The sequence below is a fragment of the Aequorivita sp. IT1183 genome (assembly GCF_058068265.1).
In genome coordinates this window covers 288,167-345,837 of record NZ_JBYRHS010000005.1, presented here as the reverse complement: position 1 = coordinate 345,837, position 57,671 = coordinate 288,167, and the positions used below count along the sequence as shown (strand labels likewise).

Annotated in this window: 55 protein-coding genes and 1 tRNA gene (2 of these 56 running past the window's edge); 33 read left to right on the top strand and 23 right to left on the bottom strand. The window is 36.6% G+C overall.

Going from position 1 to position 57,671, the window contains the following annotated elements; all coding sequences use genetic code 11:
* On the top strand, positions 1 to 321 hold the 3' portion of the coding sequence (locus AC3RVF_RS12190; protein WP_489692283.1) for a DUF4296 domain-containing protein. It extends 114 nt beyond the left edge of the window; only the last 321 of its 435 coding nucleotides appear in the window; the start codon falls outside the window, past its left edge; the stop codon is at positions 319 to 321.
* 6 nt (positions 322 to 327) lie between these two features.
* Here the strand turns inward: AC3RVF_RS12190 and AC3RVF_RS12185 are convergent, their stop codons facing one another.
* Complete coding sequence (locus tag AC3RVF_RS12185) at positions 328 to 1,323, bottom strand: NAD-dependent epimerase/dehydratase family protein (protein WP_489693467.1); 996 nt, start codon at positions 1,321 to 1,323, stop codon at positions 328 to 330.
* A 172-nt stretch (positions 1,324 to 1,495) separates the two neighbouring features.
* Here AC3RVF_RS12185 and tyrS point away from each other — a divergent pair, with 172 nt between their 5' ends.
* Genes tyrS through AC3RVF_RS12170 form a run of 3 tightly spaced genes read left to right on the top strand, consistent with a single transcriptional unit; the run spans position 1,496 to position 3,366 of the window.
* On the top strand, positions 1,496 to 2,794 hold the full coding sequence (tyrS, locus tag AC3RVF_RS12180) for a tyrosine--tRNA ligase (RefSeq protein WP_489692281.1): 1,299 nt from the start codon (positions 1,496 to 1,498) through the stop codon (positions 2,792 to 2,794).
* A gap of 32 nt (positions 2,795 to 2,826) precedes the next feature.
* Positions 2,827 to 3,060 (top strand): hypothetical protein, encoded by a 234-nt coding sequence (locus AC3RVF_RS12175; protein ID WP_489692280.1) that lies wholly within the window; start codon positions 2,827 to 2,829, stop codon positions 3,058 to 3,060.
* Entirely contained in the window at positions 3,061 to 3,366 is a 306-nt protein-coding gene (locus AC3RVF_RS12170; RefSeq protein WP_489692279.1) for a type II toxin-antitoxin system RelE/ParE family toxin, read from the top strand. It begins immediately after the preceding gene.
* A gap of 152 nt (positions 3,367 to 3,518) precedes the next feature.
* Here AC3RVF_RS12170 and AC3RVF_RS12165 read toward each other — a convergent pair whose 3' ends face one another.
* A complete protein-coding gene (locus tag AC3RVF_RS12165) occupies positions 3,519 to 4,493 on the bottom strand; it encodes a LuxE/PaaK family acyltransferase (RefSeq protein WP_489692278.1) in 975 nt (324 codons plus the stop codon).
* A gap of 90 nt (positions 4,494 to 4,583) precedes the next feature.
* Positions 4,584 to 5,558 carry a T9SS type A sorting domain-containing protein gene (locus AC3RVF_RS12160; protein ID WP_489692277.1) on the bottom strand — a complete coding sequence of 325 codons (975 nt, stop codon included), beginning with the start codon at positions 5,556 to 5,558 and terminating at the stop codon, positions 4,584 to 4,586.
* 242 nt (positions 5,559 to 5,800) lie between these two features.
* Between AC3RVF_RS12160 and AC3RVF_RS12155 the strand changes: the two genes are divergently transcribed.
* Both AC3RVF_RS12155 and AC3RVF_RS12150 read left to right on the top strand, forming a co-directional pair.
* The gene (locus tag AC3RVF_RS12155; protein WP_489692276.1) at positions 5,801 to 6,481 is read left to right on the top strand and encodes a response regulator transcription factor; all 681 of its coding nucleotides are present in this window, start codon (positions 5,801 to 5,803) and stop codon (positions 6,479 to 6,481) included.
* A gap of 5 nt (positions 6,482 to 6,486) precedes the next feature.
* Positions 6,487 to 7,524, top strand: coding sequence for a sensor histidine kinase (locus AC3RVF_RS12150; RefSeq protein ID WP_489692275.1), 1,038 nt, complete (start codon positions 6,487 to 6,489; stop codon positions 7,522 to 7,524).
* Here the strand turns inward: AC3RVF_RS12150 and AC3RVF_RS12145 are convergent.
* Positions 7,498 to 8,565 carry a glycosyltransferase gene (locus AC3RVF_RS12145; RefSeq protein ID WP_489692274.1) on the bottom strand — a complete coding sequence of 356 codons (1,068 nt, stop codon included), beginning with the start codon at positions 8,563 to 8,565 and terminating at the stop codon, positions 7,498 to 7,500. The genes AC3RVF_RS12150 and AC3RVF_RS12145 overlap by 27 nt on opposite strands.
* 67 nt (positions 8,566 to 8,632) lie before the next feature.
* Here AC3RVF_RS12145 and trmB point away from each other — a divergent pair, with 67 nt between their 5' ends.
* The 7 genes from trmB (at position 8,633) to AC3RVF_RS12110 (ending at position 13,357) form a co-directional block, all read left to right on the top strand.
* A complete protein-coding gene (gene trmB / locus AC3RVF_RS12140) occupies positions 8,633 to 9,307 on the top strand; it encodes a tRNA (guanosine(46)-N7)-methyltransferase TrmB (RefSeq protein WP_489692273.1) in 675 nt (224 codons plus the stop codon).
* A 38-nt stretch (positions 9,308 to 9,345) separates the two neighbouring features.
* Positions 9,346 to 9,972, top strand: a complete 627-nt coding sequence (locus tag AC3RVF_RS12135; RefSeq protein WP_489692272.1) for a LysE family translocator — start codon at positions 9,346 to 9,348, stop codon at positions 9,970 to 9,972.
* 1 nt (position 9,973) lies between these two features.
* Positions 9,974 to 10,300 (top strand): MGMT family protein, encoded by a 327-nt coding sequence (locus tag AC3RVF_RS12130; protein ID WP_489692271.1) that lies wholly within the window; start codon positions 9,974 to 9,976, stop codon positions 10,298 to 10,300.
* Between the two features lie 222 nt (positions 10,301 to 10,522).
* A complete protein-coding gene (locus tag AC3RVF_RS12125) occupies positions 10,523 to 11,662 on the top strand; it encodes an Mrp/NBP35 family ATP-binding protein (protein WP_489693466.1) in 1,140 nt (379 codons plus the stop codon).
* Between the two features lies 1 nt (position 11,663).
* Positions 11,664 to 11,909: a NifU family protein gene (locus tag AC3RVF_RS12120; protein ID WP_489692269.1), complete on the top strand. Its 246-nt coding sequence runs from the start codon at positions 11,664 to 11,666 to the stop codon at positions 11,907 to 11,909.
* A gap of 64 nt (positions 11,910 to 11,973) precedes the next feature.
* Positions 11,974 to 13,026: an NAD(P)/FAD-dependent oxidoreductase gene (locus AC3RVF_RS12115; protein WP_489693465.1), complete on the top strand. Its 1,053-nt coding sequence runs from the start codon at positions 11,974 to 11,976 to the stop codon at positions 13,024 to 13,026.
* A gap of 1 nt (position 13,027) precedes the next feature.
* Positions 13,028 to 13,357, top strand: coding sequence for a 2Fe-2S iron-sulfur cluster-binding family protein (locus AC3RVF_RS12110; RefSeq protein ID WP_489692267.1), 330 nt, complete (start codon positions 13,028 to 13,030; stop codon positions 13,355 to 13,357).
* Here the strand turns inward: AC3RVF_RS12110 and AC3RVF_RS12105 are convergent.
* From AC3RVF_RS12105 to AC3RVF_RS12085, 5 genes are all read right to left on the bottom strand, one after another.
* Positions 13,354 to 14,046 (bottom strand): SGNH/GDSL hydrolase family protein, encoded by a 693-nt coding sequence (locus AC3RVF_RS12105; protein ID WP_489692266.1) that lies wholly within the window; start codon positions 14,044 to 14,046, stop codon positions 13,354 to 13,356. The two genes, AC3RVF_RS12110 and AC3RVF_RS12105, sit on opposite strands and share 4 nt — an antisense overlap.
* A gap of 175 nt (positions 14,047 to 14,221) precedes the next feature.
* Positions 14,222 to 15,400 (bottom strand): acyl-CoA dehydrogenase family protein, encoded by a 1,179-nt coding sequence (locus AC3RVF_RS12100; RefSeq protein ID WP_489692265.1) that lies wholly within the window; start codon positions 15,398 to 15,400, stop codon positions 14,222 to 14,224.
* Positions 15,401 to 15,450: 50 nt separating this feature from the next.
* Positions 15,451 to 16,161, bottom strand: coding sequence for a tRNA1(Val) (adenine(37)-N6)-methyltransferase (locus tag AC3RVF_RS12095; protein ID WP_489692264.1), 711 nt, complete (start codon positions 16,159 to 16,161; stop codon positions 15,451 to 15,453).
* Positions 16,162 to 16,257: 96 nt separating this feature from the next.
* Positions 16,258 to 16,782 carry a ribosome maturation factor RimM gene (gene rimM / locus AC3RVF_RS12090; RefSeq protein WP_489692263.1) on the bottom strand — a complete coding sequence of 175 codons (525 nt, stop codon included), beginning with the start codon at positions 16,780 to 16,782 and terminating at the stop codon, positions 16,258 to 16,260.
* Between the two features lie 11 nt (positions 16,783 to 16,793).
* Positions 16,794 to 17,381: a 30S ribosomal protein S16 gene (locus tag AC3RVF_RS12085; protein WP_489692262.1), complete on the bottom strand. Its 588-nt coding sequence runs from the start codon at positions 17,379 to 17,381 to the stop codon at positions 16,794 to 16,796.
* Between the two features lie 136 nt (positions 17,382 to 17,517).
* Between AC3RVF_RS12085 and AC3RVF_RS12080 the strand changes: the two genes are divergently transcribed.
* From AC3RVF_RS12080 to AC3RVF_RS12050, 7 genes are all read left to right on the top strand, one after another.
* Positions 17,518 to 18,312: a DUF6252 domain-containing protein gene (locus AC3RVF_RS12080; protein ID WP_489693464.1), complete on the top strand. Its 795-nt coding sequence runs from the start codon at positions 17,518 to 17,520 to the stop codon at positions 18,310 to 18,312.
* 214 nt (positions 18,313 to 18,526) lie between these two features.
* Positions 18,527 to 22,957 (top strand): DNA polymerase III subunit alpha, encoded by a 4,431-nt coding sequence (dnaE, locus tag AC3RVF_RS12075; RefSeq protein ID WP_489693463.1) that lies wholly within the window; start codon positions 18,527 to 18,529, stop codon positions 22,955 to 22,957.
* Between the two features lie 152 nt (positions 22,958 to 23,109).
* Positions 23,110 to 23,427 carry a thioredoxin gene (gene trxA / locus AC3RVF_RS12070; RefSeq protein WP_111879009.1) on the top strand — a complete coding sequence of 106 codons (318 nt, stop codon included), beginning with the start codon at positions 23,110 to 23,112 and terminating at the stop codon, positions 23,425 to 23,427.
* 185 nt (positions 23,428 to 23,612) lie between these two features.
* Positions 23,613 to 24,158 carry a ClpP family protease gene (locus tag AC3RVF_RS12065; RefSeq protein WP_489692259.1) on the top strand — a complete coding sequence of 182 codons (546 nt, stop codon included), beginning with the start codon at positions 23,613 to 23,615 and terminating at the stop codon, positions 24,156 to 24,158.
* 5 nt (positions 24,159 to 24,163) lie between these two features.
* Positions 24,164 to 24,622, top strand: a complete 459-nt coding sequence (locus AC3RVF_RS12060) for a copper resistance protein NlpE (RefSeq protein ID WP_489692258.1) — start codon at positions 24,164 to 24,166, stop codon at positions 24,620 to 24,622.
* A 12-nt stretch (positions 24,623 to 24,634) separates the two neighbouring features.
* On the top strand, positions 24,635 to 25,564 hold the full coding sequence (locus tag AC3RVF_RS12055; RefSeq protein WP_489693462.1) for a DUF58 domain-containing protein: 930 nt from the start codon (positions 24,635 to 24,637) through the stop codon (positions 25,562 to 25,564).
* 161 nt (positions 25,565 to 25,725) lie between these two features.
* Positions 25,726 to 25,799 (top strand) — tRNA-Asp (locus AC3RVF_RS12050).
* 312 nt (positions 25,800 to 26,111) lie between these two features.
* On the opposite strand, the gene AC3RVF_RS12045 is transcribed toward AC3RVF_RS12050, so the two are convergent.
* The 9 genes from AC3RVF_RS12045 to AC3RVF_RS12005 form a co-directional block, all read right to left on the bottom strand.
* Positions 26,112 to 26,747, bottom strand: a complete 636-nt coding sequence (locus AC3RVF_RS12045; protein WP_489692256.1) for a response regulator transcription factor — start codon at positions 26,745 to 26,747, stop codon at positions 26,112 to 26,114.
* A 6-nt stretch (positions 26,748 to 26,753) separates the two neighbouring features.
* Entirely contained in the window at positions 26,754 to 27,488 is a 735-nt protein-coding gene (locus tag AC3RVF_RS12040) for a sensor histidine kinase (protein ID WP_489693461.1), read from the bottom strand.
* 69 nt (positions 27,489 to 27,557) lie between these two features.
* Positions 27,558 to 30,338 carry a response regulator gene (locus AC3RVF_RS12035; RefSeq protein ID WP_489693460.1) on the bottom strand — a complete coding sequence of 927 codons (2,781 nt, stop codon included), beginning with the start codon at positions 30,336 to 30,338 and terminating at the stop codon, positions 27,558 to 27,560.
* Positions 30,339 to 30,369: 31 nt separating this feature from the next.
* Positions 30,370 to 31,770 carry a hypothetical protein gene (locus AC3RVF_RS12030; protein WP_489693459.1) on the bottom strand — a complete coding sequence of 467 codons (1,401 nt, stop codon included), beginning with the start codon at positions 31,768 to 31,770 and terminating at the stop codon, positions 30,370 to 30,372.
* 13 nt (positions 31,771 to 31,783) lie between these two features.
* On the bottom strand, positions 31,784 to 34,582 hold the full coding sequence (locus AC3RVF_RS12025) for a hypothetical protein (RefSeq protein WP_489693458.1): 2,799 nt from the start codon (positions 34,580 to 34,582) through the stop codon (positions 31,784 to 31,786).
* A gap of 9 nt (positions 34,583 to 34,591) precedes the next feature.
* Positions 34,592 to 35,398 carry a motile sperm domain-containing protein gene (locus AC3RVF_RS12020; RefSeq protein ID WP_489692251.1) on the bottom strand — a complete coding sequence of 269 codons (807 nt, stop codon included), beginning with the start codon at positions 35,396 to 35,398 and terminating at the stop codon, positions 34,592 to 34,594.
* A gap of 90 nt (positions 35,399 to 35,488) precedes the next feature.
* Entirely contained in the window at positions 35,489 to 36,007 is a 519-nt protein-coding gene (locus tag AC3RVF_RS12015) for a peptidoglycan-binding protein LysM (protein WP_489693457.1), read from the bottom strand.
* A gap of 222 nt (positions 36,008 to 36,229) precedes the next feature.
* On the bottom strand, positions 36,230 to 36,748 hold the full coding sequence (locus AC3RVF_RS12010; RefSeq protein ID WP_489693456.1) for a peptidoglycan-binding protein LysM: 519 nt from the start codon (positions 36,746 to 36,748) through the stop codon (positions 36,230 to 36,232).
* A gap of 377 nt (positions 36,749 to 37,125) precedes the next feature.
* Positions 37,126 to 37,689 (bottom strand): peptidoglycan-binding protein LysM, encoded by a 564-nt coding sequence (locus AC3RVF_RS12005; protein ID WP_489692238.1) that lies wholly within the window; start codon positions 37,687 to 37,689, stop codon positions 37,126 to 37,128.
* Between the two features lie 279 nt (positions 37,690 to 37,968).
* Here AC3RVF_RS12005 and gldJ point away from each other — a divergent pair, with 279 nt between their 5' ends.
* From gldJ to AC3RVF_RS11985, 4 genes are all read left to right on the top strand, one after another.
* The gene (gene gldJ, locus AC3RVF_RS12000; protein ID WP_489693455.1) at positions 37,969 to 39,627 is read left to right on the top strand and encodes a gliding motility lipoprotein GldJ; all 1,659 of its coding nucleotides are present in this window, start codon (positions 37,969 to 37,971) and stop codon (positions 39,625 to 39,627) included.
* Positions 39,628 to 39,712: 85 nt separating this feature from the next.
* Complete coding sequence (locus AC3RVF_RS11995; RefSeq protein WP_489692236.1) at positions 39,713 to 40,267, top strand: nitroreductase family protein; 555 nt, start codon at positions 39,713 to 39,715, stop codon at positions 40,265 to 40,267.
* 165 nt (positions 40,268 to 40,432) lie between these two features.
* Positions 40,433 to 40,801: a BlaI/MecI/CopY family transcriptional regulator gene (locus tag AC3RVF_RS11990; RefSeq protein ID WP_489692235.1), complete on the top strand. Its 369-nt coding sequence runs from the start codon at positions 40,433 to 40,435 to the stop codon at positions 40,799 to 40,801.
* A complete protein-coding gene (locus AC3RVF_RS11985) occupies positions 40,798 to 42,216 on the top strand; it encodes a M56 family metallopeptidase (RefSeq protein WP_489693454.1) in 1,419 nt (472 codons plus the stop codon). Before AC3RVF_RS11990 ends, AC3RVF_RS11985 begins: the two co-directional genes overlap by 4 nt.
* Positions 42,217 to 42,378: 162 nt before the next feature.
* Here the strand turns inward: AC3RVF_RS11985 and AC3RVF_RS11980 are convergent, their stop codons facing one another.
* On the bottom strand, positions 42,379 to 46,164 hold the full coding sequence (locus AC3RVF_RS11980; protein WP_489693453.1) for a M4 family metallopeptidase: 3,786 nt from the start codon (positions 46,162 to 46,164) through the stop codon (positions 42,379 to 42,381).
* Between the two features lie 241 nt (positions 46,165 to 46,405).
* Here AC3RVF_RS11980 and AC3RVF_RS11975 point away from each other — a divergent pair, with 241 nt between their 5' ends.
* A complete protein-coding gene (locus AC3RVF_RS11975; RefSeq protein ID WP_489692232.1) occupies positions 46,406 to 46,885 on the top strand; it encodes a hypothetical protein in 480 nt (159 codons plus the stop codon).
* Here the strand turns inward: AC3RVF_RS11975 and AC3RVF_RS11970 are convergent, their stop codons facing one another.
* From AC3RVF_RS11970 to AC3RVF_RS11960, 3 genes are read right to left on the bottom strand one after another with little or no spacing between them, the layout of a single operon-like run.
* Positions 46,886 to 47,767 carry a hypothetical protein gene (locus AC3RVF_RS11970; RefSeq protein ID WP_489692231.1) on the bottom strand — a complete coding sequence of 294 codons (882 nt, stop codon included), beginning with the start codon at positions 47,765 to 47,767 and terminating at the stop codon, positions 46,886 to 46,888.
* A 36-nt stretch (positions 47,768 to 47,803) separates the two neighbouring features.
* A complete protein-coding gene (locus AC3RVF_RS11965; protein ID WP_489693452.1) occupies positions 47,804 to 48,943 on the bottom strand; it encodes a glycosyltransferase family 2 protein in 1,140 nt (379 codons plus the stop codon).
* Positions 48,940 to 49,896, bottom strand: a complete 957-nt coding sequence (locus AC3RVF_RS11960) for a lysylphosphatidylglycerol synthase domain-containing protein (RefSeq protein ID WP_489693451.1) — start codon at positions 49,894 to 49,896, stop codon at positions 48,940 to 48,942. Before AC3RVF_RS11960 ends, AC3RVF_RS11965 begins: the two co-directional genes overlap by 4 nt.
* A 44-nt stretch (positions 49,897 to 49,940) precedes the next feature.
* Here AC3RVF_RS11960 and ruvC point away from each other — a divergent pair, with 44 nt between their 5' ends.
* Positions 49,941 to 50,498: a crossover junction endodeoxyribonuclease RuvC gene (gene ruvC, locus AC3RVF_RS11955; protein ID WP_489692228.1), complete on the top strand. Its 558-nt coding sequence runs from the start codon at positions 49,941 to 49,943 to the stop codon at positions 50,496 to 50,498.
* A gap of 69 nt (positions 50,499 to 50,567) precedes the next feature.
* Here the strand turns inward: ruvC and AC3RVF_RS11950 are convergent, their stop codons facing one another.
* The gene (locus tag AC3RVF_RS11950; protein WP_489693450.1) at positions 50,568 to 51,644 is read right to left on the bottom strand and encodes a transporter substrate-binding domain-containing protein; all 1,077 of its coding nucleotides are present in this window, start codon (positions 51,642 to 51,644) and stop codon (positions 50,568 to 50,570) included.
* 166 nt (positions 51,645 to 51,810) lie between these two features.
* On the opposite strand from AC3RVF_RS11950, the gene hemW reads away from it, so the two are divergent.
* The 7 genes from hemW to AC3RVF_RS11915 form a co-directional block, all read left to right on the top strand.
* Positions 51,811 to 52,941 carry a radical SAM family heme chaperone HemW gene (gene hemW / locus AC3RVF_RS11945; RefSeq protein ID WP_489693507.1) on the top strand — a complete coding sequence of 377 codons (1,131 nt, stop codon included), beginning with the start codon at positions 51,811 to 51,813 and terminating at the stop codon, positions 52,939 to 52,941.
* A gap of 77 nt (positions 52,942 to 53,018) precedes the next feature.
* On the top strand, positions 53,019 to 53,765 hold the full coding sequence (locus tag AC3RVF_RS11940; RefSeq protein ID WP_489692226.1) for a cyclase family protein: 747 nt from the start codon (positions 53,019 to 53,021) through the stop codon (positions 53,763 to 53,765).
* Position 53,766: 1 nt separating this feature from the next.
* Positions 53,767 to 54,117: a DUF4260 domain-containing protein gene (locus tag AC3RVF_RS11935; RefSeq protein ID WP_489692225.1), complete on the top strand. Its 351-nt coding sequence runs from the start codon at positions 53,767 to 53,769 to the stop codon at positions 54,115 to 54,117.
* A gap of 4 nt (positions 54,118 to 54,121) precedes the next feature.
* A complete protein-coding gene (locus tag AC3RVF_RS11930; RefSeq protein ID WP_489692224.1) occupies positions 54,122 to 54,736 on the top strand; it encodes a DUF4230 domain-containing protein in 615 nt (204 codons plus the stop codon).
* Entirely contained in the window at positions 54,733 to 55,662 is a 930-nt protein-coding gene (locus AC3RVF_RS11925; RefSeq protein WP_489692223.1) for a transglutaminase domain-containing protein, read from the top strand. The genes AC3RVF_RS11930 and AC3RVF_RS11925 overlap by 4 nt, the downstream gene beginning before the upstream one ends.
* Positions 55,663 to 55,711: 49 nt before the next feature.
* Positions 55,712 to 56,071: an MmcQ/YjbR family DNA-binding protein gene (locus AC3RVF_RS11920; RefSeq protein ID WP_489693449.1), complete on the top strand. Its 360-nt coding sequence runs from the start codon at positions 55,712 to 55,714 to the stop codon at positions 56,069 to 56,071.
* A gap of 56 nt (positions 56,072 to 56,127) precedes the next feature.
* Positions 56,128 to 57,671, top strand: partial view of a MutS-related protein gene (locus tag AC3RVF_RS11915; protein ID WP_489693448.1) — the 5' portion only. Its footprint extends 229 nt past the window's final position; only the first 1,544 of its 1,773 coding nucleotides appear in the window; the start codon lies at positions 56,128 to 56,130; the stop codon falls past the right edge of the window.

The window sequence follows — 57,671 nt, the reverse complement described above, 5'->3', positions numbered from 1 at the left end:
ATCTTAACGGAGACATATATGGCAAACGCTGCCAGAAGTGTGAGCAATCAAATTATTATAGAAAAAGGGGTGATACTGGATTCTTTGATTTATAAGAATTTTGGTGTGGATAGTCTGCAATTTGCAAATAGCAATGATTACTATGCGGCTAATGTAAATAGCTATATAGAAATTTTTCAAATTGTAGAAGCAAGACTTACTGCAATGCAGCAAAAAATGGACAGTATTCGCGAAATAGAGAGAGATTTAAAAGACTCGATTGGCAAGCAAGAAATTGAAGAAAAAACAAATATAGCACCTCTAAAAGACAGCTTAATTTAGAGGGTTTCAGCTTTCTTCGGATACTCGTTTTAGTGTTTCTTCTGTTGGTGTAAATTGAAAATTAAGATCTTCTATTATTTTGGAAGCATCATAATGCGAAGTTTCAAACATTGAGTTAACAGTAGTTTTTACAATTCTTCTTTCTGTATTGAAAAGCTTATTCGAAAGCCAATCTATTCCTATTAAAAAATACATCAAACCTTTCGGAAGTTTTTTCGTTGGAGGTTTTTTACCAGCAAGTATCGCTAGTTTTGAAAGTAGTTGTTTGAATGAAATGTTTTCTCCAACCAATACGTAATTTTGGTTCGTGACATCAGAATCCATCAGTGTTTTCATTGCTTTCACCACGTCTTGAACATCAACAATACCCATTGCTCCAGGGGGATAAAATGGTATACCCCGTCTGCCCAACTTAATAATTACATTGCTTCCACCGCCATTGGGTGATGTGCCCAAAATAACGCCAGGATTTACAATTACAGCATTAAGGCCTTCTTGTGTACCGCGCCAAACTTGCATTTCGGCAGCGTATTTTGTAAGTGCGTAAACGTTGTTTTTTTCGTAAGGATTCCAAGGAGTTTTCTCGTTAATTGACTGGTGGTTTGCATTTCCTCCTAAAGTGGCAATCGAACTTACGTAACAGAGTTTTTCAATGTTGTTGGAGAGGCAAAGATTTATAATGTTTGCTGTGCCTTCCTCATTAATCTTTTTTAAAAGTGAATATTTTGAAGGGTCAAAATTTATAATAGCTGCGCAGTGATAAACATTTGTAATGTTTTTAAAAGCTTCGGAAAGAGCTGGAATGTCTGTCACATTTGCTTCGACCCATTCAATTTTTTTGAAGAGAGAATCTACATCATCGGTGTAAAGTGCAAACACTTTTTTTACAGATTGTATATCGCTGCTTTTTCTATGAATAGCGCGCACTGCGGTATTTTCTTTCAACAGAAAATACAAAAGGTGCGAACCCACTAAGCCTGTGCTGCCAGTTACTAAAATCATACTGCGAAAATACTGAAATTGAAATCGAAACCGAACTAGAATTCAAAATGAAACTTGTATTCTATTGAAACTTGAATTTTAAAATTTCAACCTTGAATCTTTAAAGGAGAACCTTATCTTTGCATCCTCATAGTCCGAAGCCTTGATGGCAGCGGAAAAATAAAGCAAAAAAATGGCACTTAAAAATTTCGTTGAAGAATTACAATGGCGAGGCATGGTACATGATGTAATGCCCGAAACTGAAGCACACCTTTTGGAAACAATGCGTTCTGCTTATGTAGGTTTTGACCCTACCGCAGACTCATTACACATTGGCAACTTGGTGCCGATAATGCTATTGTCTTTCTATCAGCGCTCCGGACATAGGCCAGTTGCTTTGGTGGGTGGAGCTACGGGAATGATTGGCGATCCTTCTGGAAAAAGTGCCGAGCGTAATCTGCTTAATGAAACAGCCTTACGCCACAATCAGGAATGTGTTAAAAACCAGCTTTCTCAATTTTTAGATTTTTCTTCGGGAGCCGAGAACCAAGCCGTACTTGTAAATAATTACGACTGGATGAAGGAGTTTTCATTTCTAGATTTCATCAGAAATGTGGGCAAACACATTACCGTAAACTATATGATGGCGAAAGATTCTGTAAAAACCAGATTGAGCGGTGAAAGCTCAGATGGACTTTCATTTACAGAGTTTACATACCAACTAATACAAGGGTATGATTTTGTGCACCTTTATAGAAATTTAGATTGCACCCTACAAATGGGCGGAAGCGATCAATGGGGAAATATTACTACTGGTACCGAATTAATTAGAAGAATAGACGGTGGTAAAGGCTACGCGCTAACATGCCCATTGATTACAAAAAGTGATGGAACCAAGTTTGGTAAGAGCGAGGGGGGAAATGTATGGTTGGATGCCAACAAAACTTCACCTTACAAATTCTACCAATACTGGTTAAACAGTAGCGATGATGATGCCGAAAAATATATCAAGATCTTCACTTTTCTCGATAAAGAAACAATAGATAGTTTAATTATAGCGCACAAAGAAGCGCCACATATGCGTTTGCTTCAAAAGCGATTAGCGCAAGAGGTTACAACTACTGTGCACAGTGCCGAAGAATTTGAGAAAGCTGTTAAAGCATCTGAAATTTTATTTGGAAACTCTACTTCCGAAGATTTAAAAACGCTAGATGAAAAAACTTTTCTTGATGTTTTTGATGGCGTTCCACAAGCCGAAATTTCAAAAGAGGAAATAAAAGACGGCATTGAGATTATTACTGCTTTAGCGGGAAAAACAGGATTTTTAAAATCTAATGGAGAGGCGCGACGTGCCTTGAAGGAAAATTCAATTTCGGTAAATAAAGAAAAGATTTCTGAAGATTTTAATATTACAGAAAGTGATTTAATCAACGGGCAATTCGTGTTATTGCAACGTGGTAAGAAGAACTATTTTATTATAAAAGCGGTATAATTATGTATCTTTAGGTTGAAATTATTTGCGATATGGAAACGACAGAGCTAAGAAAAAAGGTGATTGCTTATATAAATGAAGCAGATGACGATACTTTGCGAATTGTGAATGCAGTTTTTGAGCGTTATGAATATACAAACCAATATGAACTTCCTGAAATTGCTGAAAAATTAATTCTACAAGCCATGGAGGAGAGTGAACAAGGCATTGTAAGACCTCATAACGAGGTGATGGACCGTTTAAAAAGCAATGAAATCTCTAAATAGATGGACGTTTTTTGGACAAAAACTTCTGAAATCACGTACGCCGAAGAGATAGATTTTATTCTAAAAAAGTGGAATAAAAAACAAGCGTTAGATTTTAGAGATTTAGTGTTCGATTATATCTCAACACTGCAATCTGGAGTGCTTATTGGCAGACCTTATAAAGTGAAAAATGTGTGTGTTTCTGTTATATCTAAACAAACAACTTTAGTTTATAAAGTTTTTGAAAATGAACGTAGAATAGATTTGTTACTATTTTGGAACAACAAAAGAGATCCACGAGAATTTGAAAAATTCCTCAAAGAATAAAATAAAAAAAATCCCCGGCAAAGTTTGCACGGGGATTTCTCAATTAACTAACCAACCAAATTATGAAAAGTAATCATCTTCTCACGGTTATTTGGTCGGTACATTTGCATTATACTTACACTGTATTTCAGTAGTTTATGTTAAATATTTCCCTAAAAAACCATTAGGTTACAGCCTCTAATATCGCTGCTATCAAAGCGTCCTATAATCTCAAACGAACCGTCTTCAGAAGTTTTTCCCAGATCCTGTGTAGCAATAAAAGAACAGGAATAGAGGTTTGCTAAATCTATTACATTTATTCCGCCAGTCTTTCTAAAAGTATAGGTTAACGCATCTTCGGTGTCGCGCGTTAAAACTTTCATCCAAGGCGGGCAATTAAAAATTCCATCGCCTACAGAATATGCTTGCGAAAGCAGTTCGGTCATTCCGTACTCACTGTGAATTTTACTTACTCCAAAACCGTTAGCTAAAATCTCGTGCAGTTCTTCTTTTATCATTTCTTTTCGGCGACCTTTCATTCCGCCGGTTTCCATCACGATTGTGTTTTTTAGCTGAAAATTTCTTTTTTCAATCAAATCTAATAAAGCATAGGAAACACCAATTAGGAGGGTTTTTAGATTGCTGTTTTCTAAGACGTTCAGCTTTTCAATCAGCTCGTCCATTTCATATAAATAGAAGCCGCTGTGTGGGTTTTTGCTTGTTTCAATTAGGTTTTCCACCATATATATTAATGAGGAGCCATCGCGTTCCAAATAGGAGGGCAACAGTGCTAAAATCGCAAAGTTTTCGGGTTTGCCATATTGTAGCTGAAATGCTTTTTGAAAACTAGTTTCGTAAAGTTTTAAATTTGAAACAAAATGTTGACTCGTAATACTTCCGGTCGTGCCGCTACTTGTAAATATGGTTTCTTCAGTTAATTCGTAAGCCATTATTTTATGGCTTTTGAAAAACTGAATAGGCAGAAAAGGAATTTGTTCTGTAGATTTTACTTCTGAAACATTTGTTTTCAGAAGATCACAGAAATCGCGATATACATCAACATTTTCATATTGAAAACGAAAGACTTCAAGGGCAAGACGCTCAAAATCTTCCGAGGTTTTAATATTGAAAATTTCTTTTTCAAGCATTTTTAACAAGCTGCAAATTTTTCTTCAAAAATAGTTAAATAAAAAAAGCTCCTGTCGAAACAGAAGCTTTTAAAGTGTTTTTTCGGTGAATTACTTTACAACCAATTTATTGGTGACGGAACTATTGCCTTGCTCTATTTTCAGAATATAAACACCACTGTTCAATCTTGAAATATCTAATCTATCACCAATAAGCCTGGTTTTTATAACTTGTTCGCCCAATATATTAAAAATTGAAATGTTTTTTGGTCCGCTAACATTTGAGGTAATATTTACATAACCTCTTGTTGCGGGATTGGGATATAAAGCAAACTTTGTTGTAGTTTGTTCCGTCACACCAATTGCACCAACGTACATAATATTGTCAAACCAAAAAGATTCGCCCCCTGCATTGTTTCTGCCTTCAATTACAAGTTGCACAATACTCGAGGGCACAGGTACCACAACATTTTGCCATTCTAACTGATATTCGCCAGTGCCAGTATCAAAAGGCACTAAATCGTCAAGGTCTGTTCCTGTGGAGTTGAATATATCGGTTTCAGTACTATTGGTAATATCTTTAACATAGATGCGCAATCTGTCTGAACCAGATTCATTAACGGTTCCATCACCTTCGTAATTACCATTTGCAGGATTAGTATTTATGGATATTAAAAAATCTACTGAAATACCGGGCAAAGAAATGCCTGTTAAATCTATCTGATCGAATTCAAGAATATAGTTTCCATCAATGTCGCTCATTCTATACCCCTTTGCTCCATTTGTAAAATTTACAGATGAAGAAGGTGATTTGTCTGTTACCCCTACATCGTCACCATCGGTGAGCCCAACATTTGGAGTGTCATAGGGAGCGTAAGAAGCATTAAAACCTAATTCTGCGCCAACACTTGTGTAGTCCACAAAAGGTTGCCCAGCATTATTGATTAAATCGTGTGCTACATTCGGATCGCCAGTATCCGTATATTTCCCTGAAAGTGCGTCTGGCTCCTCAAAACTGGTTCCGGCAATTTGAGCAAAAGCTACGGTACCTACTAAAAGAGCCACAAATAAAGTAGTTTTCTTCATCGGATTAAGTTATAAGTTGTTATACAAATATAATTAATTATTTTTTTGTAAAATACTGATAATGAGTGAAATTGAATTTCGATAAAGGAAAATTCACCTGCTTTAGTGTCAAAATATTGAACATGTTATGTAAAGGTTATCTAATGGTTAACAATAAGCGTGCTAAACATATGCTCACGTTAAATAATGCTATCTTTGAAACGTTAAAAAAAGAAATGTTACTTCGTAAATAGCCATAAATAATGAAGAAAAAAGATATTACAATTTTGTTGGTAGACGACGAACCGGACATTCTTGAGATAGTGAGATACAATCTAACTTCTGAAGGTTATACTGTTGAAATAGCAGAGAACGGATTAGAGGCCATTGAGCAAGCAAAAAAAGTAAAGCCACAACTAATTATCATGGATGTGATGATGCCAGAAATGGACGGTATGGAAGCTTGCGAAAAAATAAGAAGCATCCCTGAACTCTCTGAAACTGTAATTACTTTTCTAACTGCAAGAGGCGAAGATTATTCTCAGATGGCAGGATTTGAAGCCGGTGCCGATGATTATATTACCAAACCAATTAAACCAAAAGTTCTTGTAAGCAAAGTAAAATCATTGTTGCGAAGATTTAAGGAAGAGGAAGAAGACGAAAAAATTAAACTGGGCAATCTTACCATTAACCGTGAGGAATATAAAATTATTCTGGGTAAAGAGGAAATGGTGCTCCCCAGAAAAGAGTTTGAATTATTGGCGCTTCTTGCCTCTAAACCAGGAAAAGTTTTTAAACGCGAAGATATTCTAGACAGCATTTGGGGCAATGATGTAATCGTTGGCGGACGCACAATAGACGTACACATTCGGAAGCTGCGCGAAAAAATTGGCGACGATAAATTTAAAACCGTGAAAGGGGTTGGCTATAAGTTTGTAGTTTAGCTGAAATGAAATTTTCTAAAAAATATAATTTCGCTTTTTCCACATCGCTATTCATTGCTCTGTTTTCAACACTGGCAATGGGTGTTTTCATGTATTTTTTGCTAAAAACCGTTTCTGCCTGGCTACTTCTCTATTTTGTGTTCACGTTTTTACTTTCCTTTTTCATACTTCAACAGAGGTTAGAAAAATTTATTTATTTGCGAATAAAGAAAATTTACAAGGACGTTCGTATTCTTAACGAGCAAGATTTTCAAAAGCCTTCCATTACTACAGATATGGAAGTGCTAACTCGCGAAGTTGAGAACTACGTAAACGTAAAAAAGCTTGAAATAGAAACCCTTAACGTCCGAGAAAATTATAGAAAGGAGTTTATGGGAAACATTTCTCACGAGTTAAAAACGCCATTATTTACAGTGCAAAGTTACGTTCTAACATTGCTGGATGGCGCAATGAAAGATAAAAAAGTGCGCAAAGAATACCTTCGTCGTGCAAGTAAAGGGGTGGAAAGACTCATTTATATTGTAAAAGAATTAGATATGATAGCTAAACTTGAAGTGGGTGGTCTGGTTCTGAACAAAGAAAATTTCGACATAATTGTTTTGGTTCAAAATATTTTTGATGCGCTGGAAATGAGAGCTGCGAAGAAGAATATTTCGCTAGTTTTTGACAAAGATTACACAAAAGAAATACTGGTATATGCAGACCGCGCTAGAGTGGAGCAAGTTCTTACAAACCTTATTGTGAATTCCTTGAAATACGGAAAACAAGATGGTACCACCGAAGTAAGTATTGAAAATATTTTAGAAAAGAAACTTCTGGTGCGCGTTACCGATAATGGGGAAGGTATACTGAAAGAAAATATGCCGCGAATTTTTGAACGTTTTTATAGAGTAGATAAAAGCGGTTCTAGAAAAGAAGGTGGCAGCGGTTTGGGCCTTTCCATCGTGAAGCATATTGTGGAAGCGCACAACGATAAAATCTACGTTGAAAGTCAGTTTGGTATAGGTTCCGAATTTTCATTCACCCTCGAAAAGGGAAAATAATTCTGTAAAATTTATAGACGGATTAGAGAGTGTTTTCAAACCTTTATAATCCGCAACTTTGTCCAACTCATTTATTTTGAATTTCTTTTGTTTACAAGAAGGAGCAATTCCAAGATTTGTTAATCGCTTTGCCAAATATTCCTGCTCGTATTGTTCGGGAGTGGGCACAAAAATGGCTTTTTTCTCAAGCATGGTTAAATCCATGATAGTAGTGTAACCCGGTCGGGAAATTACCAATTCACTTTCGTTAATAGTTTTTTCCAGCTCTTCAGTTTTCATAAAATTTACCGTTTTAATATTTCCGAAGTTTTGCCAGTTTTGTATTTCTTCAACGACACCTCGAACCATTAAAATGTTTTTTTCACTTCCTTTAAAAACGGTTTTCAGTTTCTCCTCAAATAAGGTGCGTTGCGGTTCTGGCCCTGAAAGTAACAACAGAATATCTATTGTTTTAGGTAGTTCGATTTTCTTCATTCGACTTAATACACCAATATATTTAACTGGTAATGAATTCTTTTTTAAATGACCCAGCTTTCCGCTGAGGTTGATTAATAAATTGTCCACATCAGGCACCCAACACACATCAAATTTTTTAATAATATTCTGATGAATTTTACTACTGAAATACGTCGTATTTCCTGTTAAAACATTTAGTTGGTGCGTAATAAATACTGAAGGCACAGGGGGATTCCTGACCCCAAATCGATTGTCGCTAATTATTCCGTGTATTTTTCTCTGGGTAAGAATTTCTTCAATTTGTTCTTTTTCAGCTAAAATTGTGCGTTTAATCTGTGGAAATTTCAGCAACATTTTCCACTTAAAAAGACCACCTTTTTTTGGATATGTAATGTTATATGAAGGTAATTCAATGGACTCTAATTCAGGAAATTCCTTTTGAAGCAGTAGTAATGCGGGACCGTCAGAAGCAAGCAAAACGTTATAGTTTTGCTCAAGTAATGCGCGAATAATAGGAATACAGCGTGTAGCGTGGCCTAAACCCCAATTTAGAGGAGCAACCAAAATCAACTTTTTTTTCGGCATAAAAACAAAGGTAGCAATAATTGCTGCGGGATTTTATTTCCTTAATTTTACCAAAAATTTAAAAATTTTGGGAAGTAAGAACAAACTGAGACGTTTTAGAGAGAATGAAACTTTTGATAATGTAGTGCAACCATCAAGAGAAGATGTGCTAAACGATTCACTGAAACTAAAAGGAAACTGGCGCAAAGAATTCTTTAAAAATGAAAACCCCCTTGTTTTGGAACTGGGGTGTGGTAAAGGGGAGTATTCGGTAAGTTTGGCACAAGCGTATCCACAAGTAAACTTTTTAGGTATTGATATAAAAGGGGCTCGCTTTTGGCGTGGTGCAAAAACAGCTTTGGAAGAAAATCTAAATAATGTAGGTTTTCTGCGTACCCAAATAGAACTCGTTGATCATATGTTTGACGAAAACGAGGTTGATGAAATTTGGATTACTTTTCCCGACCCACAGATAAAGTACAAGCGTACAAAACACCGTTTAACTAACGAAGATTTTCTTCAGAAATACAAAAAAATATTAAAGCCAGACGGTGTTGTGCACCTTAAAACCGATAGTGAATTTATGCACGGCTATACGCTTGGTCTGCTTCACGGTTTAGGTGAAACTATTGAATACGCTCACCACGATGTTTATGGAAGCCAGGGAGCGCCCGCGGCAGTAACAGATATTCAAACATTCTACGAAAATCAATATCTTGAAAAGGGAAAAAAAATAACCTACGTTAGGTTTAAATTCCGTTAGATATAAATTCAGTATATTCACAGAAACTAAGGCCCTAAATGGCGATTTTTTACAACTTACTTATTGGTTTACTAGGGTCATTTATTGGGGTGCTACCACCTGGATTAATAAATATGTATGCGGCAAAAATAAGTATGAGAGAAGGCCGAAAAAGAGGCTTCCTGTTTGCTATTGGTGTTTGTATTACGGTAATGATTCAAACCTATATTGCGTTAATTTTTGCAGGTTATATAGGCAAACATCCTGAAATTGTTAACCTGCTTCAAAAGGTGGCGTTAGGTATATTTATAAGTCTTACTTTTTACTTTATTTTTATTGCGAAAGAAACTAGCAGAGAAATACGGGATCACGGAGAAAACTCTAAGAAAAACCGTTTCTTCTTAGGAATTTTTATTGCGATGTTAAACCTGCTTCCACTGCCTTATTGGATGTATTTAAGTATAACCTTTTCATCATTTGGCGCATTTTCTTTTTCGCAGCCTGCAATTTTTTTCGCAGTCATTGCATCTGGATTGGGCACATTTGCTAGTTTGGCTTTATACGTCCAATTTTTCAGACCTAAGGAAGATTCGCGCAAGTTAAAGCTGAATATGAATTATGTAATAGGAACAATTACCGCCATAATTTCTGTAATCACTTTCTTGAAAATTTTAAAGCAAATGTAAGGTGGGCAACGAAGGTTTTTTTGATAAAGTCTATCAAGTTGTAAAGCTAATTCCTTACGGAAAGGTAACTTCTTACGGTGCAATTGCGAAGTATTTGGGCGCTGCAGGAAGCGCTAGAATGGTTGGTTGGGCAATGAATGTAAGCCAGAAGCAAGAAGTACCTGCACACAGAGTAGTAAACCGAAAGGGTTTGCTAACCGGCAAACATCACTTTCAAGGAACTAGCCTAATGCAACAGTTATTAGAAAATGAAGGAATTGAAGTAGTTGACAACCAAATCCAGAATTTCGAAAAGCACTTTTGGGATCCAATGAAAGAGCTCGAATAAATAATTACTTTAAATACTTCACATTTTCAAGAACGTGTAGATTTCCTAATTTTTTAAAAATTTACAAATATTAGGAAATACTTCAAGCTCGTATTCAAAATATCTCTCCATCCTAAAATTCAATTATCAAACTATAAATCATTTCAATCTTACTGCTTCGTTTTCCGAAGTATTCCCACTATATTTGCACTTTAGAATGAATCTAAATATTACAAGTAAAAAATGAGCATTTCAAAACAAGATATCCTTCAAGCCCTTGAATCTATTACGGTTTCAGGTGAAGGTAAAAATATGGTAGAGAGCGGTGCAGTTCAGAATGTGGTAACATTTGCAGATGAAGTTATCGTAGATCTGAAACTTTCCACACCAGCACTTCATATAAAAAAACGCGCCGAAGCAGATGTTATTAAAACTATTCACGATAAAGTGGATGCAAATGCTAAAGTGCAAGTAAATATAAAAATTGAAGCACCAGCAAAACCACAAAATCCAAACTTAATAAAGGGAAAACCAATTGCTGGCATTAAGAATATTGTTGCCGTAGCTTCTGGAAAAGGTGGTGTTGGAAAATCTACTGTAACGGCAAATTTAGCAGTTACACTTTCAAAAATGGGCTTTAAAGTCGGTATTTTAGATGCTGATATTTACGGACCATCCATTCCAATTATGTTTGATGTGGCAAATGAAAAACCACTTTCTATAAACGTCGGCGGAAAAAGTAAAATGAAGCCAGTTGAAAATTATGGGGTGAAAATACTGTCTATTGGCTTTTTCACACAACCCGACCAAGCCGTAATCTGGCGTGGGCCAATGGCTTCAAAAGCCTTAAACCAACTTATTTTTGATGCTGCTTGGGGAGATTTAGACTTTATGCTAATTGACCTTCCTCCTGGAACGGGCGATATACATTTAAGTATTATGCAATCGTTGCCAATAACTGGAGCGGTTGTAGTTAGCACACCTCAAAATGTGGCTTTGGCTGATGCTAGAAAAGGAGTGGCAATGTTCCGCCAAGAAAATATTGACGTTCCTGTTTTGGGAATTATCGAGAATATGGCCTATTTTACTCCAGCGGAACTCCCTGAGAATAAATATTATATCTTTGGAAAAGAAGGCGCAAAACATTTAGCTGAAGATTTGGATGTACCATTTTTAGGCGAAATTCCTTTGGTACAAAGTATTCGTGAATCGGGTGATGTGGGCAGACCAGCAGCATTGCAAACTACAACACCAACCGAGGAAGCCTTTGAAGCAATTACTAGAAACGTTGTTGAAGAAACCGTTCGAAGAAACGAAAACCTTCCTCCAACAGAAGCAATACAAATTACAACAATGGCAGGTTGCAGCGCCGTAAAACAATAATATGACAACCCAAGAACTTACAACAAAAATAGAAGAGGCGCTCGACGAAATTAGACCGTTTTTACAAAGTGATGGCGGAGATATTTCGCTCGTTTCTATTGAAGACGGAAAAGTAGTAAATGTACAGTTGGAAGGCGCATGCGTGGGTTGTTCGGTAAATCAAATGACCTTGAAAAGTGGGGTTGAAATGACCATTAAAAAGTATGCTCCACAAATTGAAAAAGTTGTGAGTATTTCCCACCAATGACAACCGTCATTTTTTTGAACCAATTTCTAAATTATTTTTGAACTTAATTAAGAAATAGTCTTTCATGATAAAAACAGATATTCTCATAATCGGTGCGGGACCTACGGGTCTTTTCGCTGTTTTTGAGGCCGGATTACTGAAGTTGAAATGTCATCTAATTGACGTACTTCCACAAGCTGGCGGACAGTGCACAGAAATATATCCTAAAAAACCTATTTACGATATTCCAGGTTTCCCAGAAGTATTGGCGGGCGATTTGGTTAGTAATTTAATGAAACAAATTGAACCGTTTCAGCCTGGTTTCACTTTAGGGGAACGCGCAGATACTATTGAAAAATTAGAGGATGGTACTTTCATAGTTACCACAGATAAAGGTACAAAGCATCACGCGCCAATAGTTGCAATTGCAGGCGGATTGGGAAGTTTTGAGCCACGAAAACCACCTATTTCAAATCTCGCTAATTTCGAAGATAAAGGCGTAGAGTACATTATCCGCGATCCAGAATTGTACCGCGATAAAGATGTGGTTATTTCTGGTGGTGGTGATTCAGCATTGGATTGGAGTATTTTCTTAACAGATGTGGCAAAAAGTGTAACATTGGTTCATCGCAGAAATGAATTCCGTGGCGCGTTGGACAGTGTTGATAAAGTTCAAGAATTAAAAAACCTCGGAAAGATTGAACTGCTAACTCCCGCCGAAGTAATTGGTTTGGTTGGAAATAATGGTTTAGAAGAAGTAGTAATTAAACAAGGTGCTGAGGTTTTTAATAGAGAATGCGATCATTTTATTCCACTTTTCGGATTATCGCCAAAACTCGGTCCAATAGCCGATTGGGGTCTTGAAATTGAGAAAAATGCAATTAAGGTAGATAACACTTTAGACTACCAAACTAACATTCCCGGAATCTATGCCATTGGCGATGTTAACACCTACCCCGGAAAGCTGAAGCTAATTCTTTGCGGTTTTCACGAGGCAACTTTAATGTGCCAAAGTGCTTACCAACGCATTTTCCCTAACAAGCGTTATGTTATGAAATATACCACTGTTGGAGGTGTTGAAGGTTTTGATGGAAGTAAAAAAGAAGCTCCTAAAGCAGTAATTAAGTCGATTAATTAAAATGACTGATATAAAAATTACGATTATTGATCGCGAAGGAGTGAAGCACGATGTCGATGCTCCAACAGATATGAATATGAATCTAATGGAAATAGTTCGTTCGTATGAATTAGCTCCCGAAGGCACAATAGGTATCTGTGGCGGGATGGCAATGTGCGCTTCCTGTCAATGTTATGTTTTGAGCGAACACGAACTTCCCGAAATGAGTTATGACGAAGATTTAATGCTTTCTGAAGCTTATAATGTGAAAGAAAATAGCCGTTTGGGTTGTCAAATTTTTATTAAAGAAGAACTCGACGGTTTAGAAATAGAATTAGCTCCCGAAATTTAGCGAAGTATTTTCAAAACTTTTTCAAATAGCATTTCAACAAACTTTTTATAAGCCACTTCCGAAGGATGTAAGTCATCAGCTGCAACTAAATCTGGGGTATCTATGCCTTTTTGCGTGATTGGTGTAATATTCACAAATTTGACGCCTCTTTCTGAAGTTACTTTTTCTGCGAAAGCATTGTATTTAATTAACTCTGAAGTTATTTTTTCGGCTTTGCCTGATTTCTGTCCAAAGGGCGTATAAGCATAATCTGGAATAGAAAGTACAATCACGTTTTCGTTCTTCCCTTTTGCAAAAGCTATTGCCATATCCAACAGTTTTGGGAATTCTTCTTCGTAAAGTAAAAACGGTTTACCTTGGTATTGGTTGTTTACACCAATTAGCAAAGTAACTAAATCATATTCTTTTGAAGGATTTTCTGCCGCGATTGCCGACACTAAATTTGTTGTAGTCCAGCCCGTTTTTGCAATTATTTTTACGGAAGTTTTTTTCTTTGAAGTATTGTTTAAACTATCGGTCAATTGCTTCGGATAGTTGCAGTCGCCACAAACACTTTCGCCAATAGTGTAGCTATCGCCGAGGGCTAAGTATTTGTAAGTTGTTTCTTCCGAAGAAACTTTCTCTTTTGAAACCCCACATGAAATTGGTAGGAGCGCTAGTAATACTATAAAATTTTTGAAAGTCATCATTTTCGTAATTTCAGTTTATAATAATACGATAAAAGCGTGTACTCAGTTTTATAACCAGTGAAATATTGGCTGTTAAACGTTTATCAAAGAAAAATATTGAGAAAATTTAAAACCACGAATTCACGAATATTTTATAATTCGAGCATTCGTGGTTTTTTAAAGGATGTCCGTCGGTTTATTGAAAAGCGTTCAGCCCAGTAATATCAAGACCAGTTATCAACAAGTGGATGTCGTGTGTGCCTTCATAGGTAATCACACTTTCTAGGTTCATGGAGTGGCGCATAATGCTGTATTCGCCAGTGATACCCATTCCGCCTAGCATTTGTCTTGCTTCACGAGCAATAGTAATCGCCATATCTACATTGTTTCGTTTTGCCATAGAAATCTGTGCGCTTGTTGCGGTTCCTGCATTTCGCATTACGCCTACACGCCAAGCAAGTAATTGTGCTTTTGTGATTTCAGTAATCATTTCGGCAAGTTTTTTCTGCTGAAGTTGGAATTGGCCAATTGGCTTTCCAAATTGCATTCTTTCTTTTGAATAACGCAGTGCCGTATCGTAACAGTCCATTGCGGCGCCAATAGCACCCCAAGCAATTCCGTAACGTGCAGAGTCAAGGCAGCCAAGTGGCGCGCCTAAACCAGATTTGTTTGGTAGTAAATTTTCCTTCGGAACTTTTACGTTGTCAAAAATAAGTTCGCCCGTTGCCGAAGCTCGAAGCGACCATTTATTGTGTGTTTCAGGAGTAGAGAAGCCTTCCATGCCACGTTCTACAATTAAACCGTGGATTCTACCTTCTTCGTTTTTAGCCCAAACAACGGCAACTTGTGCAAACGGAGCATTGCTGATCCACATTTTTGCACCGTTTAAAAGATAGTGATCGCCTTTATCTTTAAAGTTGGTGGTCATTCCACTCGGGTTACTTCCGTGGTCGGGTTCTGTAAGTCCGAAACAGCCCATCCATTCGCCAGAAGCAAGTTTTGGTAAATATTTTTTGCGTTGCTCTTCGTTTCCGTATTTATAAATTGGATACATAACCAATGAAGATTGCACAGATGCGGTACTCCTAACGCCACTATCGCCACGTTCTATTTCCTGCATAATTAATCCGTACGAAATTTGGTCAAGGCCAGCACCACCGTATTCTTCGGGAATGTATGGGCCAAAAGCGCCAATTTCAGCAAGACCGCTGATAATTTGTTCTGGAAATTCCGCCTTTTGAGCGTATTCCTCTATAATCGGTGATACGTCGCGCTTTACCCAATCACGGGCAGCTTGGCGTACCAATTTGTGTTCATCGGAAAGTAATTCGTCGAGATTGTAATAATCTGGAGCTTCAAATAAATCTGGTTTCATCTATAAGTAATTTAAAGGAATACAAATGTAGAAATCACAAGCTTAAAGACCTACATTTTAAGGTAAAATTCCTGTACCAGTTTTTTGTAGTCTTCGGTGTAATTATGACGGGAAGTTTCAATGGTGAGATTTTCATTTTTTACAGCAGTTTTTTCAAAGGAAAACTCGAGCATACTTCTTTTTTCTTCGGAAGTATTATTGCCGCGAACTCTGCAAATTCTGTTTGGTAACAAATTTACTTCCGAAGCCATTTTTATAAAACCTTCTTCTTCTTTACGTGGAATAATAACTGCGAAAACCCCTTCGTCTGAAAGTAAAAGTGAAGCACTTTCAATCAATTCATCAAAAGGAAGTGCATCGTTAAAACGTGCCACATCGCGAGATTCGTCGGTTGTTTTGAAATCTTCAGAGTAGAACGGTGGATTGGAAATTATGAGATCGTATTTGTCGTCAATTTCTTCAACAAATTCTTCCAAAGAGGCGTGATAGCAAAAAAGTCGGTCTCCCCACGGCGAATTTTCAAAATTGTCTACACACTGCTCATAAGCGTTTTCGTCAATTTCGATAGCATCCACCATTTCTGCGTGCGATCGTTGTGCAAGTTGAAGTGCAATAATTCCGGTGCCTGCACCAATATCTAAAATGGAATACGGTTTGTTTTTTACAGAAACCCAAGCTCCTAAAAGTACGCCGTCCGTGCCAATTTTCATCGCACAGCGGTCTTGTTCAACGGTAAATTGTTTGAATTTGAAAGGTTTCAAAAGGATTTTAGATTTACGATTGCTGATTGCTGATTTTTGGAATTTGTTTTTTGAAATGTATTTGGAATTTGGTTCTTGAAATTTGGGATTTCAATTCTAAAGGTACATTTCAATCAGTCCATCTGGCACATCCAAAAGTATGGTTTTATTTTCCCGATCCACTTTTTTAATGAAATGGTCAATCATCGGTATTAAAATCTGTTTTCCGTCCCGATCAATTTCGAATAAGGCTTGCGAAGTAGTGTCGTTAACGCCGGTGATTTCGCCAATTTTCCCGAAAGATTCATCTTCAGCAGAAAACCCGATAATTTCGTGATAATAAAATTTGTTGCCAGTGAGTTTTGGAAGAAATTCTAAAGGTAAGTAAAGATGTGCGCCAATAAGTGCGTTTGCTTCATCTTCGTTATTTACATTTTCAAAGCGTACTCTAAGTAGTTCGCTTTTATGTAGCGAACTTTCTTCAATAAAAAATGGAATCAAGTTTTTGCGCTGTTGCACAAAAACCGATTCCATTTCAGTAAAAAGTTCAGGTTCGTCTGTATCTAACTTAATAAGCAGTTCCCCCTTAAAGCTATATTTTCTAACGATTTTGCCCAAGTAGAAGCAATTCTCCTTTTGCATCGTCTTTAGATTTAAGCTTCTTTTTTGTTTTCTTTTGCTTCGTCTGCAGCTTCTTCAATTGCAGATTTAGCAGCTGGAGCTTCTTCAGTTTCAGTTTCAGCAGTTGCTTCAACTACTTCTTCAGTTGTTTCCTCTACTACAGGAGCAGCAGCGGCAGCAGCTTCAGCAGCGCGCTTTTCGTTTACAACTTTTTCAGCAGCAAGAGCTTCAGCTTTCGCCTTTTCTTTTACTTCAGAAAGTGTTGCTTTTTTGTGATCGATTGAACCTGTTTTAGATTCCATCCATTCATTGAATTTTGCTTCAGCTTGTTCTTCTGTTAAAGCACCTTTACGAACACCACCAGCAAGGTGATTTTTCATTAAAGCTCCTTTATAAGAAAGAATCGCACGTGCAGTATCTGTAGGTTGTGCTCCATTTTGAAGCCATTTTACAGCGCTGTCTACGTCAAGATCAATCTGTGCAGGGTTTGTTGTTGGATTGTAAAAGCCTATTTTTTCAAGGTATTTACCATCTCTTTTGCTACGGCCATCGGCAGCGATAATCCAGAAATAAGGTTTCCCTTTTTTTCCGCGTCTTTGTAGTCTGATTTTTACAGGCATGTTTAAATTAATTTTTGGAGTTCTCGACTCCGGTTATAATTAAGGACGGCAAAGATAGTATATTTTCGTTTTGAAATTCAATCAATTAAAGTTTTTCTTTACATTTGTAAGAAATCACTTATACCAACTTTTGCTGATGAAAAACTTTCTTTTTGTACTCGTAGCCATAATGTCGCTGGTTTCTTGCGATGATACACAAACCAATATAGTTGCATTGCAAGCAAAAGTAGACAATAATTTATACATTTCTACAGACGCTCGTGCCGCGGTAAACCCAAATGGTACGGTTACTATTCAGGGTTTTGATCAAGATGAATCTATTACGCTACATATTTCGCGTTTGGGAGAGGGGAATTATACAATTGAAGAAGGTGCCAGAAATTATGCAATCTATGCAGATATGGGCGGGAACCTTTATACTACAGATCCAAATGGAACAGGTATAATTACTATTTCCGAAGTTAACGAAACTAATAAAACACTTACCGGTACTTTTAAATTTAACGCTTTCCTTGCGGGGATAGATACGGTATATGTATCTAAAGGTGTGCTTTATGATGTTCCTTATTCTGGTGTAAATATAGACGATCCCAACAATGCTGGTTCATTTAGTGCTAAAGTTAATGGCAATACATTTATGCCACTTACTGTATCATCACGTAGCACAACTAATGCAATAATTACTTCTGCAAGCTCAGACAATGCCACGCTTATGATTTCGGTACCAATTAATGTGGAACCGGGAGAATATACTTTGCCAAGAGCAGGTTTTACAGCAAGATACCAAGGTGTCGATGGGCTAGAAACAACAGTTGAAGGATTAGTAAAAATTCTTGAACACAATATTCCTGCAACGACTCTCAAAGCTACCTTTTCTTTCGTGACAGATTTGTCTGTAATTACTGAAGGTCAGTTTGATGTGGGATATTAATTTGTTATTCGCTCAATAAATAGCCTTAAAGTTAAATCTTATTAATTTGTGAAACCGTCTTTGGAATTCTCCAAAGGCGGTTTTTTATTGTGAACAACTACTAATAATTTAACTACCCAAAAGGGGTTGATTTTTCTATTTTTACCTTTCCAAAAATGATTCCTACGCGGAGCCGAAATCCGCTGTAAATAATAACAATCAATAAGAAATCCCAATGTATTTAATCTTCGATACAGAAACAACAGGTCTTCCCAAACGCTTTAACGCCCCCGTTAGCGATAGCGATAACTGGCCGCGCTGTATCCAGATTGCTTGGCAATTGCACGATGCTAATGGAAAACTTTTAGAGCATCAAGATTATTTAATTAAACCCGAAGGTTTCAATATACCCTTTGATGCCGAAAAAATTCACGGAATTTCAACAGATTTGGCAATGGCCGAAGGAATTTCCTTAGAAGAAGCTGCTGAAAAATTTCAAACTGCACTTTCAAAAACGAAATTCGTTGTTGGTCAAAATGTAGGTTTCGATTTAAATATAATGGGTGCAGAATTTTTTCGACTGGGAATTGAAAATCCGCTGCCCAATCTTCAAGTTTTGGATACCTGTACCGAAACTACGGCTCAAATTTGTCAAATTCCTGGTGGTCGTGGCGGTAAGTTTAAATTGCCAACATTAACAGAGCTGCACGAGTATCTTTTTAGCGAACCATTCGCCGAAGCGCACAACGCAACTGCAGATGTTGAGGCAACTACGCGTTGTTTTTTCGAATTAGTTCGTCGTCAAATTTTCACAAAAGAGGAGTTAGACGTACAGCCAGACTATTTCGAAAATTTTTCTGAAGAAAACCCCAAAACTATTGAGTTAATTGGGATAGAGCATATAAATCTGAAAAAAGCTTCTGAAAATATCAGAAAGCAAATCTTGGCCGCTTCGGAAACGGAACAGATTTCTTCAGAAGAAATAAAAGAAAATATTGCAACTCTTGAAGAAGCAAAATTTGTGCATCTTCACAACCATTCGCAATTTTCTATTTTGCAATCTACTTCCAGCACTTTAGATTTAGTGAATGCCGCTGTCGAAAATAATATGTCTGCGATATCATTGACTGATACGGGAAATATGATGGGTGCATTTCATTTTGTCCAGGCCGTTAGTAATTACAATAAAACGCTCGCAGATTTACCTAAAAATGATGAAGATGAACAGCCTCCAAAACCACTAAAAGCAATTGTTGGTTGCGAATTTTTTGTTTGCGAAGACCATCTCAATAAATCACATAAAGACAATGGTTACCAAATTGTATTGCTTGCCAAAAACAAAAATGGCTATCATAATTTGGCGAAAATGGCATCTATTGCCTACACAGAAGGGTTTTATTACGTACCGCGAATTGATAAAAATATAGTCGAAAAGTACAAAGAAGATATCATTGTTTTAACTGGAAGTCTTTACGGTGAAGTACCCGGGAAAATTTTAAATCTTGGCGAAAACCAAGCAGAGGAAGCGCTACTTTGGTGGAAAGACCAGTTTGGAGATGACCTTTATGTGGAAATTATGCGCCACGATCAAGAAGATGAAAAGCGCGTAAACAGCGTGTTGATTGATATGGCGAAGCGCAACAACGTAAAACTGGTTGCCTGTAACAATACCTATTATATAAAGAAAGAAGACGCCAACGCCCACGATATTTTACTTTGTGTTAAGGATGGAGAAAAACAAGCTACGCCAATAGGTCGCGGCCGAGGTTACAGATACGGTTTGCCGAATCAAGAATATTATTTCAAGGGACAGGACGAAATGAAGTTGCTGTTTAAAGATCTTCCTGAAGCGATTTTGAACATTGAGGAAGTGGTTGCCAAAGTAGTGCCCTACAGTTTGCATCGCGATGTTTTGCTTCCTAATTTCGGAATTCCAGAAGAATTTTTAGATCCTGAAGATATTGATGGTGGCAAACGCGGGGAGAATGCATTTTTGCGCTATTTAACTTATGAAGGCGCAAAAAGACGCTACCCAGAATTAATTGAAGTTTCCTATGAAGCGCTCACTGATGCCGAAATTCCCGAAGGTGCATCTCAGCGCGTAAAGGAAATAAAACAACGATTAGACTTTGAGTTGAGTGTAATTGCAAAAACAGGCTATCCTGGCTACTTTTTGATTGTACAGGATTTTATTGCCGAAGCTCGAAAAATGGACGTTTCCGTTGGTCCGGGCCGTGGTTCGGCGGCTGGTAGTGCGGTGGCCTATTGCTTAGGAATCACGAATATTTGCCCCATAAAGTACGATCTGCTTTTTGAGCGTTTCCTAAATCCGGATCGTGTGAGTATGCCCGATATCGATATTGATTTTGATGACGAAGGGCGAAGCAGGGTAATGGATTACGTAATTAATAAATACGGAAGCAACCAAGTAGCGCAGATTATTACCTACGGAACAATGGCGGCAAAATCGTCTATTCGCGATACGGCAAGAGTTTTGGATTTGCCTTTGAATGAAGCCGATAGAATTTCGAAGCTTATTCCGAATATGACCAAACTGAACAAAATTTTCGGTTTGACTCCTGCGGAATTGCGAAGCCGTTTCCGAAGTGATGAGCTGCCGAAAGTGAATGAACTTTTAAATCTTTCGGAAGGAGATGATCTTGAAGCGCAAACTATAAACCAAGCAAAAATTCTGGAAGGTTCCGTTCGGAATACCGGAATTCACGCCTGTGGTGTAATTATTACCCCCAGCGATATTACAGATTTCGTGCCTGTTGCTACGGCAAAGGACTCCGATTTATACGTTACACAATTCGATAACTCGGTAGTGGAAAGTGCGGGTCTTTTAAAAATGGACTTTTTGGGGTTGAAAACATTAACCCTTATAAAAGACACGGTAAAACTTGTAAAGCACAAACACGATATTGATCTAGATCCGGATGCTTTTCCGCTGGATGATGAACTAACCTACGAGCTTTTCCAAAGAGGAGATACAGTAGGGATTTTTCAGTATGAATCTGCAGGAATGCAGAAATATATGAAGGAATTAAAGCCCACGGTTTTTGCAGATTTAATTGCAATGAACGCGCTGTACCGTCCGGGTCCGATGGAATATATTCCAAGTTTCGTGCGTAGAAAACACGGCGAAGAAGAGATTGAATATGACCTTCCGGCGATGGAAGAATATTTAGATGAAACCTACGGAATTACAGTCTATCAAGAGCAAGTGATGCTTCTGTCGCAAAAACTTGCTGGCTTTACAAAAGGTGAAGCCGATGTTTTGCGAAAAGCGATGGGTAAAAAACAAAAATCGGTGCTCGATAAAATGAAGCCGCAATTTGTTGCTCAAGCTGCAGAAAAAGGCCACGACGCAGGAAAGCTCGAAAAAATTTGGAAAGACTGGGAAGCATTTGCGAGTTATGCCTTTAATAAATCGCACTCTACTTGCTACGCTTGGATTGCATACCAAACAGCTTATTTAAAAGCGCATTATCCAGCAGAATATATGGCTGCGGTACTGAGCAATAATATGAGCGACATAAAACAAGTTACCTTTTTTATGGACGAATGTAAGCGAATGGGACTTACGGTTTTGGGTCCAGACGTGAACGAATCTTTTCACAAATTTACGGTAAACGATCAAGGTGCTATACGTTTTGGGATGGGCGCTGTAAAAGGGGTTGGTAGTAGTGCGGTGGCAACAATAGTGGAACATAGAAAAGACGGTAAATACAAATCGGTTTTTGACTTGTCTAAGCGAATCGATCTGCGATCTGCAAATAAAAAGGCTTTTGAAAACTTAGCTTTGGCTGGTGGTTTCGACAGCTTCGATACGCATCGCGCGCAATATTTGCACGACGATGGCGATGGAATAATGTTTATTGAAAAAGTACTTCGTTATGCCGCAAAATATCAAGAAACGCAGAACTCTTCGCAAGTAAGTCTTTTTGGAGACGCTAGTGACGTGCAGATTCCCGAGCCAGAAGTTCCACCTTGTGAAGAATGGGGCACGATGAAGAAGCTGAAACAGGAACGAGAAGTAGTTGGTGTATATATTTCGGGACATCCGCTGGACGATTTCAGAATAGAGATGGACAGTTTCACCAATTGCAAAGTTTCAGATTTCAACAATCTTGAAAAATTTCTCAATAAAGAAATGTGTTTTGGTGGTGTTGTGAGCGATGTACAGCACCGAGAATCAAAAGCTGGAAAAGGTTGGGCTATTTTTACCGTTGAAGATTATGAAGACAGTTACGACTTCAAAATTTTCGGGGAAGAATATCTAAAGTGGCGCCATTTCTTAGTTCCAAACAGTTTTATATACGGCCGTGTTTTTGTGAAAGAAGGTTGGACAAATCGCGATACCGGTAAAAAAGGTGAACCGCGACTTCAGTATAATAGCTTCTTATTATTGCACGATGTGATGGAAATTCACGGAAAAAAATTGACGCTTACATTTCCTTTAAATTCTTTAGAAGATGGTAAAATAAATGCGCTGAAAGATCTCGTAAAAACGCATAAAGGTGAAAAGCAATTGTTTTTTGTGGTATATGAAAACGAGGAAAAAATTCATCTTACGATGCCCAGCAAAAAACATAAAATAAATATTTCGAAGGAATTACTAGACGAGCTGGACAGGGAACAATTGAGTTATAAGTTGAATTAATGAGTGGCTAATAATGTTAAAGGTGCAATAAATGTGAATAAAAAGTATTGATAGAAATAAACAATACCTACATTTCCTAAACATATATTAACCCCGTAAGTTTTAGTAAAAAATATGACTACTTTTGTGAAATCATTAAAAAAACATAGATTATGGCATTAGAAATAACAGACGCAACATTTGAAGAAACGGTTTTAAAAAGTGACAAGCCGGTATTGGTTGACTTTTGGGCAGCCTGGTGCGGACCTTGCCGAATGGTAGGACCGATTATTGAAGAAATAGGAAAAGAATACGACGGCAGAGCCGTGGTAGGTAAAGTAGACGTAGATGCAAATCAAGAGTTTGCCGCAAAATATGGTGTACGTAACATTCCAACCGTTTTGGTTTTCCAAAATGGCGAAGTAGTGGGCCGCCAAGTAGGTGTTGCTCCTAAAAATGTTTACGCTGAAGCAATTGATTCGCTTTTGTAAAAATATTTGAAAAAGAAAAATTAAAAACAAAAAGGCTTGGCGTATTGCTAGGCCTTTTTCTATATTAGTAAAATGTCTGGTCAGACGTGTTATGCTGAGCGCAGTCGAAGCACAGTCGAGACCTTTTGCTTTAAAATAATTGCTTAAAACCCACGCGACTGTGCACGCGGGAACAGACCAAGATTATGATAAAAACAAATAAAGTACAGGATAAAATTGACGATAAATTACTAGAGGAACGCAAAGTTTTCCTTTGGGGAATGGTAGACGACAAAAGCGCGCGCCACGTGGTAGACAGATTGATGTATTTAGACGCAATTAGCCACGACGAAATTAAATTTTATATTAATAGTCCAGGAGGCTACGTTACTTCAGGGTTTTCAATTTACGATACGATTAAAGAAATAAAGAGTCCTGTTTCTACAATCTGTACTGGCTTAGCAGCCTCTATGGGAAGTATTTTGCTTTCTGCTGGTGAGAAGGGTAAACGCTTTATTCAGCCGCACGCTCGAGTGATGATTCACCAACCAAGTGGAGGTGCAAGAGGCGTTGCAAGCGATATTGAAATAACTGCTCAAGAAATTTTGAAAACAAAAGAAATTAGTGCTCGAATCTTAGCGGAAAATACGGGACAATCTTTCGAAAAAATAATGAAAGATTTTAACCGTGACCATTGGATGGGCGCTGAAGAATCTGTAGCATACGGCATCGTAGATAAGATTTCAAAATAGAAGTTATGAAAAGCGTTTCACTTGCTTTTGTAATTGCAGCTAGCCTCTTAGTAGGATGCAAAAACGGCGAAAAGAACGAAACAACTTTAGAGGAAACTATAGAAAATGTTGATTCAACTGTTGTAGATGCGCATAATTCAGAAAATTCATTGGATTGGGCTGGTGTTTATGAAGGCACTACGCCCTGTGCAGACTGCGAAGGCATTAAAATAGTTTTGGAACTTAAAGCTGACAACACTTATACGTTATCACAAGCCTATTTAAGCAAGGTTGAGGGGCAAAATATGTTCCAGCTGTCCGGAAATTTTTCATGGGATGAAACAGGCTCTAAAGTGCTATTGCAGTCTGAAAACGATACTTTTCAATACAAGGTTGGTGAAAACCAATTGTGGATGCTGGATAAATCTGGAAATGTAATTTCTGGTGATATGGCAGATTTGTATATTCTTAAAAAGACACTATAATAATTTCAGCTTTTGAACATAGAAAATGAAATAAATGAAATTACAGGTTTCAAAAACCTCGAGCTACTTGCAAAACAAGTGGTGGAAGGCTTTATTTCTGGGCTTCATAAAAGTCCGTTTCATGGTTTTTCGGCTGAATTTGCCGAGCATAAAATCTACAATAGTGGTGAAAGTACAAAGCATATAGATTGGAAGCTTTTCGCAAAAACCGATAAACTATATACCAAACGCTACGAAGAGGAAACAAATTTACGCTGCCATATAATTATAGATAACAGCAGTTCGATGCATTACCCAAAGTTGAAGCAATTCAATATAAATTCCTTAAACAAAATAGGTTTTTCTGTATTGGCGTCCGCAGCCATTATGAATTTAATGAAACGCCAGCGCGATGCGGTAGGAATGAGTATTTACAGTGACGAATATGAATTTTATGCTTCAGAAAAGGGCAGTGAGCGTCATCACCAGATGTTACTTCAAAAGTTGAACGAAGCTTTGCTTTCTTCAAAAGAGAAAACAGAAACTAAAACCTACGAGCATCTTCATTTAATTGCTGAAAAGTTGAAACGGCGTTCGTTGGTTTTCCTTTTTACGGATATGCTTCAAAGTGATGCAGAGGCGGAAAAGCTTTTTGAAGCGCTTCAACATTTAAATTACAACAAACACGAAGTAATACTTTTCCACACATTTGATAAAAAAAGGGAAGTATCTTTCGATTTTAGCAATCGTCCAAAACGATTTGTAGATGTTGAAACAGGCGAACATGTTAATCTTTATGCAGACAATATTAAGGAGCAATATGCCGAAGCAGTGCAAAATTACTTCACAGAATTGCAATTGCGATGTGCCCAATACCGAATTAAGTACGTTCTGACCGATATTAATGAGAGTTTCAATAAGATTTTGACTACGTATCTAGTGGAGCGTCAGAAGTTTGGATAATTTTTTATATTTTTTAAAAAAATAGTTTGTGAAAATGAAATGGAGTGGTATATTTGCCACCGCTTAATACAGCAAGGAACTTGTTCTAAAATGTATTGGTAACAATTTTTCACTTTGCCCAACTGTTGTTGGGGTTTGCCGAAAGGTAGATTGAAAAACTTGGTCTGGTAGTTCAGTTGGTTAGAATACCTGCCTGTCACGCAGGGGGTCGCGAGTTCGAGTCTCGTCCAGACCGCTTAAACACCCGAGAAGTCGGGTGTCTCATCCAAACAGAGATGAGATTCCTGCCTCCGCAGGAATGAAGATGTTGTGTTGAGTCACTTAAAGGTGGCTTGTGGTTTAGAAATAGACCGATGAGAAGCTTATCCTAAAGGATGGGCTTTTTTTGTTTTTGGAAATATCTACTTTTATTCCTAATTCAAAAAGCGGAGTAAGCTAGGCCAGAAGTTGCCCAGCTATTTGCCAATACCACATAGGAATAAGCCCTACTTTCATCATATTTGAAAGATAAGGCTAAGTTACAGAAGTGAAATACTAACTAAATTTCTCAGGCATACATCCTCAAAACTTCCACTAGATCCGGAATAGACTGAATTTTCAGCTTTTCAAACACACGATTTTTATACGTGCTTATAGTTGAGGAGTGGAGATTTAATCGGTTAGAAAGCTCCTTTAAAGGTAGGCCTTCCACTAATTTGTTAGCAATTTCAAGTTCTCTATTAGACAAGGTCTCTAGAGGCGAAGAAGTCGGCTGTTTGTTTAATGAGCTTGATAGAATAGAATCCTTTACTTCTTCACTCATAAATCGTCCTTTCTGAAGCATTGCAGTAAGAGCGTCATCTATTTTCTCTTTAGATGAAAGTTTATTCAAGAATCCATCAGCACCCATTTTTAGGTAACGTAGGGCGTAAAGATTTTCATCTTGAGAGGAAAAAATAAGAATTTTTAATTCCGGTTGCTTGAGTTTAATAAAGTCAATTGCCTGCTGTAAGGTACCATTGGGCATGTTAACGTCTAAAATTGCAAGGTCAAAATTTTCGCGAGAGATGAGAGATGAGAGCGATTTGTAGTCGTCTACCTCTGATAAGTGAGCGTGTGGCCGGAGCTGCTTTATAATTTGCACCAGCCCCATTCGCACTATACCATGATCATCCGCAACTAAGATGCGAGTGTTCGTGTGCATAATATTTTATTTTTCGATTAGGGGCAGGATCATAGAAATTTTGGTACCCACATTTTCAGTGGAATCAATTTCTACTTTTCCATGCATCAAGTATACGAAATTTTTTGCAATCTTCAAACTTAATCCTGCACCTATTTCTTTTTCAGTACCTTGAAAGACTGGACTTTGGAAAGTGAATAGCAATTCTTGAGTGGATTGGGTCATTCCCAAGCCTTGATCGATTATAGATAAAATAACAGTATTATTCACTTCGATAGCTTCAAAATAAATATCGCTTTGTGAATGTGAATACTTAATGGCATTGTTTAAAAATTTCTTTAACACAAAGAAAATCAGGAAGTTATCATTTTCAAAAGCCAAGCTTTCATTTCCTTTAAATTGAAAATCGATTTTCTTATTGCTCAGTTTTACTTCAAATTCATTACGAAGCTGGATAAACAAATCCAGCACAAATATTTGTGATTTCTTAAGTTCAAAATCATTTAATTGAGTTTTAACCCATTCATTTGTATCAGTTACGGTTTGAAGATTTTTTTTAGCATCTTGCTTTGATCGGGCTAATAGCTTAAAAAAGTCGTCTTTGCTTATCGTTTCATTTTCCACTGCTTCAATTAACCATAACAAACTGCCAAAAAACTCTTTAAAATCGTGAGTAATCAATGAAATCCACCCCGTTTTTAATTCATCCTGTTCTTGTAATCTTCCGATTTCCGCAGTGAGTTTTTTATTTTCCGTCTTCATTTAATTAAATATTCTTTAAATTCTATTCCTTAACTTTTTCGTTCATATCAAAATGTGTCAACAATTTTATTAATTTCCTCCACCAATCATCTGTACTCCCAACCATTTTGAAAGCATGTTGCCCAAGGTTTGTTTTAACAGCGGCTTGGTAAGAAAATCAGTCATTCCCGCATCAAGGCATTTTTCTTTTTCGCCGGGAAGACTACCAGCGGTCAAGGCAATTATTGGTACTTCCACATGCGTTTCAGAAGCTCTAATTTTTCGGGTGGCATCTAATCCGTTAAGTATAGGCATTTGCACATCCATAAAAACAATATCTGGCTGTTCTTGGATATATTTTGTTACCGCTTCCTCTCCATTTAATGCCTCAATAATTATGACATTTGGAATAAGATCTTGTAGATAGAGCCTTGTTAAGTGCATATTTACCTCATTATCTTCCGCCACTAAAATCTTTAAATCGGTAATGGTGGATGCCGAAACTACTTCATTGGGAATGGAAGTTTTCGCTGTCGAAAGATTTTTGAGCCCTGATAACATCTGGTACATCTGTTTCATTCGGATTGGTTTTACAAGCCTACTTTCAATTTCTAACTCATCGCAAGCCGTTTGAAGTTGGTCGTCATCAGAAGAGCTATACAGCACGATAAAAGGCTGCTCGTGGGTTTCGGAAGGTTTTAGTCCCTTTATTTTCCGAATGGTTTCAATGCCATCCATTATAGGCATGTGGTAATCCATAATTATCACATCAAATTCAGGGTTGTCTAGCATAACTAGTAAAGCTTTTAAGCCGCTATCTGCCTCTTCCACTTTAATGTCCTTAATTTCTAGCATGCGTCGCAGGATTTTTCTGTTGTTTTCATTGTCATCAACAATTAGCACTTTTTTTATTTCCTGCAATCCATTTTCTAATTCTTCAGTTTCTACTTTAAAGTCAAGATCGAAGAAGAAATCACTTCCTTTTCCTTGTTCGCTTTCTAATTGCAGCTTGCTGTTTGCCAATGCCAATAATTTATTCGAAATAGACAATCCCAGTCCTGTTCCGCCATAGCGTTTGGTAATGCTTCCGTCTTCTTGCGAAAATGCGTTGAAAATTTCTACCTGTTTGTCTTTGTGAATCCCTATTCCTGTATCGCTAACACCAAAACGAAGGCGCATTTTTCCGTTACCGTAGTCTTCTAAAATTGTTGCGTATAGTTTAATTTCACCTTGCTCCGTGAATTTTAAGGCGTTACCTAATAAATTCACCAAAATTTGTTTTAGGCGCATTGCGTCTGCCCAGATAAACCTTGGAATTTCGTGATCAATATCCATCAACATTTCCAAGCCTTTTTTATTTATTCCGTAGGAAACAATATTGAATGCTTCTGAAACTACTTCCTCAACTTCAATTCGGTCAATCGCCAACTTCATCTGATTGCTTTCCATTTTGGAAAAATCGAGGATATCGTTTATAATACTGTAAAGAGATACGCCAGACTGGTTTATAATATTTAAATATTGCTTCTGGGTTTCGTCTAAATTTGTTGCTAGTGCGAGTTCCGTAAAACCAATAATCCCATTTAATGGCGTACGAATTTCATGACTCATATTTGCCACAAACTCCGACTTGGCTTTAAATGCTTCTTCAGCATCCGTCTTGGCCTGCTTTAGTTCGTTACTCAATTTTTTCCGCTCCGTGATGTCAAGAACATTCGTTATAATTTGTTGTTTTCCTGTCGAATTTTCATCCAGCGTACTCATAAAGTACCAAACGGCCTTTTCGCCAGATTTTTTATTGATCGACAATTCACCCGAAACCTTTCCAAATTCCTGAACGGCGGCTAAGTATTCATTTATTTCACCGTGTCTTTCAGGATCTATTAGATGATAAAGGGTGGCATTTTGCATTTCTTCCTTAGAATATCCAGTAGCGTTCAATCCCGCTTGATTCACATCTATGAAATTACCTTTTAAGTCGTGAATACTTAATATGCCTTGTACGTTATCGAATAAATTGTGGAATTTCTGTTCGCTCTTTTTGATTAGTGCTTCCCTTTCAACAAATTCCGTAACATCACGACCAATTACGAATATCAGCCCTGTTTCAACTTCAGGAGTGCAAGTCCATTCTATCCACTTGATTCCTTTGTTTTTAGTATTATACCTGTTTGTGAAATTAACAACCGATCTACCTCTGATTAGTTTTTGCATCACGAGTGTCGTTGCTTTCACGTCATCTTCGTGAATGAAATTAATAAAAGGAGTATCCATGAATTCTTCACTAGTCCACCCTAGAGTATTAGAAAATGCGGGATTAAGCTTAACGAAACTACCTTCGAAAGTGCAAATTCCAATTAAATCATTAGAGAGTTGAAATAAATTATCGTGTTTTTCTAATCGAAGTTCTTTTCCTTTACTTACTAACCATCTTTTTATCTGCTGAACAGATTTTTGCAAGAATTCATTTTCGAAATCTGTTAAAACTCTTTCCTTGTTATCAAAGATGTTCAGGCTTCCCAAAACGGTTCCCTTAGATTCTAAAACGGGAAGAGATTCATAAAACTTTACTTCAAATTTTTCTATGGTATGAGGCGCCAGATTAAATTCTGTGTTTTTCTTATTTTTCTCTAAGTTATTTTTTTGTGCAGAACTAAGTGGCCATATTTTTTCGATGGAATCATCGCTGCTTGCAACTACAAAAGATTCGTCTTCATCAAATAAGGTGATAGTGCATGTTGCCATGTCCATCATTTTTGAAACTGAAAAAATTACAAAATCAAACACATCAACATAGCGCTTGTTGAGTACGTTAAGTTTTATAATTGATTGATCTTGTTCTGGATTTTCTTTTGGATTAATTACTGTCATCTTCTTGATTTATTAATTTGGGGGCTTACCCTTAAAGGGCGGTGAAACTGTAAATAACGTTAATAGTGTAGGTATTTCTTTCTTTAGAAACTAACGTTTGTGCTGCTGTGGGTGATATGGTGTATTTAATATTTAAATTTCTATCTAATACGGGAGTTCCGTTGGTAATAATTTTTTGTGAAGTTGTAGATAAAGCTACTTGCGACATACCATCTACACCAACCTGCAATATATTTGAAGGCACATCAGACTGTACGCCCGCTTTTTTAAAGAACGCCGCATCTGTTTTAACGTTAAACTCGTACGTCTCGTTATTAGAAATCTTTAACTGATTGGCAACTGTTTTTGTTTGTCCGTTTTGATAATGTGATGCTGTATTAAATGTGAAATTTACCTCGTTCCCAGAAGTAGGCATTATTATTTCGTAAAGCGGCGCCACATTTATAGTATAATCTAAATTGTGAATTGCTGAGGTCGTGTTATCAGTACTTTTTGCATTCAGATTTAATTGAAATTTATATGTCCCGGCCTCAAAAAAGTATGCGTTAAAATCGGTTTTGGATATTAAGGTTTTTAGTTGAAAACTACTTCTATTACCGGCTGTTACAGTAAAGTTATTTCCCGGAGTAAAGTCCTGATAACTTGATGTAAGCGACAATGAAGTGATTTTGGGATCGCTTCCTCCTAATTTTACTAGAGAAACATTTCGTGTGCTTTGTACCCCTTTTGAAGATGTAAACTGTATTGTGGTAGAAGAACTTTTGGCATTCAATTTATAATTAACCGTATTGCCAAGAGTAAAACTGCCCAAACTAGTTTCTACTTGTGCAGCTGCCAGTCTGTAATTATCCAGAGATGTAATTGATTGCGTTATGGAAGTGCCAGCTGTTATCCATTTAATTGCTTTAGGAACTGAAATTATTACATTAAAAGCATATGGTGTAAAAACGTTATTAGAGTATTGAGCAACTTCTAGAGTATAATCTCCTGAATAGAAAGCATTACTGGCAAAAGCTGTGGTAAGCATTTTAAAAGTAAAAATTACATTGCCACTAGGCGCCCAGGTTGAAGGATGTGGATAATACCAAGCTTGGGTGCTTTGCGTAAAAGAAAGAAAACCAGGCATATAATCTTTACTAGGATTAAAAAGTGGGAAATCATTACCAATTTTATAAAGTTGCCAGAGTAGTAAATTATTTGATAATGAGGCTCCAGCACTGGTGTTGTAAAAAACAGAACTACTCATGGCATTAAATGTAGGGTCTGAACTAAACTTATATCCATTTGAAATCATTACTGTTAGTTGTTTTGAAACTTCTCTACGGGCAAAAATATCATCAGATGGCAGTGTAAAAATAACATCCTGCGCTTTCATCATAAATGTACTTCCCAATAAAAGGAAACCTAAAACAATGCAGCTTAATAATTTCATCCTTTTTTCTGTTTTAAAATTTCTTCACCTTAATTTCCGTGTTCTTCTTTTTGAATTCAAAAGTCAAGGTTTTTGGAAGCGATTCGTTCTCAAGATTAACCTTTTGCGAAGCATTTAAATAATCGTACTTATTGTTTTGAATATAAATTTCGAAAGCACCATTATCTAAATAAAATTCGAATGTATCGTTTTGATCTACTACCGTACTTATAACTTGGCCATTACTATCTTTAGCATAAACTACAACACCCCGCACCGAGGTGGCTAGCTTATCGTATTGCTGTATAACTTCAACTAATTTTCCAACTACTTTATTCTTTTTCACCAAACCAACTTTCAATTTAATATTGCTATCTACAATAATAATTGGGTCGGCAGCCATTCGTAAGCCAGCAGATTCATTAACTCTTAAAGTATATTTTCCTTTAGGTACATTAGAAAAGCGAACTTTACCTTTTGAATCTGTTATAGCTACAAAACCATCTAATTGAACTGTTTCGCTTGCTAAAGGGACTTCATCTGAATCTAAAACTCCATTAAAATTTTTATCGTGAAATAATTGTAAGTTAATATTATGATTGCCTATAGCAGTCGCTTTTATAAAATATTTTTTAATACCTACTCTCAACTGATAATTATCTCCCCTAAACCCAGAATTCATTGTTGAATTATATTGGGTGTAATTAACATAGCTTGTTGCAGACCAACTTCTTGAGAATTTATATTCTACAGTTCCATTGATTGTTTTATTTGTGTTGCTGTAAAGTTCGGAAAAATTAATTCCTGCCGCAATTGCGCCTGTCAAGGTATTGTTTATAGTCTGAAAATTGTAGGAAGCGTAACCACTATAATTGATAAAATTCTCGCTGTTTGCTTCAAAATTATTTAAGTCTGTTATAGTACTAGGATTAATTTGGGCAGAACCATTAAGTGAAAAGCTTCCATATCTATATGAAAGATTAGCTTTTAAGCTATGAAACCATTGATTGTTTAAGGGAGTAGAATATGAATATTCCGATGAAAGATTAATCCCGTGTCCACGAAAGGTTGTTCCAACACTAGTGTGAAAACGATATGAAAGTAATGCGTGAGCAAACAAATTACTTGTACTTTTTTGTTTCTCTATTTGTGGCGAGATTGTAAAATTCCAGTTGGAAAGTGCAAATTGAGTTCCTGTTTTTACAGATTGTGTGCTATAAAAATAATACGGATAATACCTTGGGTTAATACTATATTCAGATTCTTGATAACTTAAATATTCTGGCTGCGATTGGGTATTTTGATATTGTAAAAACAAGCGTCCAAAATTAGCAACTCTATATCCTAGATTCTGTGTGAAGTTTAAAGAACCCCGATTGAATCCCGCATAATTTCTACTACCTACGTCGTTTAAAGAATTAAATTCCCAATTACCAAATTTGGTTTGATAATTTATACTAGCTCTTACTCCTATATTTTCGTCATTATTTATTAGACCTTTTTCATGACTTAGCCCCGTTTCTACTCTAAAGTTATGAATTGAATCTAATGCAAATGAACTAGCAAAGTTTGCAACCTGAGTATCTATCTCTAATCGCGGATTATGGGCAAAAACATAAGAAACTTTGCCGTTAAAACCTTTTGTACTTCCAAAGCTGTATTTAGCCCCGGCTAATTTTGAACCCTCATTCTCGGGAAAATAAGTACCGTATAAATTATAATTATTCTCTAATGCAAAACCTTCCACAGATTTATTTTCTCCGAAGTTGGTATTAATCAACACCCCTCTTCCCGACACAGAGTAATCGTAATCATTCGCATTAACATTACCTATTCGGTACAAAGAATTTTTTTTCTCCAACTCAAACCAAGTATCGTTAATATTGTATTGGTTTTCAGAAAGATAATAATCTGCTGCTAAATTGAAAGTTGCTTGCGTATCGCTGCCTAATGCAAATGTGGAGTTCGCTTTTAACTGTGAATATTGAAGTCCACTACTTTGTTCATTATAGCCTAATTCAACAAAATTTTTACCCATTTCCGCTCCCGGTCCCCGTGTTAACTGGCGATTGTTAGATAAGATGATTAATTTTAAATAGGTATTCCCTACTTTTTCATTGTCAATTAAATCTGTAGCTCTTACATTAATATTATAATCGGGATAAAAATTACCTTGAGGTCGTAATGCTACTTGAAATTCAACCAATCTTTTTTCTTGTCCTTCTAAGGAAAGTATAATTTCTCTAGGTTTTATTATCAAACCATCTGGCTCCGCTTGAAAAGTAAGTTTTATTGAGCGCTGAGAAAACCCTCTATTCTCAACATATAATGATAGTGTTGATTCTGTTTGCGAAGGATCAATATAGTTTTCGCGTGTGAAGGAATATAATGCGATATGTTTCTCTTCATTTCTATCTATAAAAAACGAAGCCTCTAAATTTTCTGTTTTACCTTCAGTCGTGCAAGACAGTTGATAGTTTATTTTTTGCGATTTTATTTTCATAAAATCTGTATTAACTAAAAATTTGATAGGCAATCTTTTTTGCTCACCACTTGATAGTATATAAGTACCTTTTGGAGAAAGAAGCAATCCTGGATAGATTTCTTTTGGCGCTATATTTTCAATAGTTATTTCTTTATTGCTATTATTTTTTAGAACAATAAAATTGATAAAACTGTTTCCCTGTTTAACCGAAAGAGAATCTGATTCAAAATAGAAATCTAGTTTGTTTACTTGCTGTCCGTAACTATTGAAAACACCAAGAAGCGCAAGCACCAAAAGTGGCATTGTATTTTTTAATGTAGGTAACGTTATGCGGATTGGGAATATCAATTTATTAATTTAAAACTCGAAGTCTTTCTCTCCGACTCGCAGGTCGTTAATACCGGCCATTTTTACAATAGTAACTCCAAGATAATTACCTGACAGGCCTTCGGGCAATTGAAATTTTACAACTTGTTTAGCGCCAGGAAGCATGGAGATATTAATTGGCTCCAATTTAATTTCCTCGCCCGTATTAGTATTTGTAAACTCCAGTTCTACAGTAGCATCATTTATTAGATTGCCATCATTTAAAATACCAATAGCCACTTTTTGAAGATTCGTTTTGTCATCAGTTTCATCTTCAAAATTCACAATGTCTAAGCTCTGTTTTTCATTGCCTTCTGGCGTATGATAAACGTGTATACCAAATTCAAATAAAGTAATAATACCAATACCCGTTTGCTGAGCGGCTTTATCTTGTTGCTTACCAATTTGAGTAAAGAATAGCATGCTATTTGTAACTACCGAAGTTGAACCGTTTTTAGGTATCTCCATAGTAACTACAACATCCTTGGTCATCTTTGCAGGAATACTTATAGATGATTCTGACGTAGAGATCCAAAATGCATTTGAGTTTTCTATACTTCCAGCGTTAAAATAAATTTTATTACCATTCTCTTCTCTTTTCCAATCCTTGGTATTTATATTAAATACGTATTCAGCATCAGAACTATTGCTAATAGTAATGGTTTGACTTACAACTGCTCCAGGCTCACCAGTAAAAAAAAGTCTTGTTGGCGACATTGATATACCTTGACCAAACGCAGAAAGACCGAAGCAAGTAGAAACTATTAATACTAGAAAATAAAGCCAGGAGGTATGCATATTAGGTTGTATGGGTTTAGAATTAAAAAAGATTCCCAAAATTACGTTAAAAAAGTAACTTAGGGAATCTTTAAGAGTTAAAACCGAAGTTTATAGAGCAGTTGCAGTATAAATTACATCTTGTGTATATGCAGCAGCTGGTTTTCCTAAGATATCTGTTGATGATGATTTAGCTGCAGGAATTTTGTAGTTTAAATCAAGTGTCAATGCGCTACCTAATGTTGCATCTGTTATTATGGCTTGGTCAGTAGTTGATAGGTTGATTGGAGTTGGAGTTCCACCCATAGTTCCACCTGCTATAGCAGAGATAGTTAAAACATCTACTGGAATGTTATTTGATCCATCTGTAAAGTTTTCTCCAGCAGCTTTTACAGAAATCGTAAAGTTTTTATTTGAAGTTACTGTAATGTTATCAACTACATCGTAATCTTGATCAGAGTTGTAGTCTTCAGCAGATGTATAACTGAAGCTAACGTTGGTAGCTGCAGTTTCAAGTGAAAGAACATCTTGTAATGTAATGTTTACAGTAGTAGTTTGTGCTTGTGCGTTGTTAGTTCCGAAAAAGAATGCTCCAAGAGCTAGTGTAGAAATAATTAGTAGGTTTTTCATAATATAGGGATTTAGGAGTTTTTTGTTAAATGTCAGTTACTTTGTTTTGACACTACAAAGATAGAACGCATTGCAAGTTTTGTTTGTAGTAGAAATTGTAAGTGCGTGTAGTAAAATATCTACAAGGGGTGTAATAACGAAGTTTTTAATTTGAAAAGGATTTCCAAGATTACAGAAACTGTAACCAAGGAAATCCCTAAATTCTAGTTTGATGTTTTTATATTATAGAGCAGTTGCAGTATAAATTACATCTTGTGTATATGCAGCAGCTGGTTTTCCTAAGATATCTGTTGATGATGATTTAGCTGCAGGAATTTTGTAGTTTAAATCAAGTGTCAATGCGCTACCTAATGTTGCATCTGTTATTATGGCTTGGTCAGTAGTTGATAGGTTGATTGGAGTTGGAGTTCCACCCATAGTTCCACCTGCTATAGCAGAGATAGTTAAAACATCTACTGGAATGTTATTTGATCCATCTGTAAAGTTGGTTCCAGCAGCTTTTACAGAAATCGTAAAGTTTTTATTTGACGTTACTGTAATGTTATCAACTACATCGTAATCTTGATCAGAGTTGTAGTCTTCAGCAGATGTATAACTGAAGCTAACGTTGGTAGCTGCAGTTTCAAGTGAAAGAACATCTTGTAATGTAATGTTTACAGTAGTAGTTTGTGCTTGTGCGTTGTTAGTTCCGAAAAAGAATGCTCCAAGAGCTAGTGTAGAAATAATTAGTAGGTTTTTCATAATATAGGGATTTAGGGGTTTTTTGTTAAATGTCAGTTACTTTGTTTTGACACTACAAAGATAGAACGCATTGCAAGTTTTGTTTGTAGTAGAAATTGTAAGTGCGTGTAGTAAAATATCTACAAGGGGTAGATAAGCAGGGTTGCCGCGAATTCACATTAATATATAATAGCGAATCTACGTTTGGCTTATTGCAAACGCAGACTATATATAAGGAGTGAAAATGTATGCAGATATTCTGGCTGCATTTATATTGCAGCGAACAGATTCAAACACAAGTTTAGTTTGAATGCCTAAATGTAAAGGAAAAGAGATTTGTGTTGTTAAATAGTATTAGAAAACAGAAGCTGTTTTTCTAGCGAATAAATAATATGATACTAGATGGCAGTAACACTATATGTAACCTTCTGCGTATAAGTACCGGCAGGTTTTCCCAACATATCTGTAGAAGACGATTTTGCCTGAGGAATTATATAATCTAAATCAAGATTTAATCTACTTCCTCTGTCTGCACCACTAATTAAAATCTGATCTTGAGTGGAAAGTACTATAGGAGCAGAGATTCCTGTTAGTTGTGAGCTTTCGTTTCTTTTAATAGTTAATACATCTACAGGAATAGAATTAGAGCCATTTTCAAAATTTTCACCATTCGCCTTTACCTTCAAGTTGAAAGGCTTAGTGAAAGTAATAATTAAGCTATTGGGGATAGTAGTTGTTTTTTCGGAATTGTAATCGTTTACATTTTCATAATGAAAATCGACCGTTCCACCGTCGGCAGCACTTCCTTGCTCTATTGAAATTACATCTGCCAATATAAGATTTACTGTGGTAGTTGTTTTTTGAGCCCACGCAGTGTTAATTCCAAATAAAAAGAATAGTAAAGTTATAGCTGAGATAGTCACTATTCTTTTATTCGACGATGATAAAGAGTGTGCTTTCATTTTTAGATGGTGTTAAAATGGTAGCCAAATATAATTAAAAGATTGTACTTTAACTAATATATTTACCTTTAAACTGATATTTGGCCTTTTTAAATAATTCTTCGATTCTATTGCGAGATTTTGAAATGATTTTATTTTCTAATAGATAACATCCTTTATGCCTACCGCTTAGGGTGTTATGGTTTCGAGTTTACATTTAAATATTCAAATTCATTGAAACATTAATTCGAATCCAATAGAATAGTTATATTTTTGACCTTCCTAAATCTAGAAAATAAAATGCCCCGAATACTGCTTGCCTTCCTCATTATTATTTCAGTTTCCTGTTCCAACAAGCGTGATTATAAAAATAGTTCGCGCGGCACTGGTTGGAGTATGATTGGTCGTACCGGTGGTTCGGCAAGTAATTACAATAAAGATTCCAAAGAACAGCAAACAGGTCCCGGTTTGGTTTTTATAGAAGGAGGAACTTACACAATGGGGCGAGTACAAGATGATCCAGTTCGCGATTGGAACAATGCTTCCAACCAGCAGCATGTAATGTCGTTTTATATGGACGAATCTGAAGTTACAAATGTTATGTATTTGGAATATCTAGATTGGTTAAAGCGGGTTTTCCCTCCTGATGTGGAAAATTATAAAAACATACTCAAAAGCGCAGTGCCAGATACGTTGGTTTGGCGAAACTCCTTAGGGTTTAACGAGTCTATGGTAAATAATTACTTACGCCACCCCGCATTTTCAGAATACCCAGTTGTGGGTGTAAGTTGGCTTCAGGCGGTTAATTTCAGTAAATGGAGAACAGATAGAGTAAACGAAAAATTACTGGAAGAAGTAGATTTTACCGCACGTAACACTCGGTATAATGTAACTGGAGATGAGCTATTTTCTACTCAAACTTATATTCAGGCGCCAACATTAACCTATGGTGGAAAGGATTCTATTTTAAGTGGTGGGAAACGTTCCAGTAAATTACTGGAATATAGAAACGACAGTAGCGTGATTGGAGCTAAAAACATCAATTTATATTTACAACGTAGTGATGGGGTTTTTCTTCCCGATTATCGATTACCTACAGAATCTGAGTGGGAATACGCCGCTTTAGGCCTTAACGATATTAGAGAATACAACTCACATAAAGGGCGGAAAAAATATCCGTGGACCGGACAATATACCAGATCGGGAAAACGGCAAGTGCGTGGCGATCAATTGGCAAACTTTAAACAATCAAGTGGCGACTATGGCGGTATAGCTGGATGGAGCGATGACAATGCAGATATAACTGCTCAGGTGAAAAGTTATCCACCAAATGATTATGGTCTTTACGATATGGCTGGAAATGTGGCAGAATGGGTTGCAGATGTTTACAGGCCGATAGTTGCAGATGAGTATAATGACTTTAATTACTACCGTGGAAACGTCTATACTAAAGATTCCAGAAATGAAGATGGTACTTTTAATGTAGTTACAGCCAGTAGTATTATTTACGATACATTACCCACTGGTAAACTAGTGCCGCGCCAACTTCCGGGCGAATTAGTGCAAGTACCCGTTGATGAAACGGAAACCTATCTTCGAATGAATTTTGATACTAGTGACAATCGAAATTACTTGGATGGCGATCAAAGATCTAAACGGAACTTAGCTCAAAACACTCCAGACAATCAATCTATGTATAATGCTCCGGTTCAAGTAGCGAGTATTGATAGCGCAGGTATTGTACAACGTCAATACGATAAAACCGGCAATAGAACTACATTAGTAAATGATGAAGTTCGTGTTTATAAAGGCGGTTCATGGCGCGATCGCGAATATTGGTTAGATCCAGCACAAAGACGCTATTTACCACAATATATGTCTAGAGATTTTATTGGTTTTAGGTGCGCTATGTCTAGAGTTGGTTCAAAAACTATCGCGAAAAAGAAGCCTCGAGGGTAGGCAGTTAAAAAACGAATACTTATTTAGTCGAAATTGTTTTTTCTGATTACCGCATTTATTATATTCACGTCCCAATTTAAAACCAATGATTTTAAAAACTATAAAAAATCGCAGAGCGGTTTTCCCGGCACAATACAATAATGAACCAATCGCTAAAGAAGAAGTATTAACAATACTTGAAGCTGCAAATTGGGCACCAACCCACAAGCGCACCGAACCTTGGCGTTTCAAAATTTTCCACGGAACATCGCAAGTTGCTCTCGGGAAATTTATTGCAGAAACCTATAAGCAAACTACAGAAAACTTTTCAGAATTTACATATAGTAAATTCATGGATAATCCAGTAAAAGCGGGTTGTGTAATAGCAATTTGTATGCAGCGAGATCCTAAAGAAAGTTTGCCAGAGTGGGAAGAAATTGCCGCTACAGCAATGGCTGTTCAAAACATGTGGCTTGCCGCACACGACATGGGTATTGGCGCATATTGGGCTTCTCCAGGAATCGTAAAGTATATGGATAAATTTATTCAAATGGAAGATGGAGAGCGATGTTTAGGATTCTTCTATTTAGGTAAATATGATGGAGAACTTCCGGAAGCAACGCGAAAAAGTACTATTGAAGAGAAAACTGTTTGGGTATAGAAAATAACTTAAAACCAAAACACAAATTTTAAACCTGACAGGTATCCAAAACCAGTCAGGTTTTTTTTAGTGATAAAATTTAACAACTAAGAAATTAGTTTGAACTAAATAATTAGTTATATTTGTTTTCATACATTTAATATTTGAGTTTAAATTTTAATAAAAATGAAACAACTAACAAAAGCAGAAGAAGACATTATGCAAATCCTTTGGGATTTGGAAGAGGCAAACGTTGCGTCTATTATTGAAAAGTTGCCACAGCCTAAACCTGCGTATAACACAGTCTCTACTATTGTTAGAATACTTGAAAGCAAGAATTTTGTCGATTATAGAAAGGAAGGAAGAGGGCATGTATATTTTCCAAAAATAAAAAAGACCGAATACAGTAACCAATCTTTAAATAAACTGATGGACGGCTATTTTCAAGGCTCGTTTAAAAGTATGGTTTCCTTTTTTATGAAGAAAAATGACGTCAGTATTCAAGAAATGGAAATTATTATGAAAGAAATTAACTCTGAAAAAGTTGAAAAATGATACACACATTATTTCAAATACTCGTTTTTCAAATACTGTTTTTGGCGGTGTACGACCTATTTCTAAAAAATGAAACATTTTTCGGACTGAACAGAATTTATCTATTACTAACGCCAATTTTAGGTTGCATTTTACCATTCATCAGTATCGATATTATAGAAGAGAGCATCCCGCAAGCCTATATTTTTCAGTTGCCAGCTGTAGTAATTGGCGGTAATTCTTCAGAAACCATTACTAATGGAACAATCTCTTGGTTACCGAGTTTATTATATGTTTGGCTATTCGGAATTTTTATTAGCTCGCTATTTTTCTTGTGGAAACTTTACAAAATTACAAAGTTAAAATTGTCCGGAACTACGGAATATAGTGACGGGTTTAAACTGAAAATTCTTCCCAACACCGATGCTGCCTTTTCGTTTTTCAATACTATATTTTTAGGTGAAAACATTTCCCAAGCAAATAAAACCAACATTGTTGCCCACGAAAAAATACACATTGAGCAAAGACATTCTTTAGACTTACTTTTTTTTGAAATGCTCCGCATCGTTTTTTGGTTCAATCCGTTGGTTTATTTGTTACAAAACCGAATGGAAACGCTACACGAATTTATAGCTGACGCAAAAGTTACTGTTCAGAAAAACAAAAAAGAATATTATCAAAATCTGCTTTCTGAAGTATTTCAAACTGAAAAAATATCATTCATCAATAAATTTTTCAATCAATCATTAATCAAAAAACGAATTAGTATGTTACAAAAATCTAAATCACAAAAAACCGCACAACTAAAGTATTTACTATTGGTGCCAGCAATCTGCGCAATGTTATTTTACACCGCATGTAGTAACGACCCAAAGGCTGAAGAAACACAAACCGTTTCACAGTCCGATTCTGAAGTAATGACCAAAATCAACGAATTGGCAGAAGCTATTATGAAAAAAGGCGATATGACTCCGGAGGAGGAAAAAGCCCTAAAATTTTTAACGACCGAAGCGCAACCCGGAGATAAGGTTTATACTTCTGTGCAGGAATATTTGGACGAAACCAAAGGAGAGGGAGATCTGTCCATGGCTTTTTCCGAAATAGAAAAAGCACCAACTTATCCAGGTTGTACAGGCGATAATGAAACGTTGAAGAAGTGTTTCTCAGAACGTATTAGCAGTTTTGTAGGAGAAAATTTCAACACCAACCTAGGCGAGGATCTAGGTCTTATTGGTAAACAACGAATTGTTGTCCAATTTAAAATTGACAAATTAGGACACCTTGTTAAGGCAACAGCAAAAGCTGCAAAACCCGAACTTGAAGCCGAAGCCCTTCGTGTTTTAAGTTTACTACCACAAATGCAGCCCGGCGAGCAGAAAGGCCAGAAAGTTGGCGTGCGGTATTCGTTGCCTATTATTTTTGAAATAAGGGAATAGTGTAAAATAAAAGTACTTTATTAGACTGAAGCTAATGTTTCAATAAAAGGAAAAACATTTGGGGTATTTCAAACCAAGTACGGTTTATTACTTCTTGAAAGTATAAAAATAAAAAAAGGGTAGATTTTCATCTACCCTTTTTCCATTAATAAATATTTCAATTTACATTCTTAATAGTCTTAAGTCGAATATTTCACCATCACTGGCAATTACCTTTAAAACATATAAGCCACTATTTAAATTAGATACATCTAATTGAAGGTCGTTTGTAGGAGCCGTTGTTAATGTATTCAACAAAATACCATATAGATTATAAACACCTACAGTTACCATATCAGCATCAGATGTTATATCAACGTATGATACTGCTGGGTTTGGAGACATGATGAAATAACTATAATTACCTTTACTACCTTTTTTGTAGTGGTTTTCATTTTTATCATCACAACTGTGTTTACCATCGTGTTTTGAACAAACGCAATCTGGATCTGAAGGATCCATCGGGTCAGGGTCAATTGGGTCTGGTGGGTTTGTAGATTCTACTGGAGTGTAATTAAATTCCTGAACAATACTCATACTTCCAGATCCTTTAAACGTTGCAGTATAGGCGCGAAAACCATCTGCTTCATTTACATCTGTCAATGTACCATTGTACTGAATATTGTTGGGATCTTCAATAGCATCATCCATATCGTTCGAATAAACCATTAAAGGCTTTAAACTAATGGTCTCGTCGAATGCATTTAATTCACTTTCTGTAAAATACATAGTAACATCATAAGTTGCATCTGCATTAGCAGTTGTAATGCTGAAAGCTTTTGATGGCCTAGCGGTATTTATGTTAGAAAAAATTCTGAAACTAGTGCCTTGATCAATTATAGACATTGTTACACATCCTAAATCGTCTGAAGCGTTTTCTATTTTCGCAATTAGCGAATTATCTACACTACTCATAAAGTATATTGTGTTTCCAAGATATACTTGTGTAGTAGCTGTTTTACCAACTTGAGTTGCAATTCCAGCTGGAATTGCAGACACTTTTACATTGTCTATGGCAAAACTAAACGCAGAACCTGCATTTGTATCATTAAACCATCTCCAAGCTAAGAAAAATGCTTTTCCATTTAAAGCGTTTATTGTAGCGCTGTAAGTTCCGTTAGCTTTAATAATCCCTGCGGGACCATCACCAACAAACTGTTGCATAGAAACATAGTTAGCACCATCTAGCGTATACATAAATTCGCCGTAGTCAAAAATGGTACCTTCAACTGCATCTTTTTCACCACCAACTTCCCAGTCAAAAGAGACTGTAATATCACTAGCTGCTCCAGCATTAATCATTGGAGATCTAAATATGGTATTAGTTGTAGAATTTGTGTCGTAAATAGGAAGTTCAGTAATGCCATCGCTTACGTATGCTTTACCTTCGGCATCTAAAATTCCGTTTGCTTTCCAAACATTGTTTCCGTCAGATAAATCAATAGTAGACCAACCTGTTGGCAAACCATCTACATCGAAGGTTTCAGTAGCCATTAAATCAAAAGGCTCTGTTCCTGTTCTTGGAGCAAAATCATTATCTGAAATTGAATATGTTTGTTTGTGAAATTCACCATTAAAGATGTAAGATAAAACAATCGTTTCTACATCTTCTACTATAGCGTCATCATGAACAATTACTTGAATTGTTTGAATTTCTGATCCAGAAAAAGTTAATGATGTTGATGAAAGATCAAAATCTTGTCCTAAAGTAGCAGTACTCCCAGAAGTACTTAAAGAAATAGTTGCAGACGGATTAACTTCAACTCCTGTGAAAAACACTGGAAAAGAATTAGAATCATCACAACCATTAATGCTATTACTTTCAGAGAAAATCTGAACATTGCTTTCGTTAAAGCTAATTGTATTTGGATCGCCTACAGTATAAGCGTCTCCAATGTCAACAGCATGCCAAGCATTGGTGGTTTGAATTTCTTCATTAGACCCTGGTCCGTATAAAACTTGAGCGGCTAAAATTGAAGCTGCACGCATTTCAATAAACTTTGCATTAGGTGAAAGCATAGTTTCGCCCATGTATGCAATTTGCGAAGCTTTATTAAATCCTAAACCTTGCACATTGTATTGGTTACCAGCATCTGAAACCTGATCGTCAGCAGAAGCCTTTTCAAAACCAGCTGAAAAAGATTGTCCACTTCCAGTTACCAATAAATAGTACCATTTGTTTAAAACGCCACTATTGGTATGAACACCACATTGGTCATTCGCTAAAGTAGGAGTTCCGCACTCTGGTTCTACCCAGTTTGCTCCACCATATGAATCTGGATCGCCAGCTGCTTTTGGATCATCCATCCATCTTAACGCTCTAGATCCGGCCTCTCCCGGCTGTAATCCACCATCGCGCTCGTCAATTTGTTCTCCAATTCCCCATGGGTCATAGTTTAAAGAACTATCAATATCTGAAAGAACATACGCCTCAACAGAAGCTCCCCAAATATCTGAAAAGCCTTCATTCATAGCGCCAGATTCTCTTTGGTAAACTAAGTCTGCAGTAAATTCACATACTCCGTGTCCAATTTCATGTGCACAAACATCCATAGATGTCAATGGCGCAAAAGATCCATCTGGCTTTTGACCACCTTGATAACTTCCATCACCATAAGTCATGGCAGTACCATTCCAAAAGGCGTTGTCATAAGCATCACCGTAGTGTACATAATTGGTAACCTTAGTACCTAAATCATCATAACTTGATCTGTTGTGTACATTTTTCCAATAATCCATTACAACCTCTGCACCCCAGTGGGCATCAAGGGCAACATCATCATTATGAGCTTCATTATGACCAACAGCTGGAATACCATTTATTGGTACAACAGGCGCATACGGCAAAGAGAAATCATCTTTTCTGTGTTCAGCAGCAGTCCAATTGTTATCTGCTGTTTCTGGATGTAATATGTCTCCATCTCCGTCAGCGATTGGCACTGCTAAGCCAGAAATAGGGGCGCTAATTGGTAGCCCACCAATTCCTTCATAGGATACTGTTTCATTTTCAATACCTGAAGGAGTAACTCCTTTCAACACCCAATTGCCGTTGGCATCCATCGAGGTGTCAAAATTTCTAGTACCAGCATAACGGGTTTCTCCACTAGCAGCTACAAGCGGCATTGGTCCATATATGGCTGGTTTTATTTCCTTTTTGATATCTTCTTTACTATGATTGCCATCTACATGTTTTATGATAGCATCTAATAATAATATCTGACCCGAAACTGCATCTATATAAATATCTGCGCGAGACAAAGGCTCTGCGGCATAAATATTAAATTTATAGGCAAGGGTAAGGTCTACTTCATTTGTTAAGTAATTGTCAACAAATACAAGTTCACCATTAGGAAATACCTCATTGTAAGCAGCGGTAATCTCTGGAGAAGTACCTAAGCTTTGGATATAATCCCAAGCATAAAGTGTCGCGCCTACATGGTTCAATACCATTTGTAAAGCAGCACTTTCAGACATCGATGGGTTGGCGTTAATACTTGGTGATAAGCTATAATACTCCGCAGTAAGAGCTTGAACAATGTTATTCTTTGAAATAGACTTGAATACTCCGTGTTCTACTTTTATTAAGTTGGTATATTGCTGAAATTTATTTACTTGTAAACCATTGGTAGTAGTGGTTGCCTCTACAACAAACGTAGTTTCAGATCCAGTTCCTAAATTGGAGCTAAGAAAATCTGATACTTCATTTATTGATAAAGTATTTCCAGAACTATTTAATGTAATTAGCGAAGGGGTTCCCCGAGTGGAGTCCATTGTAAAGTTAGTTACTCTGGAGTCTTGGGATAAATTCGACGAAATATCCTGACTGGAGGTTTGTGCATTTAAAACTAATATTGCTTGTAAACAAAATACTGTTACAAGAAGAATTTTCTTTTGTATTATTTTTAACATTTTTAGGGGATATAAAAAATTAGTAAAAATTAGTGTTAAGAAAGGTTTGTTTGTATAGGCCTAGGTTTTAAGGGTTAATAATTAATTTTTAGGGATTTTCTAACGTTAGATTCGGCGACAATATAAAAAAACATTTAAAAAAATATGACAAAAATCATATTTAATCGATAAAGTGCAACTTTAACATATTTATTTTTATAAATTATAATGTGTACTTTTCACAATAGAATTTTACCTGAAAATGAAACACTATTGGGCATATCTAACACTGTTATTACTGGCAACTTCTTGCCAGTTTTTTGAGACCGAAAAAGTGTCTTCAGATATACTATACAAAGAAGAAGTAGAAGCTATAGATTGGACAGAAGTGGATCGCTATCCTTCCTTTTCCAATTGTGAAAATGCTTTGGAAAAGCCGGAACAGAAAGACTGTTTTATCAATACAATTAGCTCGCATCTTTATAAATCTATCAATCACGAAGAAATTGTAGCCGTACGTGAAGTTTACGATACTGTAAAAGTAAATTTTGAAGTAAGTAGTAGTGGACAGCTTCAAATTCTCGAAGTAAAAATGGACACGCTTTTGAAGAAAGAATTTCCAGGTTTAGCAGATTGGATTATACAAAGCATCGATTCGCTTCAACCTGTTGCCCCTGCCTACAAACGCGGCATTCCCGTGAAAACGCGCTTTACACTACCCGTTGTTATCAAAACAAATTAGTTATAAGTTAAACTTATATCCAAGTGTAAAATCTAAGGGAAACTCATCATTATTTTCAACATTCAATCCTACAATATCGTCGTAATTAAAAGTGATGTAGCCATTGCCAATTTTATAATCGGCACCAATACCAAACGTAAAAGGAGAATTAAAATCGGAACCCGAAACAGGTTCAAATATGGGAGCGTTACCAGATTCGCTGGGTATTTCAATTTCACTACTTGAGTGCGTAAATGCGGCAAATTTGCAATTCAAAAAAGCATCAAATTTTGAAGTTTTTACAAATTTAAAACGATAATTAAGCGATAATTGCGAAGCAGAATATTTATAGTCGCTGCTCTCAAAAGTTTGTTTAAAGCGCATTGCCATTGAGTGTCTTTTCAATTTCACAGCATCAACCACTTCAAACTCTAATCCTGCAATGGGTTGCAGCGCATTGGTTGGATTTTTCGTGTAACCGCTATTACTTATACCCGCAAAACCCCCGAGCCGAAATTGCAGATCTATAGATTGTTTTGCGTCATTATAATTGGGATCTTTCTTGCTATTGTATTCAACAAAAAAGGCGTGCAAACTCGGCAATGTCAAATTTACTTTGTCGGTTATAACCGCTGCATCGCTGGTCTGTTGTTTCAGCGTTTCTTTATATTCTTCGTTGTATTTGCCGTTTTTCTTTGTGTTTTTTAACTCTTGAATGTCTTCACCTTTTTTTGAAAAATAGCGGTATTCGTTATCAATAGTATTCCAAAGCAGGGTTAAAGGGCCTTCAACTTCGGTATTCAACATATAGATTTGGCCGTCAACCGTGTATTGCTGCTGGGCTTGCAGTGTTCCTGCGAAAAGGAAAAGAAACATTAAAATTAAAGGGAGAAGCGATTTCATGCGTTCTTGATTTTAAGTATGGCTAAGGTAAAAAATTTAATTAGTTTGTTCGGCTTTTTTGAAGATTCGCCCTTTCCAAGAATACTCTCCGCTAAAACTTCCAAAAACAACTGCTACAACTACAGCAGCGTACACAAAGGGTTGTAATAGAAATTTCAAAAACAGAATGTTTTCATTAAAAAACATTGCTACTTGCCGCACGATAATATAATCTGTAATTATTTTGAAGCAAAGCAAAGCAGCGTAAACCATTAAATTTTCAGGTTTTAAAACCATAAATAGTGGAAGTATTAAAACAGAAATATTTACCAAAAAAACTAGTATTCCTAAAAAAATGGAAGCCGTGCTTTTCTGTTTAGAAGTCTTGGAAGCCCAACGAATTCGCTGATTAATTACATCTTTCCACGATTTTTGCGGTTTTGTTGAAACAATAACTGCTTTCGATTTTAAAAACTGGACTTGCTTTGGAAACGCTATTTTCATCTTTTCCAACAGAAAAATATCGTCGCCACTAGCAATATGGTCGTTGCCAGAAAAACCATTCACTTTTAAAAATGCTTCTTTTTTATAGGCGAAGTTGGCGCCGTTGCTGAGTAAAGGATTGCCAAACCCAAAACTTCCAACGGTTACAGCTAGCAAACTCATGCCGTCCAATTGTTGAAAATTTTCAATAAAACTTCCGTTAGATTTATAAATTATCGGACCGCAAATCATCACTGGATTATAAATTTGAATAAAAGCATCCAATGTTTTTAGCCAATTTATTGGAAGCTCACAATCTGCGTCTGTGGTTACAATCCATTCAAAACTTGCGTTTTTTATTGCTTCGGAAATGGCGTCTTTTTTAGGTGAATTCGAAACACGCTTGTTTTGAATTAGTTTAATGGAAAAATCGCTTCTTTGGATGGCTTCAAAAATGATGGTTTCGGAAGAATCTTCGGAAGCATCGTTCACAAAAATGATCTCAAATAATTCTGATGGAAAGTCCAACCTTTTTATTGTTTTCAATAAATTCGGAAGGTTTTCCGCTTCATTTCTAAAAGGAATTATAACACTAAAACGTGTTACTGAATTTATTTCTTCTGTGGAAAATAATACCACTTTTTTAAATCCGAATACTAACGCCATCATACAAATAAAGTATGCGGCAAAAAGTATTAAAAATATCGAAATCATCGGGTTGTAGGTTGATAGGTGAGCACAAAAAAGCTCCCTAAAAGTGAAGGCAGCACAAAATTGTAAAGCCACATTGCGAGAACGGTTGATAAAATAATTAGCTCTGGAATTTCCACAAATGAAAACAACCAAACTGCAACGCCCCCGCGAATTACAACGTCAAATATAAAAATTGTGGGCAGTATTGAAACCAAAAAGTACATTGCAAAAATCAATGGCATGGCTTCTGAAAAGCCGATGTTTCCGCCAAAAAACAGCAGAAGCCCGTAAAACATTCCGCTGAAAATTATATATCGAAATACCGAAAACACAACTGTTCTAAATTTAACTTGAAACGGAATACTTCTAAAATAACGAAAGGTTTTCGCAATTGAAAAACCTTTTAATAGTAGCTCCTTTTCCTTAAAATAATAACCAATCGCGAAAAGTAAAACAGCTCCTATTCCGAAGTAAACTACAGTTGAAATAGAATAATTTATATTGAAATTTCGCAGTAAATAAAACACTCCGAAAAGCCCAAAGACTGTTGTAACAAGCATTTGTGCGGCGCCCGAAAAGAAATTCAACAACAGTATTTTTTTTCGCATTCTATTTTCAAAAAAAAGTGCTTTTGCGCCGTATTCGCCAATGCGGTTGGGCGTTGCTAAAGAAACTGTAAGCGATGCCAAACTTTGTTTTAGCGCAGTTTTAAAATCTATTTTTTCCAAAGTAGAAACCAAGGTTTGCCATTTTAAAATTTCGAAAAACCAATTGGCAGTTGCTAAAAGCAGAAACAGTAGTAATGCAAAAATTGAAATAATCCCTTTGGAGGAAATTGCTGTTATAAGCTCACTAAAATCTAACGATTGATTGTTTTTCAGCTTATAAAAAATATACCCAAAAGTTACAGCAAGCACCAAAACTTTGGCGGCAGCAAGCAGATATTGTTTAGTTTTGCGGGGTACGGCAATCATAGTGCTAAAATACTAATTCCTGCGAAAGCAGGAGTCTCATGGGTATGAAAGACAAAACTGAAAAAATTATATTAGGAATTGATCCCGGAACCACAATTATGGGTTTTGGACTTATAAAAGTGGTGGGCAAACAGATGCAATTTCTGCAACTAAACGAGCTTCAGCTTAAAAAATACGACGACCATTATCTAAAATTGAAACTCATTTTCGAACGCACCATCGAACTTATAGACACTCACAATCCAGACGAAATTGCTATTGAAGCACCTTTCTTCGGGAAGAATGTTCAGTCTATGTTAAAGCTTGGAAGAGCACAGGGAGTAGCAATGGCGGCGGGACTTTCGCGAGAAATTCCTATTACCGAATATTCTCCCAAAAAGATAAAAATGGCGATTACCGGCAACGGAAACGCGAGCAAAGAACAAGTGGCAAAAATGCTTCAAAGTCTTTTAGGTTTGAAAGAATTACCCAAAAACTTAGACAGCACCGATGGTTTGGCAGCAGCCGTTTGCCATTTCTACAATATGGGGAAAGTTGAGGTTGGCAAAAACTACACCGGATGGGCAGCTTTTGTGAAGCAGAATGAAGGTCGAATTAAGTGAAAAAAGTAGCAGTATTCAGTTGTAGTTGGCAGCGCCTCCGCTCCGCACGCAGCGACTCTGCGGTTCAACCTAATTTCTAGAAATCCAATCATCCACGATATGCGAAATTTCTTTGTTCTCCTGTAAATGGATTATTTCTAAATCTATATTTCGTTTCAAATTGCTTCCTATCGGGAAAACAAACCCATAATACTGTGGTTCAATTTTTTTCTTACTTAGAATGTATTTGTCCTTTTCTTTTGCAGCAAAAATATATTCCAACGGAATTTCATCATAAATCAATGCGTCTACTTTTTTATTTAAAAGCATTTCGTATCCTTCCGAAACGGTTTTTACAGCTACTGGCTGGCCATCGACGTTGCGAACCCGTTCCATAATTTTATTATAATCGGGAACGGCAACTTTTTTGCCATCCAACTGTTGAATGCTTGTAATAGTTTTATCTTCTCGAACGGTCAACGAAAGCGTCGTGGCAATTCCGGCGACAAACGTAGTAGCCAGAATTAATGAGATTATCATCCAAGAACCCATCACTACTCTACCCGCAGGCGTCCGTGGCGCATAATCGCCGTAACCAACGGTGGTCATCGTTACAATTGCCAGCCAAATGCCAGAACCAATGCCTTGGTGCATACGCGCTCCGTAATCCTCTTTGTATTTCCGACCTTCCACCAGCCAAAATAAAAAGCCAACAATGGTGAGTATCAACAATAGTCCAAGAACTGCAAAGAGAAATGTTTTTGAAAAAAGCGGACTTACTTTATCCCAAACGGAGAGTTCCTGTACGGGTGCTAAAATGGCCATCTCGGTATTATAATAGGGCTGTGAAAACGAAATTTCTTCAGCGCGTTCTTCATTTATAGTTGTTGGCCCCAGTAAAATATCTATTTCGTCATTTTTGGCTGCTTCAATGCCCGCTTCCACTGAGGGGAATTCGTGTAAAGTATATTTTAAGTTGAGTTTAAAAGCAATTTCTTCCCAGATATCGAATACAATTCCCTCTTCCTTTTCGTCGTGCATTACAAAAGGCGCCGAACCCGCATAACCCACGCGAATTTTTTCATCTTTAGTTTGTCCAACCGAAAGCATGGAAAAAAATAGAAAGAGTAAAGTTAAATAACGAAGCATGTTTTGATGATTTTTCAATGATTTGAAATTCAATTTTTAAAATGAAGAAGCCCAATTTCGGTAAAAATAATAACTAATTTTGAGGGATTGGAACCTTTTAAAATTTTAAAAATCAAATGTTCCAAACTAACGAAAGGATTTGGAAGAAAACAAGTATCAAAATATAGAAGTTAATAGTTCCCCCTTGGGGGGCGGAGGGGGCTTATACATTCACATCCCGTTCTGCAAACAGGCTTGCCATTACTGCGATTTCCACTTTTCAACTTCTTTAAAGAAGAAAGGTGAATTGGTGAATGCCCTTTGCAAAGAATTGGTGCTGCGGAAAGATGAATTAAAAGGCGAAGTGGAAACCATTTATTTCGGCGGCGGCACACCCAGTTTACTTTCTTCGGAAGAATTGCAACATATTTTTCAAGTAATTTATGAAAATTATCAAGTTTCTAAAACCCCCGAAATAACGCTCGAAGCCAATCCAGATGATTTAACTCAAACCAAAATTGACGATTTATCAAATTCAGTAATTAACAGATTGAGCATCGGAGTTCAGTCTTTTTTTGAAGAAGATCTAAAAATGATGAACCGCGCTCACAATGCCACTGAAGCGTTGGAATGTATAAAACTGGCAAAGAAAAAGTTCGAGAATTTTAGCATCGATTTAATTTACGGAATCCCCGGAATGACAAACGAGCGCTGGAAAAAGAATCTTGAAATTGCCTTAAATCTCGACGTGCCTCATCTTTCGTGTTATGCCCTAACTGTCGAGCCGAAAACTGCTTTAAAAAAATTCATCGATAAAGGCATTGTGCCGCCCGTAGATGATGAGGTGGCAAAGCAACATTATGAAATATTGCTGCGCGAAACTGAAAAAGCAGGTTTAGATAATTATGAATTTTCTAATTTCGGATTACCGGGTTTTCATTCCCGAAATAATACAGCCTATTGGGAAGGAAAATCGTATTTGGGAATAGGTCCGTCGGCACACGGTTACGACGGAAAATCGCGAAGCTGGAACGTATCTAACAATACAAAATATATAAAATCTATTGAAGCTGGCGTACTTCCTTTGGAAACTGAAATACTTTCTAAAGAAGACAAATACAACGAATATATAATGACTGGCTTGCGCACCAAAAAGGGTGTTTCTCTCGAAAAGATTGAAAGTGAATTCGGAAAAAATTATTCGGAATACCTTTTGAAACAAGCTGAATTTCATTTGAAAAACGAGCTTTTAATCCGCGAGAATCAAACTTTAAAGATAGCGCCAAAAGGAAAATTTTTGAGTGATGGCATTGCGAGCGATTTGTTCAAGATTTAACGTAATTTAGACCTGTCAGGTTTTAAAAATCTGACAGATTTTAAAACTGTACTTCCAAGAAACTCAATTTCTAAAAAATGAAAACTACTGTTGAAATAAATAATAAAACTATCGTGGTTGATCTTTCCAAACCTTTGGATATTTCAATTCCATTGCAAGCTTCAGCAAATAATCCGCTGGCGTGGTATCAAACCAAACCGACAATTGAACCAGTAAAAATGGGGGATTGGACGGGAAAAGTTACAGAAGGTGGATCGGTAAATTTCAATAATGTGTTTTTTAATCCGCACGCCCACGGCACACATACTGAATGTTTCGGGCATATTTCAGAAGAATTTCATTCGGTAAATGAAGCATTGAAAACCTTCTTTTTTTTAACTGAAGTGATTTCAGTAAAACCCGAAAAAGTAGGTGAGGACAAAATCATTTCCGAAGAAAGCATTGCGAAAGCATTAAATGGAAAAACGCCCGAAGCCGTTGTAATCAGAACCCTTCCGAATAAATTAGATAAAAAATCGAAACATTGGTCGGATACCAATTGGCCATTTCTTCACGAAAAAGCTGCTTTGTTTTTACGCGAAATTGGCGTGAAACACCTTTTAATTGACCTTCCTTCCGTCGACAAAGAAAGAGACGAAGGCAAGCTTTTAGCTCACAAAGCATTTTGGAATTACCCAGAAAACCCTCGAGAAGACTGTACGATTACTGAATTAATCTATGTTCGAGATTCCGTTAAAGATGGAAGTTACTTGCTGAATCTTCAAATGGCTTCTTTCCATAATGATGCTTCGCCCAGCAAACCCGTACTTTATAAAATCCTTTAAAATGGAAACAACTTTAAAAATTGAAGAATTGGCGCAATTTGTTTTAGGAATTTTCTTTTTTTCACAGTTAGATTATGCGTGGTGGTGGTTTCCCGCCTTGTTGCTTACCCCAGATTTTGGTATGATTGGGTATTTAATTAATGCTAAAATTGGCGCTTTTACTTACAATCTATTTCACCACAAAGCAATTGCGATTGCCATTGGGTTGACAGGATTTTATTTGAACAATTCATTCTTAATATTAATAGGTGTAATTTTGTTCTCACATGCTTCCTTCGACAGAATTTTTGGCTACGGATTAAAATATTCAGACAGCTTTAAAAACACGCATTTGGGAAGCATAGGAAAATAATATCATGGAATATCTCTTCATAGGATTAGCGGTTGGTGCCGTGTTGGCTTACTTTATTTTCGCGCGTTTTGGCGGCGGAAGAAAAGAAAAAGTAAATACTCAGTCTGTTATTTTGATGGAGAAAATACGCAGTGTTTGTAAATTCATTACGGTGGAAGGCGATTTTTCTGAAATCTTCTATTATGAAAATGTAAAGGATAAATGGCTTAACTTGCTATTGGGAAAAAAGAAAGCCTTAGTTTTAATTGAAGCAAAGGCGCATATTGGTTTCGACCTTACAAAAGTTAAGATGCATGCTGATACCAAAAACCGAACGATTGTTTTAACAAACTTTCCGCAGCCCGAATTGCTAACCATTGAAACCGATTTTAAATATTACGATAAAAAGGAAGGGTGGGCCAACCCCTTTACGGCAAGCGATTTGACCGATATAAACCAAGAAGCCAAAAAACATATTGTAGATAAAATTCCAGAAAGTGGTCTTTTAAATGAAGCTTCAAAACAGGCTTTGGAGACCATTCAACTTATGGAAAAATTAGTGGAAACCATTAATTGGAAACTCGATTATACTGCCTTGGAAGTCCAAGAAACCCCCAAACTTATTGCCCCAAAAAAATGAAACTATTACTACTTTTTTTTACGTTCCTACACGTAACAGCTATTGCCCAGGATTACGAACGCGTGGATGCCATCCTTACAATGTATCCATCCACTTTTGAAAATCCGGAGAAACTTGCCAGATTCATAACCCGCGATTTTGTAACTGATGAAGATAAGGTCAGGGCTATCTATACTTGGATTATACAGAATGTTGCCTACGATCCTAACCAGTATAAACAGTTTGATTACAAGTTTTCAAATTACCGGGAACGGAACGAAAAAGACGAAAAACTTCGGGTCAAAATCATTCAACGAACCCTCCAAACAGGCCTTGCCGTTTGTGAAGGATATGCTATGGTATTTGAAAAGCTGTGCGAGTTGCAGGGCATAAAAAACTATTTGGTACGTGGCGATATAAAATCCAATTTTGCAGATATTGGACGACCCTTTAAGCGCGTTCATATGTGGAATGTAGCTACTATTGATGGCAAGCCCTATCTATTCGATGCTACCTGGGGGGCTGGAAAATACAACGGCAAGTTTATTAAGGAACCAACCTATTTTTATTACAAAACGCCACCAGAATTATTTATAAAAACGCATTATCCTGATATGTCCGAAGATAATTTTTTGGAAGAAATATTAAGTAAAAAGCAATTTTCTGAGCGGCCATTGGTAATTGAAAAAAATCTGTTTTCAAAAGATATTGAATACCCCGCAGATGGCTTGCTTGTTGAAGATGAATATTTCGACGAAATTTTGTTCTCTATCAAAAACATAAACCCAGGAAAAATTTCATATTCTTATGGGCTTGAAATATTTTCCATTGAAGAAATTGAGAGGGAAGCAGACCGAATAAAGTTTAATGTGCCTTTGACGATTGGGGCCAAAAATTTATTAGTCTATTTTGACGGAAAGCCTGCTTTGGGTTATAAAATAAATTAAAGTTTCCTTCAAGAAAACAGATTTCTTGTAGGTCTTTATTAAAAGAAATATGAATATAGAAGAATTCAGAGAATATTGCATTTTAAAAAAAGGGGTGACAGAGTCTTTTCCTTTTGATGAAAGTACGTTAGTTTTTAAGGTGATGGGCAAAATGTTTGCGCTTGCTGGATTAGAAAAACATCCTGCATCTGCCAATTTAAAGTGTGACCCCGACAGGGCGATTGAACTTCGCGAAGAGTACGATGGGTTAATAATTCCGGGCTATCATATGAGTAAAACTCATTGGAATACTGTTGAAATTGAAAATAATTTACCCCACAATTTAGTTACTGAGTTAATAGACCATTCCTATGATTTAGTTGTAAAAAGCCTTACCAAAAAATTGCAAGCAGAACTAAATATGCTATAACTGAGAAGTTATCTCGCAAGGTCTAAAAAACAACTTGTAGCTATAAAGAATAACCTATGAACAAACCATTCGATTTTTATAAACTTCAGATTGAAACCCATACCGAAGCCTTACAAAAACTAAAGCGTAAACTCGCCTTGTCCAGCACTATTCGGCTTGTTATATTTTTGCTTGCTTGTTTGGGCGTGTACTTTTTCTTCGGAAATGCGAAAATTGTAATTGCAATTATAGTTGTATTTATTGCGGCCTTTATTTACTTGGTTTCAAAACACAGTGGTTTGCAATACGAACGCGATCTTAAAAAAGCATTGATTGCTCAAAATGAAACCGAACTCGATGTTTTAAACCGTGCTTTCCATCAATTACCTACTGGCGAAAAATATAAGGATCCGCTTCACTTTTACAGTCAGGATATAGATCTTTTTGGGCGTGGTTCAATTTTTCAATATTTGAATAGAACTGCTCTGGAAAGTGGCTCCGATTTTTTGGCGAAACTTTTCACCCAAAACGAAATTGATGGCATTCCAAAAAAGCAACAAGCAATAAATGAATTAGCAGAAAAAGCCAAGTGGCGCCAGCATTTTTCGGGCATTGCTTCGTTGGTAAAAACAGAAGTTTCCGCAGTTGAAGTTTCCGATTGGCTGAAAAATTATAAAACCTTTGTTCCTTCGTGGATCAAGCCAGTTTCATTGGTATTTTCTGTCATTTCGCTAGCATTGATTGTATTAAATTACCTCGATTTGGTTTCGGGTTATGCGATTGCTGGTTGGTTCTTTTTAGGCATTGCAATTTCTGGGCGTTATTTGAAAAAAGTAAACGATTTATCATCCCACACTGCAAAAATACAAAGCACTTTTGAGCAATTTCACAAGCTTATTTTGGAGATTGAAAACCAAGATTTTACTTCAGAATTACTTTCTGAGAAAAGAAACTTAATTATTAATTCTTCCACAAAAGCATCAACAGTTTTAAAGAAATTTGCCAAGCATTTAGACGCTTTAGATCAACGCAGCAATATGCTTATTGGTGTAATTGCGAACGGTTTTATGCTCCGCGATCTTCGACAGTGTTATAATATTGAAAAATGGATTGAATCGCATAAAGAAAGCGTTCCCGTTTGGTTTGATGCTATTACGTTTTTTGATGCTTATAACAGTTTGGGGAACTTCGGTTTTAATCACCCCAATTATGTTTTTCCGAATATTAATGATGAAGTTCCAGTGTTAAAAGTGAAAGGCGCCGGGCATCCATTATTGAAAGAAGCAACCATGATTCGCAACGATTTTCAGATTAATTCGGAGGAATTTTTCATCGTAACTGGAGCGAATATGGCAGGTAAAAGTACATTCTTGAGAACTGTTTCGCTACAAATTGTAATGGGGAATGTTGGCCTGCCTGTTTGTGCAGAAAAAGCGGACTATAACCCAATCAAGCTTATTACCAGTATGCGAACCACCGATAGTTTAACGGACGATGAGTCGTATTTTTTCAGTGAATTAAAACGTTTGAAATTCATTGTTGACGAAATTAAAACCGATCGTTATTTCATCATTCTCGACGAAATTTTGAAGGGAACAAACAGCACAGACAAGGCCATTGG

Excerpts from the sequence above, each read along its gene's own strand:
- AC3RVF_RS12035 (WP_489693460.1), bottom strand. The coding sequence starts at position 30,338 with ATGACAGTAATTAATCCAAAAGAAAATCCAGAACAAGATCAATCAATT.
- AC3RVF_RS11985 (WP_489693454.1), top strand. The coding sequence starts at position 40,798 with ATGATACACACATTATTTCAAATACTCGTTTTTCAAATACTGTTTTTG.
- AC3RVF_RS12010 (WP_489693456.1), bottom strand. The coding sequence starts at position 36,748 with ATGAAAAACCTACTAATTATTTCTACACTAGCTCTTGGAGCATTCTTT.
- AC3RVF_RS12145 (WP_489692274.1), bottom strand. The coding sequence starts at position 8,565 with ATGCCGAAAAAAAAGTTGATTTTGGTTGCTCCTCTAAATTGGGGTTTA.
- AC3RVF_RS12005 (WP_489692238.1), bottom strand. The coding sequence starts at position 37,689 with ATGAAAGCACACTCTTTATCATCGTCGAATAAAAGAATAGTGACTATC.
- AC3RVF_RS11935 (WP_489692225.1), top strand. The coding sequence starts at position 53,767 with ATGGAAACAACTTTAAAAATTGAAGAATTGGCGCAATTTGTTTTAGGA.
- AC3RVF_RS11975 (WP_489692232.1), top strand. The coding sequence starts at position 46,406 with ATGAAACACTATTGGGCATATCTAACACTGTTATTACTGGCAACTTCT.
- AC3RVF_RS11995 (WP_489692236.1), top strand. The coding sequence starts at position 39,713 with ATGATTTTAAAAACTATAAAAAATCGCAGAGCGGTTTTCCCGGCACAA.
- AC3RVF_RS11925 (WP_489692223.1), top strand. The coding sequence starts at position 54,733 with ATGAAACTATTACTACTTTTTTTTACGTTCCTACACGTAACAGCTATT.
- AC3RVF_RS11965 (WP_489693452.1), bottom strand. The coding sequence starts at position 48,943 with ATGATTTCGATATTTTTAATACTTTTTGCCGCATACTTTATTTGTATG.
- AC3RVF_RS12085 (WP_489692262.1), bottom strand. The coding sequence starts at position 17,381 with ATGCCTGTAAAAATCAGACTACAAAGACGCGGAAAAAAAGGGAAACCT.
- AC3RVF_RS12080 (WP_489693464.1), top strand. The coding sequence starts at position 17,518 with ATGAAAAACTTTCTTTTTGTACTCGTAGCCATAATGTCGCTGGTTTCT.
- AC3RVF_RS12115 (WP_489693465.1), top strand. The coding sequence starts at position 11,974 with ATGATAAAAACAGATATTCTCATAATCGGTGCGGGACCTACGGGTCTT.
- ruvC (WP_489692228.1), top strand. The coding sequence starts at position 49,941 with ATGAAAGACAAAACTGAAAAAATTATATTAGGAATTGATCCCGGAACC.
- dnaE (WP_489693463.1), top strand. The coding sequence starts at position 18,527 with ATGTATTTAATCTTCGATACAGAAACAACAGGTCTTCCCAAACGCTTT.
- AC3RVF_RS12125 (WP_489693466.1), top strand. The coding sequence starts at position 10,523 with ATGAGCATTTCAAAACAAGATATCCTTCAAGCCCTTGAATCTATTACG.
- AC3RVF_RS12040 (WP_489693461.1), bottom strand. The coding sequence starts at position 27,488 with ATGAAGACGGAAAATAAAAAACTCACTGCGGAAATCGGAAGATTACAA.
- tyrS (WP_489692281.1), top strand. The coding sequence starts at position 1,496 with ATGGCACTTAAAAATTTCGTTGAAGAATTACAATGGCGAGGCATGGTA.
- AC3RVF_RS11920 (WP_489693449.1), top strand. The coding sequence starts at position 55,712 with ATGAATATAGAAGAATTCAGAGAATATTGCATTTTAAAAAAAGGGGTG.
- AC3RVF_RS12065 (WP_489692259.1), top strand. The coding sequence starts at position 23,613 with ATGATAAAAACAAATAAAGTACAGGATAAAATTGACGATAAATTACTA.
- AC3RVF_RS12175 (WP_489692280.1), top strand. The coding sequence starts at position 2,827 with ATGGAAACGACAGAGCTAAGAAAAAAGGTGATTGCTTATATAAATGAA.
- AC3RVF_RS11980 (WP_489693453.1), bottom strand. The coding sequence starts at position 46,164 with ATGTTAAAAATAATACAAAAGAAAATTCTTCTTGTAACAGTATTTTGT.
- AC3RVF_RS11930 (WP_489692224.1), top strand. The coding sequence starts at position 54,122 with ATGGAATATCTCTTCATAGGATTAGCGGTTGGTGCCGTGTTGGCTTAC.
- AC3RVF_RS12170 (WP_489692279.1), top strand. The coding sequence starts at position 3,061 with ATGGACGTTTTTTGGACAAAAACTTCTGAAATCACGTACGCCGAAGAG.
- rimM (WP_489692263.1), bottom strand. The coding sequence starts at position 16,782 with ATGCAAAAGGAGAATTGCTTCTACTTGGGCAAAATCGTTAGAAAATAT.
- AC3RVF_RS12045 (WP_489692256.1), bottom strand. The coding sequence starts at position 26,747 with ATGCACACGAACACTCGCATCTTAGTTGCGGATGATCATGGTATAGTG.
- AC3RVF_RS12185 (WP_489693467.1), bottom strand. The coding sequence starts at position 1,323 with ATGATTTTAGTAACTGGCAGCACAGGCTTAGTGGGTTCGCACCTTTTG.
- AC3RVF_RS12150 (WP_489692275.1), top strand. The coding sequence starts at position 6,487 with ATGAAATTTTCTAAAAAATATAATTTCGCTTTTTCCACATCGCTATTC.
- AC3RVF_RS12135 (WP_489692272.1), top strand. The coding sequence starts at position 9,346 with ATGGCGATTTTTTACAACTTACTTATTGGTTTACTAGGGTCATTTATT.
- trxA (WP_111879009.1), top strand. The coding sequence starts at position 23,110 with ATGGCATTAGAAATAACAGACGCAACATTTGAAGAAACGGTTTTAAAA.
- AC3RVF_RS11970 (WP_489692231.1), bottom strand. The coding sequence starts at position 47,767 with ATGAAATCGCTTCTCCCTTTAATTTTAATGTTTCTTTTCCTTTTCGCA.
- AC3RVF_RS12155 (WP_489692276.1), top strand. The coding sequence starts at position 5,801 with ATGAAGAAAAAAGATATTACAATTTTGTTGGTAGACGACGAACCGGAC.
- gldJ (WP_489693455.1), top strand. The coding sequence starts at position 37,969 with ATGCCCCGAATACTGCTTGCCTTCCTCATTATTATTTCAGTTTCCTGT.
- AC3RVF_RS11940 (WP_489692226.1), top strand. The coding sequence starts at position 53,019 with ATGAAAACTACTGTTGAAATAAATAATAAAACTATCGTGGTTGATCTT.
- AC3RVF_RS12015 (WP_489693457.1), bottom strand. The coding sequence starts at position 36,007 with ATGAAAAACCTACTAATTATTTCTACACTAGCTCTTGGAGCATTCTTT.
- AC3RVF_RS12165 (WP_489692278.1), bottom strand. The coding sequence starts at position 4,493 with ATGCTTGAAAAAGAAATTTTCAATATTAAAACCTCGGAAGATTTTGAG.
- AC3RVF_RS12030 (WP_489693459.1), bottom strand. The coding sequence starts at position 31,770 with ATGAAATTATTAAGCTGCATTGTTTTAGGTTTCCTTTTATTGGGAAGT.
- AC3RVF_RS12110 (WP_489692267.1), top strand. The coding sequence starts at position 13,028 with ATGACTGATATAAAAATTACGATTATTGATCGCGAAGGAGTGAAGCAC.
- AC3RVF_RS12105 (WP_489692266.1), bottom strand. The coding sequence starts at position 14,046 with ATGATGACTTTCAAAAATTTTATAGTATTACTAGCGCTCCTACCAATT.
- AC3RVF_RS12100 (WP_489692265.1), bottom strand. The coding sequence starts at position 15,400 with ATGAAACCAGATTTATTTGAAGCTCCAGATTATTACAATCTCGACGAA.
- AC3RVF_RS12160 (WP_489692277.1), bottom strand. The coding sequence starts at position 5,558 with ATGAAGAAAACTACTTTATTTGTGGCTCTTTTAGTAGGTACCGTAGCT.
- AC3RVF_RS11960 (WP_489693451.1), bottom strand. The coding sequence starts at position 49,896 with ATGATTGCCGTACCCCGCAAAACTAAACAATATCTGCTTGCTGCCGCC.
- AC3RVF_RS12020 (WP_489692251.1), bottom strand. The coding sequence starts at position 35,398 with ATGCATACCTCCTGGCTTTATTTTCTAGTATTAATAGTTTCTACTTGC.
- AC3RVF_RS12120 (WP_489692269.1), top strand. The coding sequence starts at position 11,664 with ATGACAACCCAAGAACTTACAACAAAAATAGAAGAGGCGCTCGACGAA.
- AC3RVF_RS11990 (WP_489692235.1), top strand. The coding sequence starts at position 40,433 with ATGAAACAACTAACAAAAGCAGAAGAAGACATTATGCAAATCCTTTGG.
- AC3RVF_RS12060 (WP_489692258.1), top strand. The coding sequence starts at position 24,164 with ATGAAAAGCGTTTCACTTGCTTTTGTAATTGCAGCTAGCCTCTTAGTA.